Raw genomic sequence first — 57,671 nt, 5'->3', positions numbered from 1 at the left:
TTTAACAACACCGTTGCTAGGGATGGTATTCGTACCGCCGGGAGAGTTGGTGACCCACAGTTGGTTGCCAATGGACTTACGCTCGCCCGTGCACAGCGGCACTGGGCCAGAGAACTTATTCTGGCATAGCCCCACGTAATAGCCGGACAACGGGTCAAGACCGCGGAGGGTGACATTGACAACGGAACCTGCATGGAGCCCCTTGGTAGGGGAAGCGGAAAGGGTGGGGGAGGCATGGGCAACGCCAGCGCCAGCAAGAGGCATGAGAACCGCAGCGGTCAGACCAGCGATAGCAGAGGCGCGACGGGACGTACGAGAGGTAAAGATCGACACGATGGTGCCCTTTCTACAATGTCCTCAAAAGGTATTCTTGAAGGTCTCCTCGAGGCCCTCAAGTGGCGTCGAGCTCTTTATAACAAAAAGATAACTCAGGCGACCCTAGTCAGGTTACCCTAAAACTTTGCAATGGACTATTCTAGAAAAAGAATTTGTGGTGCTAACGCTACTCACCGGGGTGGCATAATCCCGCGGATAAGCAGCTGATAAAGCTCTCGAAAAAATAAATGACTTCTGGAGGACTGAAGTGGCCGGCTTTACTGACCCCATGATGGACGCATCATCCACCCACGCGCGCGCCCCCCGCTCTCACCGCCGCGTCCTGATCGCTCTCATTACTAGTGCCGCCCTTGTCTTTACCGGCTGTGCCGGCCCTAATGGAGCCAACGGTGGGAAAGACGAATTCCCCAACGCCAAGGGCTCGCGCCACGCCGTGCTAAAGAATAACAACCCCGAAGTGGTCGTCAATACCCCCACACAGCATCTTCCTGCCAAGGTGAAGTCCTGGGACGGTGAAGAGATCACTGTCACTGACACATCTCGCATCATTGGCATAGACCGCCCCGGCACCATCACTCGCACCATCTATGCATTGGGTCTTGGGAAGAACATCATTGGACGTGACAAGACGGCAGACTTCCCCATGGCGAAGGATATCCCGCTCGTCACCACCAAAGCCCACGTCCTCAATGCCGAAAAGATTATTGCTGCACGCCCCACTGTCGTCATTGTTGACGTGACAGTAGGCCCGTCTGCCGTCCTCCGACAGCTTCGTGCCCTCGGTATCCCAGTGGTCTACATTTCCCCGGAACGCTCACTCAAAGGCGTGGGAACCACCATTGTCGAAATTGGTGAAGCCCTCGGCGTAGACCGAAAGGATATCGATAAGGTCATCGACCACACTAAGAAAGAAATCGATGACGCAACCAAACGCGCCCACGCGATGGCTGACGGCCGCCGCATCGCAGTACTCGTCATCCGCGGCACCAACGTCGCCTTCATCGGTGGCCCTGGCTCGGGAGCCCCTGGACTCGTGGAAGCCCTGGGCGGTGTGGATGTCAGCAAAGAAATTGGTCTGACTGCCACATTTACCCCAATGACCCCAGAAGCTATGGTGAAGGCTGCCCCGGACACCGTCATCGTTATGTCTGACGGCATGAAGTCCGCCGGTGGCGTGGATGGTGTGGTTTCTGCCCCCGGTATGGCCCAAACACCGGCCGGCAAGAACCGTTCCGTCGTCGATATTCTCGACTCCGCCCTCTTTTCTTTCGGTCCGGGAGTCGGCCTGGTTATCGATGCGCTCGCTGACGCCCTATACGGAAAGCCTGCCGCCCAGTGACGCCTACTAGAACACGCCGCTCCGTCATCGTTCTGGTCATCCTCATTCTGCTGTTGATCGCAGCGGCCCTTGTCTCCTGTCTCGTGGGCCAGGTTCATACCACCCCACAAGACGTCATCAACACCATCCTCATGTCATGGGGTGTGGAAGGTGATGGCAGCACCTCCCGTATCGTCTCTAGCACGCTCTGGGAAGTGCGTTTCCCGCGGCTCGTTCTGGCACTCGTCGTGGGTGCCGGCTTGGGCTGTGCGGGTGCGCTCCTGCAAGGAATCTTCGCCAACCCACTGGCGGAACCGGGCATTATCGGTGTGTCATCGGGAGGTGCAGTCTTCGCCTCGGGGCTCCTCGCGATCACTTCTCTGGTTGGTACAGACCAAAGCTACGTACTCCTCAAGTGGGGGACCGCCGTAGCAGCCTTTATCGGTGCCCTTCTGACAACCCTGCTGGTCTATTCGCTGTCCCGTGTGCAAGGGAAGACGATAGTCGTTAACCTCATCCTCGTCGGTGTTGCTGTCAACGCTATCGCAGGCGGTTTCATTACCCTCTTTAGCTTCATCGGTGGCACTGCTGCACAATCACAGGTTGTTTTCTGGCAGTTTGGGTCGCTGGCAGGAGCCGGGTGGAGTTCCGCAGTGATAACACTTATTGTCACGCTCATGGGGATTGTTATTGCCTGTCTCTTCTCCCGCAAGATGGACCTGCTGGCGCTAGGAGAAAACCAGGCGCAGCATCTTGGCGTTAACGTAGAACGCTTCCGCTTCTACATCATCATCGTGGTGGCCGCACTGGTGGGCGTTGGGGTGGCGTTTGCCGGCGCAATCGCGTTCGTTGGCCTCGTTGTCCCACACGCTATCCGTCTTCTCATCGGCCCGCAGCATAAATGGCTGCTCCCTACCTCTGCCGTGGGCGGCGCGTTTGTCCTACTGATCGCCGATACCTGTGCGCGCACTATCATTAGCACGGCGGAACTACCTATTGGCATGCTGACATCTTTGGTCGGCGGCCCGGTCTTCCTGCTCCTGCTCCGTCGCTATAAGTCTGTGGGAACGGGGTGGCAGTAATGAGCACTACGCCTAGCGTCAATGGTTCTACCGTCATAGAAGCCAACCATGTTGGCTGTGTCCGTTCCAAGCGCAGCATTCTCAACGATGTCTCCGTAATAGTGCATGCCGGTGAGGTTATCGCCCTTGTCGGCCCTAACGGTGCCGGTAAGTCCACGCTTCTTAGTGTCCTTGCCGGGGATCTCCCTATTTCTGCAGGAAGCGTCTCTGTGTGTGGTGACGACCTTACCTCTCTTTCCGTCCGCGAATTGTCCCACCGCCGAGCGGTGCTTACCCAGAGTAACCATGTCGGTTTCGAATTCTTGGTGAGCGAAGTTATCGAGATGGGTCGAGCCCCCTGGACGCGCACTCCGCAGGCAGCAGAGGACGCAGAGGCAATCGCAGGGGCAATCGCCGCCATGGATGTGGAACCGTTCCTCCCCAAGCTCTTCAATGAACTGTCTGGTGGCGAACGCGCACGTGTCTCGATGGCCCGTGTGTTAGCACAACGAACCCCCATCCTCATGTTGGATGAGCCCACCGCAGCACTTGATATTCAGCACCAAGAGCGGCTCATGCAGGTAGTCCGTGAGCGGGCTGCACATGGTGTCGGTGCCGTGGTTGTTCTCCATGACCTCGGCCTGGCTGCTGCCTATGCAGATACCATTGTTGTACTGGCAGACGGCGCTGTGGTGGCGCAAGGCGAACCTCGTGAGGTACTTACGGTGGATCTTCTCAGCCGGGTATACAACACCCCCGTGCGCATTGTGGAAGACGGCGTGGGCTCCTTCCACGTCGTGCCCGATCGTTCCGACTACCAACGGGCATAGTCCGTTTCCGGTGCACTACCACCGCGGAGCACACACTGTGGTAGGACACCGGTTCTGAAGGAGACTTATGTTTGCTGACGACGCCACCTCGGCCCCCGCTGAGTTTCTCTCCTTCCGCACTGTGTCCACCCCGATCGGAGACATTCTCTTGGCAGCTACTGCCGTCGGCATTGTACGGGTCGGGCTACCAACCGAAAACCCTCACCTAGTGGCCACTGAGGTGGCCTCCCGGCTGGGAGTGCCCGTTAGGGAAACAAGTTCGCTACTGGATACGGCACAGACTCAGCTCGTGGAGTATTTCGCTGGGGAGCGGCTGCGCTTCGACGTTCCCCTCGACTGGCGCTTTTCCGACGGCTTCGACCTGCAGGTGCAGCGGCAGCTTCGGCATATTCCGTATGGCTCAACATGCTCTTACAAAGAGGTTGCGAAGGCCATCGGAAACCCTCACGCTATGCGCGCGGTGGGGGCTTCCTGTGGGGCGAACCCGCTGCCGATTCTTGTACCGTGCCACCGGGTTATCCGCGCAAACGGCGACCTTGGCGGCTACCGCGGAGGACTGCCTACCAAGGTCGCCTTACTGACACTGGAGAAGCAGATGTTAGCGCAGGAAGATCAAGCGTTCTAGTCCATGATCCACAAGCTCAGACGGAGTGCGCCAACGGCTTCATCCATCGCCCGCTGAGCATCCTTCCACACCCAGAAACTATTGACGGTGGAGTGACATGAATCTGCTATTACGATGCAGGGTAGTGGATACACCAACTGCAGCCAGATACTTGGCGTAGGCTTCATCTTCATAGCGGAGTGGAACGTGTCCCGCTACCGCAACGTTTGCGGGGGCTACTTTTGTGAGAAGAGCATATGTTCCCAGATGTCTGAAAAGAAGCAGTGGAGGCTTTCTCGTTGTTTCAGATTAACAGTCATTTCCTGCGGAAATATTGTAACTGGACAGATGAATAACGTTGTCGCGCTAGAGAAAAATCTAGCGGTGACAACGCCAAACTAGTATTTATTTACTTCTGGGTGGGTGGTGTGGAGTCGTTTTCTCCACCAACACATAGCGCCGGGACATTTGCGAAACTCCCTGACCACTGCGGACCATCTAGCCTGATGTCTCCGTTTCCACAACACTACCTTTCGTTTTCCCTTCAGATTCCCCCTTAGTAGGTCAGAGTAGGCTAGGCGCGATCCCGACGACGGGCCCGCACGAGGTGGCCACCCGCACGGAGTTCGTCACCTATCCGTCCCCGATACCGTCCATGGCCACGGCCGACGATGGCACCCGCGAGCTGCCTGTCGGCATTTGGGAGCCCGGAGACACGGAGCCGATCGGCCCACTTGTGGTCTTCTCCCACGGCGCGAACGGCACGATGTACAACAACGAGTCTCTCTTCCGAGAGCTGGCCAGCCACGGCTACCGGGTCGCCTCCGTCGCCCATTCGAAGCACACGATGTTTACCCGGCTCTCCGACGGCACCATCGTCACCCCCCGACAAGCAGTTCCTGGACGAGCTCTCGACATCCAGAACTCCGACGACATCCAGATGTCCGTCGACCTGCAGAAGGACTGGATCGAACTTCGCCTCGCTGACCTCGACGCGGTCCTGGACCAGCTCCCGCACGACGAGGTCGTCGCCATGGGCCACTCGTTGGGCGGGGCCAGCGCGTTGGCGCTCGGTCGCGAGCGCGATGACGTCGTCGACGTGGTCGCCCTCGAGTGCATCACGGTCGCAGGCGAAGGAGAGGGGCCCTATCCGGTGCCGATCCTGTACTTCTACTCCGACGTGGCCAAGGATATGCTGGAGGGTCCTGCACACACCGAGGTGGCCCTGCCCGACGGTCCGGAGGATCGGGTGGTTTACCTGCCGGGCTCCGGCCACCTGGGCATGACGGACCTGAGCCGTGTGACCCCGATTGTCACCAACCTCCTCGACCGCGGCCTCGATACCACCGACAGTGAGGTAACACTCGGGGCCATCAACGAAGAGGTCCTCGCCTTCCTCGACCAGCTCCAGTGGCCCGGACAGCCGCGCAACCTCGTACCCCGGTAGCATGAACTACTCCCCATTAGTGGACTGAGAAATCCGATACCGACTAGCGGGGAGTGTTTTGTGAGAGCATGAAGATCTTTGACCGAGCACCAGCGAAAACAGCTTGTCGAGTTGTTTGTACAAGGTATGGGCATACTGCCGCGGCGCGCCACCATCTTTCACCATCTTCTTGATGGTGTCCTTGAGTGTGTCACCGAAGTTCTCAAGTCCAGTGCTTTTATAGGCGGTGTTGAACTCGCGGACAATCGCATTCACTTTTTGGTCAAGAGTCTTGTTAGACTCCATAGTCTTTTGAATGTTCCTGTTGGCAGTGTTCGCCTTATGTCTAGGAACTTTGCCAAAGTCCTTATTGAACTTAATCTCTACCACTGATTTTTCACCTCCAATCCGGTGCCGTACGTCATAGACTCCCGCCCCGACATTAGGGTGAAATATTTGGAACAGGCGTGCTAAATCGCTCATGTGCGCGAAATTGGGGGATGTCTGGTGAATTCACGACCGATATAAGTTGAGATGATAAAGACCTTGATGGAAGCTGTTTTCGCGCAGTTTTCACTTTCCGATAGCATAATAAGAATCTATAAGTCAAATTCAAGAGATAGGTAAGTATAATGGCAGTTACGCAAGCGAAGTTAGAATCCGAGCTCTAAGAAGCCGCAAACTCTCTGCGTGGAGCAATGGATGCAGCAGACTACAAGAACTACGTCTTTCCGGTTCTTTTCTGGAAGTGGATTAGCGACAACTGGGAACTAGAACACCAGAAGTTTCTCGATGACTACGCGGGGCAGGATCTTGGTGAAGAAGCTTTAGCAGAGGTAGAAGCTGACTATCACATCTTCACCGTGCCTGACGGCACCCGCTGGTCACAGGTGTTCCGTAATGAGGGAGTTCCAAAGGGTATCCAAGAGGATAAGAATAATAAGCCCAACCCCGCCACCTATCTTGGTATCCGCGTTAAGCACGCCATGGACAGGATTTCACAGGCAAACACTGACCGTCTAGCAAACATCTTTGGCGATGTGCATTATGCCAACCAAGAGCGATTGCCAGAAGCAGCACTTAAGGGACTTTTGAAGCCCTTTGATGAAGTCTCCCTTGACCGTGAGAACGCGCCGGGTGACCTGATGGGTGCAGCATACGAATACCTACTCAAGAGGTTCGCTGATGACGCTGGACAAAAGGCTGGTGAGTTCTTTGCCCCGCGTTCTGTTGTTCACCTGGTTACCCGCCTGTTGAAGCCACAAGAGAATGAAACCATTTTCGGACAAAGATCCGAATCTTGGACACGCAAAAAGAAGTATCAAGTAGCATTATCCCAAAGCGGAAATACAAATCTGGCAAGGCTATAGGCACTGCGGGGAGATGACGCAAAACACGGAGGCGTATCTGACGTTTGTAAAAGAATTTTTGGATTCGGATTTATGGAATGAGAAAGATAAAAGTTGATGGATATCCTACGAGCAATACTTGACGGCGTGGCGATCGCCGCAATTTTTAATGGGGCTGTCGCAAGCTTGGCACTGATCAATCCAAGATGGTTTTTGGACTCTTATCCAAAAGCCATTCAAAAGGCAGCTCCTTTACCAATGACAACGCAAGAGAAAAAGATAAATCTCATATTCACTATCGGCCTCGTTGGGATATGTTTTGTTTATTCGGTCGCGAGCCTTATGCATTCCCCAATTATTGGTTTTTGGAACTTGTTTTGGATGAGCTATATCCAGTGGAGCATCTTAAATGCAGGAGATTTTTTGCTGTTAGATTGTCTGTTATTTCAAGGAAAATATAAGAGCAAAATTGTTATTCCCGGCACAGAGGGGCACAAGGACTATGAATTTAAGAATTGGATGAAGCACTTGGCGATTTGGGAACATTTCTTGTTTGTACCCTTTTTGCTAATACCAATCATATCGGTAATCCAGGCGTTCATTATTGGAGTGTTAGTCAGATAATTCGCAATCTGTAAACCTTTTAACGATTCTTCAAACAATTTAACGATTGCTGACACCTTTTAACGATTGCTCGCCAAGGGGTACGAAAAACGTAAACAGACACACCGGCAAGAGCCACAGAAAAGCCCCAAAATCATACAAAAACCGCCACGGAAAGCAGTGACGGAAGCTCCGCGGAAAGGCGTAAATCCCTGTAAATCAAGGGATTTCGAGGTTAAACACATAACTTACGCACCAGCATCAAATACAGTGTCGGAATAGACCCGACCTGTGGCACGGGTGGCATGTGCTGCCCGTCCGAACCGAGGACGCGGAACGAGTGTGGGCAACGGTCTACGAAGCGGGTGAGCGCTGAAATTTGCTCGCGGTCAATGTAGAACCGCAGTTGGAGAGGGGCAGTAGCGGTTGCGGTCTGATGGTTGGCGGATGGACGGGTTGAATGAGTGTGGTGGGTGCTCATGGCTGGCCATGTTGCAGGTCCTGGGTCTTTTTTCGTGCGCGTTGGGGGCCGAGACTCGTGGGGAACTCGATTGGTCAGTGTGTTTCAATGCCGGTCTGTGGCGAAAACATTGAGGACACGCTCGATTTCGAGATTATGTGCTGCACGACAATGCGTCCTGGACTATGGTGGTGATGCACCTAGCAAGCGGACCCCCCGAGCGCTACGGGTGCGAGAAAGAGGCCCCTTGATTGCGTGGCCCATTCACGGCCTGACAAAACCCCCGATGGCAGGCCGTGAGTCTTGTTTGCGAAGATGTCTCCGACCTAGTGGTTTCGCAAAAGGTCTAACTGCTCCAATGAGCCGCCTCGTGCCTCCGTTTCGCTTTCTCCGCTGACTCGCGCGTTGGTTACTCCAACACCCCGCACCTCAAGAAACTCTGCTTTCACGGCGACACCACTGACCTCAAGGAACACGCCACGACCGTGCGCTTCTAACGCCTTGGCATAGTCGGATTCGTTGAGGTGAACGGTAAACACGCGCATCTTGCCACCTCGTCCCCCCGTCCCTCGCATTTTGATCCGTCGCGAGTCCGGTTCGTCCCACTGGCGCATGAGTCCAATGACTTCACCTGCCACGACCATTTCGGTGGGTTGAGGTGCCTTTTTCAAGGTCGCAATGCCAACTTCCACGGCCTCGGTTAACGTAGGTTCGAGAACAACCGCCCCGCGGGACGACACGACGGACGGTTCGTCAGCTTCGGTCTTAATGAACTCGACCGAGATTTCCGTCTCGTCCATGCCAATGAGGTTTCGGAAACCAGTCAGCATTTCGACGGACACTCCCTGGGGCATTGCCCATTCGAAGGCATCGGGATCTTTGTTTTTGTGGAACTCTTCGAGGATTTCCTTTGTTGCCTGCACCGAAGCGAACACCGTCTCGGTGACTTCGCGGGATGACACCTGGGAGTGTTTCTTCATTTTTTCGCTGTTGCTAATAGACAGGGCAGCAGTCGCTGGGACGAAGGCTTTGACAACGTAGCTGCCGACTTCCGTTTGGCCCATGAGACATGAGTCCAGGTAGTTGTCGGCAATGACGCGGTGAGAACCCTGGTACCAGCGCTTAGGGGCGTGGCTGACTCGGGCACCAGATTTCAGCACTTCTCCCAGGCCTTCCACGAGGCGTGTTCCCATACGCCAGTCGACGACACCGCTACGCACCGCCGGCCCGTCGGCCGACACGACGAACTTGTCGAGGGCGCGTTTAAGACGAAGCTGCGAGGTCGACAATTCTTCGACGACATTGACGGCGCTGAGGTCCGCCAACTCGGTAAGTGCCCGGTGGATGATTCGCTGGAAGTCGGGTGCCTCGGGATTGTGGGGAAGGAAGACTCCAGCCTCTTCTCGAATAACCGCTGGTTCGAGTTTCGCTGTAGGGGACGGGACCCACAGCGACATGTGCGGGTTGTCGCTGTCGGCTTGTTTGACCCACGCCAGCTCGGTCAACGTCAGTTCAAGAGCCTGGATGTCCAAGGGTGCGTTATTCATAGTCGAAGCTCCCCTCTGCGGTGAAGGGCGAACAGCTCGACGAGTGCCGCGTCGTCGAAAACGTTAGTTGTCGGAACTTTGACGATAACGTCGCCGTTGTCGGCCGCGTTGGACGGCTTTTCACCCGTGAGGTTGACCCAATAGTTGCGGGCACTAAGTTTGGTGAGTGCATCCTCATGGCCTACCCATTCATCCATGTCCGGGTGAACGAGTTGGGCGACGAGAATGAGCGGTTCGTTCTTACCCTCGAAGCGGTAGTCGTCGTAGCGCTGCTTGGAAACTTTCACCTTGACGAACTCGTCGTTGGCGCTGCCCTTTTCGGTGCATTTGAGTTGCAGATTGATCGTTTTCCGATCACGAACACCCTGCGTCTCATGGGTGACGGTGATGTCAATGCCAGTGTCGATACTCTCGGTTTTTGCAACGCACCCTGCGGCTCCCGCAATGGCGTGGATAATACTGGCCTGAAACTCTTCTTTGAGTTCGGTGCGGCGGGTGGGGCGACCGCGAACCCACACCTTCTCGTATCCAGGTCTAATCGCCAATGCAGTCATATTCGGAAATTCTAGTGGGTACTTACGCTCTTAGCTGGGGTTTGGGGCAGGAAAAGTGTTACTTCGTCAGTGCATCGAAAACGTTGTCTGTCAGTGTCCTTATGACTTACACCGGATGGGCAATAGCCGTAGAGTGGTGAGCTAGGAGGGGACGTGTTGGTTGTAATCTTACATTTTGAAAGCGAAGACATGGAGAGAGGGAAACTTTGGCTGGGAAAGGTCAATCGAGTCGCTTGACTGCGCAACATATACTGTCTGAGGGTGTAACTGGGATTTTCGGAGAGATTGCGAAGCGTCACGACCTTAACGTATTCGAGGTTTCAAAGCTTGTCACGGGTCAACTTGAGTCCGAGTACCCTCAACTGGAATTTCGGCACCGAAAAAAGGTGACAAAGGTTGAGATAAACGAAGCGCTCCAAAGAGTTGATCCAGAGTTGGGACAAACATTGTTTGTACCTAGTGCAAGCGTAATTCCCGACGGAGGGCTTATTGAAGTAAAAGATGATGATGGCGACTGGCGGGTGGTCGCTATCTCAGAGGCAAAATATCAAGGGAAAGATCTACAAAATATTCGGGCCGGCATCTTGGTGGGGAAAAAGAAGGACCAAGACCTCATGGCTGCCGGTAATGCAATCGAAAGGTCCCACAAGAATATAGCCGAAATGGCAAACTTCATGCTTTCTGAATCTCACTTTCCCTACGTGCTGTTCTTGGAGGGTACAAACTTTCTCACCCAAACCCTAACGGTCGCGAGACCCGACGGCCGTACAGTGATTTTGAACCACGATAGTGGAATGCTTAATCGTCTTGACCGCTTGACTGCGGCAAATTTCGGGCAGCCAATCAATATGAACTTATGTGAAAACAAAGTTGTCGCAAGCAATGGCAATACGTTTATGCTCCAGTCCGCTTCCATATTTACCCAGGGTGATGGTGAAGAGTGGGACAGTGAGGAGATGTTCACAATTCTGCTTGACGTTGCAAAAACCTCTCTTCGCGTACTCGCAAGTGACTTGTTCAATCAATTGTCTGTTGTAGGGGGCGAGCAGTGAGGACCGGGGGCGGGGATCAACTGCGCAAGGCTAAGGGGGGAAAGAATGATGAGTTCTATACTCAACGGAAAGATATTGACGCTGAGTTGGGATTTTATCAAGAGAAATTTCGAGGTAAAACGGTCTACTGTAATTGTGATGACCCCAAAATTAGTAATTTTGTGTCGTTCTTTAGGGACAATTTTCACAAGTTGGGACTAAAGGAATTGATTGCGACGGGATATGCAAATGACGGAAAATGCAATGGGACGTTTGCGATACTCGACAGCAATGGCGAAAGTCAGAATGGTGAACTCGTTGGTGACGGCGACTTTAGATCGGGAGAGTGTCTTGAACTTCTGAAAAGAGCGGACATTGTAGTTACAAACCCCCCATTTTCGCTTTTCCGTGACTTCGTTTCGTTGATGTTTGCGTATCAGAAAGATTTCCTAGTCATAGCCAATGTAAACGCGATTACTTATAAAGAGGTCTTCCCGCGGATACAACGAAACGAAATGTGGCTTGGGGTACATCTAGGTCGAGGGGTTTCTGGCTTTATTGTTCCTGCCCATTACGACTTATATGGCACCGAGGCACGAATTGATGAAGCGGGGAATCGAATCGTTTCTACAAATAACGCCTTGTGGCTTACCACCCTGGATCACGAGAATCGACACGAACCTCTACCACTTGCCAAAACATATTTTGGAAGCGAAGCCTTTTATCCAAAGTATGACAATTTAGACGGCATTAATGTGAATAAAACGAAGGATATTCCTAGCGATTATTTTGGATTGATGGGTGTTCCCATTACCTTTCTCCATAAGTACAATCCCGAGCAATTTAGAATCGTGAGGTTTCGCAAGGGGGATGATGGTAGGGACTTAAGTATCAATGGCCGCTGCCCATATTTCCGAATCATTATCCAAAGGGCAGAGGTTGAGTACGTCCCGCAGAACACTTTGTGGTAACGGTTCTTAACTCGATAGTGGACTGTTTCCGCTGCCAAGCGACCCCGGCAATGGAACATTGTCACCCGGCCTCACCCACAGCCTTTGCTGGACCGCCGTTTCGAACCTCGCCACGGTGCGCGAATCGGGCCACACTGCGCCCTGGAGAATCTTCGTCAGTGCCGCCTTGCCGACCTCTGCGCGCCTGCATAGTTCTGCTTGGGACACTCCCGTAGTGAGGTTCGACTCGACCACCGCGGCGAGGTTCGCGACGAAAGTCTGCACGAGCGCGTCAGCGCCGACGCAGGTGGGGTCGTGTGGCCAGGCGGGGTAGAGCGCGTTCGGGGCGGGGCGTGAGGTGCGCCCGCGCCCTGGGGTGGCGGGCGTGGTCATAGTTTTCACTGTAGTGGCTGGGGTCGTTGGGGTGGGAATCAAACAGTGCCGGTGGGGGGAGGGCGTAATCCGGCGCACCGGAAAAACGGTCTCACGGAGCTATCCGGTAAACCCAAAAAGGACGCCTGGGCGTCAGGGGACGAAGGATCGTAAGAATTTTTGCGGAATCTTATGGGTTTGGCTTCCCGTGGTTTTGGCTTGGGGGTATGGACATGTTTTCTCGGCCACAACGGGTACCGCACCGCTACCTCCAGGCGCGCAACGGTGAGGGCACTCGGCCACGCATTACCGCGCGTCAAGTCGGAAATAGTCGACGCGCTCACGCCGGTGTCTTCGGCGAACTCTTTGAGCGTGTTGTTGCGGTAGCGGCGAAAGACGTTGGCAGCCGAGTCTTCAATGACTTGGTGGGCCGGCTCCAGCTTGGGCAAGCGACTGTCCGGCCAGCCAGGGTAAAGCTCCTTCGGGGTCTTACCTGCATAAGCGTCGTTGTCGGTCATACTTTCACGCTAAATGCTGGAGCGAGTCAGGTCGCGTCGCCACGCCCGAAGGTGGTGGCGTAAATGGGTAGTGTTCACGGTGTCGACAACTACGCGAAGTTGCTTGCTCACGCGAAGCGCTATTGCCCGCGTCTCGGGGCGGAACGGCAAGTCTTGGTGCATGTGCGTCGTTTGCTGGTCTTAGGAGTTGAGGTGGCTCACTGTACCGGCGGGCGGGATGGTATTCGTAACGAGCGGGAATTGACGAGTATTGGTGCCTTGTTGTCGCGTTTCTTTCCGGAAGTTTCAGGGGCTAGGGGAGTGGACCTTGCCGACGCTGAGGTGCATATCCAATCATTGTTGAGTCGTGAGCTTGCTTGGTGGTGGCTTGGCGAAGTGCAGAAGTCCAAGATTACGTCTCTAAGAAATCTTTCTTCACGACTTTCGGCAGTAGGTCGGTGGGAAGGGGCGGTGTCTCAGTGGGAACTAACGTCTGCCGTGCCACCCTCTTTGGGACGAAACGTGCAGAAGCAGATAGGCCGACAACCGCTCACCGGACAACAGGTAGCGGACGCATTTGCCCGGGTGAAAACCGTGCCTTCTCCGCTCTTGGCGCGCACGGTGTGCGCGACCGTCGCGTTAGCCTATGGTGTTGGCCTATCCATGCGTGTCTTGTCACAGGTGAAGGGGGAAGACGTCAGCCGTGACGGCGCGTATGTAATGGTGAAGGGGGACACGCTGGAGGCTCGGGCTGAGGTTCGGGCCGTCCTTGCGCAACTGTCTCTAGTGGAGGGACGTGTTGTGAAAACGAACAACCCGCTAACGGGACTCGATAAGCCGTCATCTTTTTCCCTTACACCCTCCATCCTCCAGGCGACTTGGGCGACCGCGCAGTTGGCTGACGGTGCGACAGTGGAGGAGGTGTGTTAGCGTTCCCACGCGCAACGGTTTTGCGCTGCTTTGATGCCTCACGCACGTTCACGCTGTCTACAGGGCTGTTGCTGGGAATGTCGCACAAAGCGCTGGCGACTATTGCACCGCTGCCTGAGCTAGAACATCCACAAACTGCAACGAGACTGTCGCAACCTGCGGCTTCGGTTAAGAGGCTACGTCTAGTAAGCAGTCAAGACACTCCGCTCCCCTCGAACACGCCACGTCCACATTTGCGCCTTATTGCCGGAGGCCAGTCATGACACGGCGCCCCTGGAAGTGACAGCCCATGCCATTGGGCCTGGTCAGTAGCTATACGGGCCTAGTATCTTTATTTCAAGAAACACCGCTTCTAGTTTCGTGCCAGACCTTTTCCTACTGCACCACCACCTCTGCTCGGCTCGTCCACCACCGAGCGTGCAGTTGGCAGCAGGAAAGCTACCTGGCACACGAAGGTTTTGTCATGCCTGACTTTGCTCGCATTGTCCAGGACTGCTGACCACGCGCACTTTCTTTTGCGCAGTGGCAGGTCGTCGCGCCCTTTGTCCGCCCACTTGCTCTTAACCACCTCGTTCCAGCAGCCGTATCTGCGGAGTCTCTACGAAACGCACGCTCGCACTTGCCTGAACGGCCACCGTTGCCGTCGAACACCTGGGAGCAGAACTTACCGTCCAAGGTGTGCTGTCCCCGGCAACCATTGAATTCGCCATTGGGATAAGCCCTCGGACGACCCGCGTGAAGGGCGCACGTCCCTTCGTGCTCGTAGCACTGGGGCAAAACTCAAACCCGAGTGGCCGTTCGGGGATACTGCCGTGGCCTACGGTTACGAAACTCCCGACGCACCCTACACGGTGGAGGAGCAACGTCAACTCGTCCAATGGTCGTATTCGCTCGGCACCGTCTACTAGCGGGCAGGCGCACGCACCTACCTGGCACTGGGGCTAGGGGTGGGACTGCGCTCGAAAGAAATGGCGACACTGACTCGAAACCACGTGACAGTCGACGCTTCCGGCGTCCTTGTCACTGTCGGCGGCTACCGAGATGCTGGGACGATAACCGTGCTGGTACGCACCGAATGGGAACAGGTCGTTGCGGACCAAGTGCGCGCGCTGCCCAGCTCCAACTCATTGGTTCCGTTTCCGCAACGCGCACACGCCACCACCGAGTCAGTGGCCGCCATTTTGACGCCTATCGGCAAGCCCGAGCATGTCCGACTCGACTCCCGGGGCGTCTGCGCACGACATGGGTCGTCGGCCTTCTGCGCGAGTTCGTCCCCGAGGCTGTTGTCGCACGCGCCGCGGGTCTAGCCTCCCTCCAACATTTCACGTCATGGCTGCCGGAAGTGGACACACAAGGGAAGCAAGCACGAGAGCTTCTGCGTGGCAACCACAACGCGCTTAACTCAGACGGAACCGAGACCATGACCCGCCGGCCCGCACTGCGCCTGGTCAGCAACAACTAGCTAGCACGAAACACCACTGGCGAACACGAAGAAAGGAGGTGAGCCACATGAGCACCAAGAAGAACAAGAAGTTGGAATCTATCACCTTGCCCGACAAGGGTAAAGTCAGCCTCGACCTCATTGACATTGCTGCGCGCATTGTGGACATCTCCGGTGTACTCGAACAGTGCGAGGACTGGTACGAGGCAGACACCGTAACCCAAGGACCAGGTGGGCGCCCGTCTCACATTTCCGCGCGGGCAGCGCTCATTCTCGCGCTGTCGCCGGTGCTCATGCAGCTACCCATGAACCTCTCTATCACCGCTGACATTCTCACCAGGCGTCTCGACAAGAAGGCATGGGACGCTATTAGCCTGCGTGACGAGGACTTCTGCCGTGGCACGTACAAGCAGTGGTACCACCGTTACCGCAATACGCTCCAGCGCAGGGTCATTGCGAGCCTTGAGCCGTACCCCGAAAATCCCAAGTGGACGCGGTTAAACAAGGACGTATATGAAACTATTAAAGCGACCCGCGACCCCGAGTTCATTAAGCAGCGCAAGATTCGAGGGTCCGTATTTTGTTTCCTACTGGCGGTTGTGTCCGCGCGATTGCTAGGTGACGACGTTTTTGATGACTATGAAGGTGACGTCGTTCTCGACGCGACGGTCATTGAGGCGTTGACTTACGGTCCAACGGAGCAGTCCAAGCGTATGCCTTCACATCCAGACGCAGGAAAATGGGTGCGCTTTGGCAACCACAATGGTGACCACCCAGACATACATAAGTCGGTTAGGACGGTCTTCGGTTATGACGCAACTCTTGTCGCTCCTTTCAGTGGATGTTTTGGCGAAGACGTTCTAGCACCTATTGTGGGCGTGTCCTTGGACAAGCCTGGTCGTCGTGTTGGTGAGAACGGCTTGCAGGCATTGGCGGTTTTCCAGAAGACAGGTTTGCCGAGGCGTTACCTTATTGGTGACCGTATTTACTTGCCAGGTTCTGCGGTCGAAGAATACCAGCGCCCAGTCCGATTTGAAGACTGGGATATTATCGGAGACCTCCCCAACCGTCCCGAAGCTCTCGGAATTACCGCCGACGTGGAGGGCATTACTCAGGTCGCGGGCCAAGCCTACTGCCCGTGTATTGCTGGGTTTGAGGACCTGCTATATTATCCCAAGGCAGCTCACGAGAACGAGGCTATGAGCGACACTGAGCGCGAAGCCAGGCCGCGCGTCGCAAGACCCTGCAAATCACGGTAAAAGAAAAGCGTGCCGACGGCTCTCAACGCTTCGAGTGTCCCGCACTGTCCGGGAAGGTGCTCTGCCTACTAAGGGCCGGCAACCAGCGGGCCCGCGAAGCAGCAGCTAAGAAGACCGCGCTCGGTCGACCACCCATGCCACTACCGAGGCACATCCTGGACAAGGTGAACACCTCCGGCAAGAGTTGTTCCCAAGCCTCTGAGCTGGTGAGTATCCACGAGCATGACCGCTTCCATAAGTACGTGCAGTAGGGACCTCCCGCCTATACGAAAGAGTGGGAAAAGCTCTACCGTAAGCCCCGCAACATTATCGAGGCACGAAACCACAGTCTGAAAAGCCTGGTCGCTATTGGTAAGGGCGGGCGGACAAAACGCTATATGCGAAGCGTGGGCGCGTTCATGCTCCTCATTGGTCTAGCGGTTGCTGGGACCAACGCCTTGTTGGCAATGGATTACCTTTGCAGACAAGTGGACGAAGGTCCTGGTCCGAAACCACCTCGGGGTGGGCGCCCGCGCAAGGGTAGCCCGCGCGAGGACATTCTCGACATCGCGGGCGCGAACGCCCCTCCTCAGATTGGCGAGGCGGCATAAGAGGTTATGAGTCTTCCTGGAACTTTTCAGGGGGCCGTGGCATAGAAGTCGTGGTCAAGTACTGAAACTAGCCCGTGAAGCAAGTAAGGACAGGGCCAATCGAGTTGAAAACCGCCCAAATTGGGCATAAAAATAGCGAACCCCTCGACAATTCTGGCGAAAAGTCGAGGGGTTCACCCTTGCCTAGCAGTTATGCAAATAACCGCAGGTCAGTTGTGCAAATATGCCGTGCCTGTTAGCAGTCGAAGTACAGTTCGAACTCCACCGGGGCAGGACGCAGACGAGCGGCGTCGAGCTCCACAGTGCGCTTGTAGTTGATCCAGGTGTTGATGAGATCTTCGGTGAACACGTCGCCCTCGGTCAGGAAGTCGTGATCCTTCTCCAGTGCTTCAAGAGCTTCATCGAGGGTACCCGGGGTTTGCGGAATGTTCTTGGCTTCCTCCGGAGGTAGCTCGTAGAGATCCTTGTCAATGGGGGCCATCGGCTCGATACGGTTCTTAATGCCATCCAGGCCGGCCATCAGCATGGCAGAGAAGGCAAGGTAAGGGTTGGAGGAGGGGTCAGGGCAGCGGAATTCGATGCGCTTGGCCTTGGGGTTATTACCAGTGAGGGGGATACGTATGCAGGCGGAGCGGTTGCCCTGGGAGTAGGCCAGGTTGACGGGGGCTTCATAACCCTTCACCAGACGCTTGTAGGAGTTGATAGTGGGGTTGGTGAAGGCCAGCACTGCGGCCGCATGTTCGAGGATGCCACCGATGAAGTAGCGGGCGAGATCGGAAAGACCGCCGTAGCCGTTCTCGTCGTAGAAGAGGGGCTTGCCGTCCATCCAGAGGGACATGTGGGCGTGCATACCCGATCCGTTGTCTCCGAAGAGCGGCTTCGGCATGAAGGTAGCGGTGAGGCCGTTCTTCCAGGCGGTGTTTTTAATGATGTACTTGAATAGCTGCACATCGTCTGCGGCGTGGAGAAGGGTATCGAAGCGGTAGTTGATTTCCATCTGGCCACCGTTACCAACCTCGTGGTGGGCGCGCTCCAGCGTGAATCCAACACTGCGCAGGTCGCGGCACATCTGGTCGCGGAGATCCTGGTAGTGGTCGTAAGGAGCAACCGGGAAATATCCACCCTTGAAACGGGACTTGTAGCCACGGTTGGGAGTGCCGTCGAGGTCGAGTTCTTTGCCGCGGTTCCACCAGGCTTCTTCAGAGTCAATCTCGTAGAAACCGGTGTTCATCTCGGTGGCGTAGCGGACGCTATTGAAGACGTAGAATTCCGCCTCAGCACCGAAGTAGCACGTGTCGGCAATACCGGTGGAAATGAGGTATTCTTCCGCTTTGCGCGCAACGTTACGGGGGTCGCGGCTGTAAGGCTCGCGAGTGCGGGGGTTGTGGACGAAGAATTCCACGTTAAGGGTCTTGGCCTCACGGAAGGGGTCGAGTCGGGCGCGAGACAGGTCGGGGAGGAGCGACATATCGGATTCGTCAATGGTGGCGAAGCCACGGATGGAAGAGCCGTCAAAAGCGAGGCCCTCTTCCATAGCTTCCACGGTGAAATCAGCAGCGTCAATGGTGAAGTGCTGTTCCATACCTGGCAGATCGGTGAAGCGAATATCGACGAGTTCGACCTCTTCAGCCTTGATGTAATCGACAACTTCTTGAGGACTGGTAAATCCCACGGTAATTCTCCTTGGTTGAGACCGGCTTTAGCCCGGTGATCTCTCAACTTTAAAGGGCAGGTGTTGCTCGGGAGTCAAGGTCGTGTTTCCGACGTGTTACGCAACCGCTTTTTCGGTTAAAAAAGGGTTGCCGTGGCCGTACTCACCCCTAAAATGGCTCTATCCTGCACGGACCGGGAAAAATACACCACAACCGCTGTAGCGAATCAGGGGAGAATTCCAACAGCGGTTGTGAAAAGGGTAGAGGGAAAAGCCAGTAGTTAAGTAGGGCTCGCAGAACTACCGACCTATGTATTTGTGTGGTTAACGTTGTGTGCGTCGCCGGGCTGAGCGCTGCACATTACGCACCTTAACGCCGGCCGGCATGGGACCCTTGGGCATTCCCATCATGCCGGACTTTGCCGCCAAAGACTCCAGACGATGCTGAATGAAGTCGACTTTGTCACGGTCAATGTTCTTGGGGAGGCGCTTGATAGTGCGTTCAAGCTTCTTCATCTCCACTTCGTCTTCACCGTGACCGACGTAAATCTCGTAGATCGGAGTATCCCCCACCACACGGGCAAGCTTTCGCTTTTCGCCCTGCATCAATCCGCGCAGTCGGGAGTGGTTACCTTCGCCGACTAGGATGACGCCCGGGCGTCCCACCACTCGGTGCACAACATCCAAGTTAGCGTTGCCCGCTACCGTCTGCTGGACACGCCAGGTGCCCTTCAACTGGGAGAGGACCCACCCGGCCATGCCGGGCTGACCGTCTGCCTTCGCGTAGAGGCTGTTGGTCATCCGACGAGTGAAGATCACCATATCCAGCATGACGCCGAGCAAGATACCAGCGATAACCATGAAGAGCCAGGTCACCCAGGACCCATTCATAAAGAAATAAGTAACGAGCACAACGACAAGGAGGACGGCCACTAGCACAGCAATCATGATGGGGAGCAGCCACTTGTCCTCTTTGCGCTGCATATTAAAGGCGGTCCACACCTGTTTAATGGTGTTGATGCGGCCCTTACGCTTAGCCTGGCGGGCTTCTTTCCGCTCTTCCTTGGTCATTTCGGCCAGCGGCTTGTCCTTTTTAGCCATTACTCTCCCTCAATTAGTGCGGTGCATGGACATAAGTGGCAAACAGGCGTAGTGCCTCGCAACAATGCCTTGTCTGCTATGAGCTCAGCTGCTCATGAGATAGTTCTAGTGTAGGCGATGGATGAGATTATGTATTTCCTGCGAGGCACCCTTGCTGCCGGAAAGATGCTGGAGCTGTGGGGGCAAAGGCCGACCGAGATGCTGCATCGCTTGCGCATAAAGTTGCCCGGCGCGGTAACTCGATCGCACCAGAGGCCCTGCCATTACCCCTGCAAAGCCAATCCGGCGGGCAAGATCCGCATGGGCCAGAAACTCCTCTGGTTTCACCCACCGATCGACTGGATGGTGCAGCGGAGAGGGCCGCAGGTATTGAGTAATCGTGATGATGTCGCAGCCTGCTGCATGGAGATCGACGAGGGCTTCCTCCACTTCAGTAGGTTCTTCCCCCATACCGAGAATGAGATTCGATTTGGTGATGAGCCCATAGTCGTGTGCCTGGGTAAGCACGGATAGGGATTTCTCGTAGGTGAAGGCGGGGCGGATATCCTTCATCACACGCGGAACGGTCTCCACATTGTGTGCAAGGACCTCTGGACGTGCCGCAAAGACCTGGTCGAGTAAATCGGGCCTAGCATGGAAGTCGGGAATAAGGTTTTCGACCCCCGTTTCCGGGTTCAGCCGATGAATCTCCCGTACGGTTTCTGCATAGAGCCATGCTCCTTCATCTGGGAGGTCATCTCGGGTGACCCCAGTGATGGTGGAGTAGTGGAGATGAAGGTGGCGCACGCTCTCGGCCACGCGCCGCGGCTCATCAGGATCCAGCGGTAGTGGCTTGCCAGAATCGATCTGGCAAAAGTCACAGCGGCGCGAACAACGGCTGCCGCCAATAAGGAATGTGGCCTCGCGGTCCTCCCAACATTCATAGGCGTTGGGGCAGCCAGCCTCCTGACACACGGTGTGCAGTGACGCCCCGTCGACAAGCGACTTCATATCTTGGTAGTGGGGGCCGGTGCGGGCTGTGGTACGGATCCAGGGCGGTTTCTTCTCGATGGGGTGTGTTGCGTTGCGACGTTCGATGCGGAGCAGTTTCCGGTCGTCGGACAAGTCTTTCATCGCGGAATCTCCCCTTCGGTGAGCCCGAGTTCACCGTCCAGTGCCAGCTGAAAATAGTGCTGTACTGCTGGCAGGATGTCGGTGGGGGTGACGGTTCGGCCGACTTCGAGAGACAGAGTGGTGACGGCGGCGTCGGTGATGCCGCAGGGCACAATATGGGTATAGGGCTCGAGTGAGTTACAACAGTTAATGGCAAAACCATGTTGGCTCACCCCGCCCGTCAGATGGTAACCCAGTGCGGCGACCTTTCGTTCTGGCCGATTTCCGGGTAGCCCTAGCGCGGCGTCGCTGGGGACCCACACTCCCGACCGCCCATGTACCCGGCCCGCCGGTACTCCCAGATCAGTGACGACACGGATGAGGGCTTCTTCGGTGCGGCGTACGAAAGCGATAACGTCTAAGGGCTCTGCCAGCTTAATGATGGGATAGCCGACGAGTTGTCCAGGGCCATGCCACGTGATCCGTCCACCCCGATTAATGGAAACTACGCGGGCACCATTGTCGGGCAAATCACTGTCTTCCGTCATCCTTCCAGCTGTGTAAACGGAAGGGTGGGTGAGGAGGAACACCACATCGCGGGCTTCCGCTGCCTGTGATGGGTCCTGCACGCTAGCCTTGCGCCGGGCGGTTTCGGCCTCCTGCCACTCCCATGCGATGTCATAGTCCACCTCCCCCAGCCACCGATAGTCGAAGGGGAGGCGGGATGCGCGTGATGAGATTGGGGAGGAGTCAGTATTAAGAGAGTCCATTCACATCATCAATATCGTCGAGGAAGCTCGCTTCCTGAAGGGCGTCTTGTACATCGCGGAGGAAGCTGCTTGCTGTAGAAGCATCGACCAGGCAGGAGTCGTAGCTCAGCGTTAGATAGCTCATCGCGCGAATAGCGATGGCGCTACCGCCTGCGTCTTCAACCACGACGGGGCGCTGCACCGGGTTGCCTACGGCGAGTGCGGCAGATTGGGGCGGAATAACCATGGGGGTTTCCCAGAGCGCTCCACTTGCGCTGGGGTGAGCCAGCGCAAAGGTGCCACCACTGAGGTCGCCGGGCGTCAGGTTGCCGCTCAAGCACCGGTCTTCCATCTCCTGCAGACGCTGCCCGATTTCTGCGAGGCTGCACTGGTCAGCATGGTGGAGGACGGGGCAGAGAAGCCCCTGTGGGGTATCAATACCGACCGAAAGGTCGATGTCCTCGTGGTAGGAAATGAGTTGGTGTTGCTTGTCATAGCTCGCGTTCATGACAGGATGATGAAGCAGGACCCTCGCGACCGTGTAGGCGACGCATGCTCGAAGGGACAATGCCAAGGAGGGTTCAGCAGAACGGTCCGATACTAGCTGGCGCAGGAGCGTGGTGAGGTCAACTTCGAAGACCTGCGAGACGGGTGCGGTGTGGTGGACGGCGGATAGCGCGGCGCGGGCGGCGGACTGCCGAACAGGGGATGCTGGCCGCGTAGTGCCACGGAGTTCAGCTCCCCCAACTCTGTCGTCGGTGGTAGTAGTGAGGATGCCCCCAACTGCACTCGTCATCGCGGATGTGTCCAAGGCAGCAGCGCTTGCGGTGGCTGCGGCGGCTGCGGCAGCAGCGCGACGTTCCCGTTCGGCAGCATAGCCCAGGATGTCTTTCTTGAGGATGCGTCCTCCCAAGCCGGTTCCCTTGACATCAGCAAGATCGACACCTTTGTCGGCGGCTAGTTTGCGGACTAGGGGGGTGACGTAGCTGTGATCGGTACTGGCCCGCGGGGTGTCGCCGAAGCTGGTAACGCCAGGAACATCGTCGAATGAGGGGGCGGTCTGCGGTACTTTGGGTGCTATACCAGCGGGAGTCGTCTTCTCGGCAGTGGTGTTGGCAGAAACATCGCTGGGGGTGCCGGTGGGCTCCGTGTCGTCCCCCTCTGCAGTGTCAGATATAGTTGAGCCAGATGCAATGACATCGTCAAGGGAAGTCGCCGTGGCAGTCAGCAGAGCGGTGGTCGTACTCTCGTCCTTACCCTCGGACTCTGCCGACACATCGGTTGCTGTCCCATAGTCCCCAACTAAGTCGGCGGGATCAGGGGCAGTTCCACCCACCTGTAGCACAGCCAATACTTGTCCGACGGGGACAGTGTCGTCCTCCACCGCGCAGATTTGCACGAGGATACCGTCGGCGGGGGAGGGGATTTCGGTATCAACCTTGTCGGTTGATACTTCCAGCAGGGGCTCATCTTCAGAGATTTTTTCGCCGAGTTTTTTGCACCAGCGAGTAATTGTCCCCTCAGTGACGGATTCGCCAAGCTCGGGCATGAGTACTTCGAAGTACTGTGCTTCTTCTGCGTCATCGTCCTGCGACGTGGAGTCGGCATGGGCAGCATGGTGTGGTGTTGCGGAGGATGAAGCGGTTGCAGGTGCGCCAGAGGCATTGTCGTGTGGTTGGAAGGAAGATGTGGAGGCTGGCTCAGGGAGCTCCGCTGTTTTGTCGACTGTGACATGCTCCTGCGCGCGTGCGTCGGACACTTCCGGGAAGGGAACAGTGCTGGCGGCACCACTACCGGATCCGGTCATTACGGGGCTACCGAGTGCTGCGGCAGCTTCGGTAGGGTCGGCAATGCGGGCTAGCAAGCCGCCGATTTCGACGGTGTCATCTTCCCATGCGCAGATCTCGACAATGACACCACACACGGGGGAAGGAATCTCGGTGTCGACCTTGTCTGTGGCGATCTCGACTAGGGGCTCATCTTGTGCAACAGAATCCCCAACGTTCTTTAACCAGCGGGTGACGGTTCCCTCCGCCACTGACTCACCGAGTTCGGGAAGTGTTACTGAGACGGACATGGCACAACTCCTTGCAGGGGTACGTATGCCCTCTAGAGTACCCTGCGGATGCTCTCAGCTCAGTCGCAATAGTGCGCGCAGACAAGGATTCTGTGGAGAACTCCTGGCAGACGCTCACCGAAATCACGCTCATTGTGCAAAGAAAATCTGGCCTCATCGGGGAAAAACGCGAAGTGGAGTAGCATAATTCCCATGGCTCAACACTCTACTTTTGATATTCAGCGTTCTGAGCACCCCCGTACCGCTGCAGAACGCACAGCTATTCTCGAAAACCCCGGTTTCGGCCGCTACTTCACCGACCATATGGTCGTTATCGACTACGAAGAAGGTAAAGGCTGGCACAACCATCGTGTGGTGCCCTATGCTCCCTTCTCCGTCGACCCTGCCTACATGGTTTTGCATTACGGCCAGGCTATCTTCGAAGGTTTGAAGGCCTACCGCCACGCTGATGGCGAGATTGTGACCTTCCGCCCCGACGCCAATGCAGCTCGCTTCCAAGCCTCTGCGGAGCGCATGGCTATGCCTAAGCTTTCCGAGGAAGACTTTATTGACTCAATTAAGGAACTCATCGCCATTGACCAGGACTGGGTTCCCCAGCCAGGTGGCGAGGAGTGCCTCTACCTCCGTCCTTTCATGTTCGCCACGGAGGCTGGTCTAGGTGTTCACCCGGCCAAGAAATTCACCTATGTCCTTATTGCTTCTCCTGCCGGTGCCTACTTCGCAAAAGGTGTGCAGCCGGTGACGGTGTGGGTGTCACACGAATACGTGCGTGCTTGCCCCGGAGGCACTGGCGCCGCAAAGTTCGCCGGCAACTATGCAGCTTCCCTTGCCGCCCAAGATGCTGCCGATAAGCAGGGTTGCGACCAGGTGCTGTGGCTTGACGCTATAAAGCGAGAAAACATTGAAGAAATGGGCGGAATGAATGTCATGTTCGTCGCCCAGGATGGTGATGACGTTACCGTCATTACCCCAGCCCTGTCGGGATCACTGCTCCCAGGTATTACCCGGGACTCCTTGAAGACCGTCGCCCAGGATTTGGGCTATACCGTCGAAGAGCGCGTTATTACAATGACTGAGCTGGCCGACCGGGTAGCCAAGGGTGAAATTACCGAAGCCTTTGCCTGCGGCACCGCCGCCGTCATTAACCCCATCGGTACTTTCAAGTCCCGCGATGGCGAATTCACAGTCAACGAGGGGAAGTCTGGCGACATCACCATGAAGATGCGTGCCACCCTCACCGGTATTCAGCGCGGCGAACTCGCTGACGACCATAACTGGCTATACAAGCTGGTCTAGCCAGCGTAGTGGCCGCAACAGAGGTTGCGGCCCCAGAGTGACGAGCCATGAGCAGCGTTACCTCACAACTGCCGCCCCTGCACAACAGTCGCAGGGGCGGCAGTTCTATCGTGGGGAAGTAGAGGGGAACAGGAAGCCCATGATGGTCGCGGGGGACGAGGATGGCGACGGTACCGCCAGACTTACAGCAGTGCCGTTACCGCACACACCGCCGCAACCGCACCACACGCCTGCAGCAATTCCACATTGGCGCCCAGCACATCACCAGTGAGATAGCCCAACCGGCGAACACAGTGTCGGCGATACAGTACCGTTCCGCCAACAGCTGCGGCACTATAGAGCAGAGCGACCACAACAGAGACATCAGGCATACGCCCGCATAGCTCAGACGTGACAGCGGCCGCACCGGTAAAAAGAAGTGCCCCGATACTGGCTACCACCCAGGCGAACGCCGGTCGCTGCGTGCCAATCATCAAGTAACCAAAACCCCGGCGAGGAACTTGGGACGCCCCAGCTGCACACATGAGGGGAGTAGCCCAGCGGGCAACCGCAATCACCGTGCCCGTCATAATGTGCCCATTGTGGGTGCTTAATAGCCCAAAAGTGAGAGCTTCAGCAATAAGCGCCAACACAACTGCTGCCATCCCCAAGGGCCCCACTCGGCCGTCCCGCATAATTTGGCGCGCTTCGTCCGGTTCGCGGTAGGAACCGAGCCCATCGATAGTGTCAGCCAGCCCGTCAACATGCATGCCGCGAGTAAGGACCACAAGCAGAGTAGTGATGACAATGCCGGTGATAGGCCAGGGGACAGCGATACTCGCAAACGCCCACGAGACGAGCCCACAGAGCAGGCCTAGCACTACACCTACTAAGGGAATGGCACGTACTGTCCGCACTCCCAGCGCACGGTCGACCTCGTCAGGAGCTTTGACTGGGATAATGGTCATCCACGACAGAGCAGTGCGGAAGCCGACCATGGTGCTTATACCTCCGTAGTGGGGAAGCGTGGGCCGATGCCGTCCTGCGCATCGAGTCGCCCACTAACCTCTACATCATCAAAGGTAGTCATATCTGTCATGCAGTGGATGGCGCCACGCAGAAGAGGAACTGCACACACCGCACCAGAACCCTCGCCGAGTCGCAAACCTAAGTCCAGAAGAGGGGAGAGCTCCAGTGCATCTAATGCAGCAGCATGCGCCGGCTCAGCTGATTGATGGCCCGCCACCCACCAGGAGCGGGCACCCGGTGCCAGCATTTCTGCAAGAAGTGCGCATGCTCCCACAATGACCCCGTCTAGCACTACCGGAATGTGCCGCACAGCAGCTTGGGCAAGAAACCCGGCCATGGCAGCAAGGTCGGCACCTCCACAACATGTGAGCAGCCCCATTGGATCCTCGTGAGAGGGTAGCCCCCGTGCAATAGCAGCCGCCACAGCAGCGGTCTTGTTAGCTAACCCAGCATCATCAATGCCACTACCACGTCCCACGACCTGTTCTGCGGGCAGACCGCACAGTACCCCAATAATGGCTGCCGCCGGAGAGGTGTTTCCAATGCCAAGCTCACCAGCAACAAGGAGGTCAGCCCCGTCAGCGACTTCACTGTCGCACACCATTCGTCCCGCTTGCAGTGCGGCTTCACACTCAGCGCGGGTGAGCGCATCTTCACAATCGATAGATCCTGACGCCTCTCGTACCCGAAACGCGGAGATATCCCCGGGGAAGGGAGCTCCACGCACCGACATATCAACAACTCGCCAGCCCACGCCAGCATTGCGGCATAAAGCGTTTACCCCAGTACCTCCCTGCACCATATTGAGCAGCATTTGTCGGGTGACATCAGCAGGATAAGGAGAGACCGGATGGGCAGCCGCAATACCGTGGTCTCCCGCAAAGACAACCAATCTGGCATGAGTGAACTGGCGCGGCGGGCACTGTTCCTGGCAAGCGCACAGCCACACTCCGAGGTCCTCTAAGCGGCCAAGAGAACCCAACGGTTTGGTCAGACGGTCTTGGTAGCGCCGGGCAGTCTGCTGCCACTCGTGTGAAGGCGGGGTAATTGTAGGGAATGTCATCTAGCTGCCCCCAGACATAGTGTGCAAAGGTGTCGCTGAGGGTTTGAGGGAGAGAGGAAGACCAGCGACCACCAAGGTCACTGAGTCTGCCGCAGCAGCCCAGAGCTGATTGACATCCCCCAGAACATCTCGGAAGATATTGCCGGCAGTCGTAGCTGGGGAAACTCCCCACCCCGCTTCCAGCGTCACCACCACGATATCGATGCCTTGGGCAGCACATGCCGCAATATCAGTGGCGAAGCGGTTGGCCCGGTCGAGAAGCTGTGCGTGCTGGTCGGGGGTGCAGGTCTCCCAGTCAGTGAGGTCAGACAGTTGGTGAGTCACCCAGGAAGGGAGATCATCGAGTAGCAGGGCAGAATGCCCAGTGGTTGGAAAAGGCGCGAGCAACGTGGCAGGGTCACAGCTGACGACAGTGTCCCATTGGGAGGGCCGACGCGCTTGATGAAGGGCGACGCGCTCTTCCCATGCTGGATCATTCGTCGTGGTGGGGCCGGTAGCACCGTATCGTACATAGTCTGCCCGAGTAGCACAGATAAGCTTCTCGGCGAATGCCGATTTTCCACTCCGCGCGCCCCCAATGACCAGGCTAAACGCCATTCTAGCCGGCTTTCCTCGCCTTCGCGGACTGTGCATCGGAAGAAGCATTGGCAGCATCCTCGCCGTCATCCTTCTTCGACCAGGGGAAAGTCGGTGAGGTCTGGGGGACGGGGTTACGCCAGCGGCGCGGCTGGGTTGCGCGCATGAATGCGTACCAGCCCAAACGGAACCCTGTGTCCTTCTTCCCGGGAAACTTCTTCTTTGCTACACGAGAAACCGTAATGCAGATACGGAAGGTTTCGATAAGAAGCACGATGAAGAAGAAGTACATGAGGTACTGGATGGTCTTCTGCACCGCGTGGTTAGGAATCATGGTGCCGATAAGCAGCAGCAGCACGATGGGGAAAAGCCAGGAGATCGGGGTCCATGTGGAGTCTACCCAGTTGCGGGCAAAGCGCCGGATGGGGCCCTTGTCGCGGGGCAGCACATAGTCGTCGTCACCGGCAGCCATCCGCTGACGGCGATATTCCTGCTGCATGCGGCGTTCTTCGGTTTCGCGTGCCTTGGCGGCCTTCTTTTCTTCCTTCGTCATGCCCGTGTAACGGGCATCCTCCCGTGCACGGGCTTCTTTGCGTGTCATCGGAGCGGGTGCGACGGGTCCACGCTGAATACCGCGGGCACGCTCGACGTCGCGGCGACGTGGAGTGGCATATCCCTTCTTGGGGGTATAGGCGGAGCCCTTCTGGGGAGCTACCGTTTCGGTGGTGGCTTCAACCGCGGGCTCGGCCTCAGCGGGAGCGCTCTCTTGGGGGTCACGACGAAAGAATTTCACCTCTTTAGGCTAGAGGAAAAGGAGGCGCTAAGCCTAACTTTTTCCTGCTGCTCGGCAACCTCCCATGCCCAAAGTGTAGGGGGTGGTTGTTGTCTCGCGGTATGTAGGTGTGGCCACGACACTGCGTGGTAATGGGGTGAGCCGGGAGGAAATTCCCGCCACGTGGGAGGGTGAGATGGAGAAGTTTAATTCCTGTTGGTTGGGAATAGTTTCTGGAGGTGAATCGTTCTACACTCGTAGAGATTAACTAGACCATAGTCAATCATTTTTAGGAGCACTTCATGGCTGACACCAAGGACTACCTTGCCGGTGTAACTCTAACCGATGCTGCTGCCGTTAAGGCCAAGGCACTCATTGATGCGGAAGGCCGCGACGACCTCGTACTGCGTCTTGCTGTTGCCCCTGGTGGCTGCGCTGGCCTGCGTTATCAGCTTTTCTTTGACGATCGTGAACTCGATGGCGATATTCGTAACGAATTCGGCGGCGTCACTCTTGCAGTGGACCGTCTCTCCATGCCCTACCTGATGGGCGCTACCATCGACTACGCAGACACTATCCAGAAGCAAGGCTTCACCATTGACAACCCCAATGCTCAGGGTTCCTGCGCCTGTGGAGATTCATTCAACTAATGACCATTGCCGTTTCGGCCTCCGTAGCCACTGACAATCTCATGACCTTCCCGGGAAAGTTCTCTGAGCAGTTCCTTCCCGAGCATCTCGACCATGTTTCCCTCAGCTTTCTGGTGGACGGTTTGGATATTCGGCGCGGAGGTGTCGCCGGCAATATTTGTTTCGCCCTGGGCGTGTTGGGTGAACAGCCTCTGCTGCTCGGTGCCGTCGGCAAAGATTTTGGCGACTACCAGCGCTGGTTGGAGGACCACGGGGTGGATTGCTCCCAGGTCTATGTCAGTGACACGGCCGCGACGGCACGGTTTACCTGTACGACTGATGCAGAACTCGCCCAGATTGCCAGCTTCTATCCGGGCGCAATGAGCGAGTCTGCGCAGATCTCGCTCCACGACGTCGCCCCGCGACCCGATATTGTGCTCATTGGTGCTGGCGATCCGGTCGCCATGGCCAAACATACGGAGGAAGCTCGTGAACTGGGTATCCCCTTTGCGGCGGATCCATCCCAGCAGCTTTCCTCGTTGACCCGTGACAGTATTCTTCAGCTGGTCACAGGGGCAGAGTATTTGTTCTCCAACGAGTACGAGTATGGGCTGTTGCTACAAAAGACTGCACTGACAGCTGAAGAGTTGGATGCTTTGGTGACAGTTCGGGTGACGACACTCGGTGAGCGTGGCTCCGAAATCAATACCCCCGATGGCAGGTTTTTTGTTGGCGCTCTGCATAGCGATAACATTCAGGATCCCACCGGGGTAGGTGACGCCTTCCGGGCTGGTTTTTTGACAGCCCGGCTGCGCGGTTTGGACTGGGAGAATTGCGCCAAATTGGGTTCACTGGTGGCCTGTCTCGTTTTGGAGACTGTTGGTACGCAAGAGTGGGTCTGGGATGCTGAGGTAGCCCGCCAGCGGCTCGCTGAGCGTTACGACGAAGCGAGCGCAGAGGCAATCTTGGCCGTTCTGTAGCCGACTCCCTAACGACGCTATAGCAAAGGGGATCGTCCATTTGATGGACGATCCCCTTTCTCTGTCGTATGTTGTCGGTTGAAGTTACAACTCGATTGGGTATTGGGGTGCCGGGATTTCTGGGTGAATACGATCTTCGACGAAGATGGCATGCCAAATAATGAAACATAGCATCGTCCAGATACGGCGGGAGTGATCCATCACGCCGTCCTTGTGCTCCTCCAACATGGAGAGGAGCGCTGTTTTGTCGAATAGGTGATCGGCCTCAGATTCCAGAATGAGCGTTCGTGCCCAGTCGAACATTTCTGGCCCTGCCAACCAGTGGCGGATGGGGACCGGGAAACCAAGCTTTTTACGGTTGAGAACATGCGGCGGGACGATGGTCTTCAGTGCCTCGCGCAGCGCCCATTTGGAGGTGCCGTGGGCAATCTTCATGTCGTAGGGGAGTTTGCGGGCCGCCTCCCAGACAACCTTATCGAGGAAGGGGACGCGTAACTCGAGAGAATTCGCCATGGTGATGCGGTCTGCCTTCACCAGAATGTCTCCGCGCAGCCAGGTAAACATGTCGATGTGCTGCATGCGGGCTACCGGATCCCAGCCGACGGACTGTGCATAGATATTGGCGGTCACGTCCTGGTGATCCCACTCGGGGGTTACCCAGGGCATGAGTTCGTGCATCTGCTCAAAGGTGAAGGAGCGGGCATTTCCGTAGTAGCGGTCTTCCAACGTCATGGAGCCGCGCTTGAGAAGGCTCTTGCCGCGCATACCGTGCGGGAGATGGTCGGAGAAATTACCAAGTCCGCGTCGCAGTGGGCCGGGGATTTTCTCGAAGGGAGCGAGGGACAGTGGTTCTTTATAGATGGTGTAGCCACCAAAAAGCTCATCTGCGCCTTCGCCGGAGAGAACAACTTTCACATGTTTGCGGGCTTCGCGTGCCACGAAGTAGAGGGGGACAAGAGCAGGGTCTGCAACTGGGTCATCGAGGTACCAAATGATGCGGGGGACTGCCTCGATGAATTCTTCAGGGGTTACGGGCTTCACAATGTGTTCGACCCCGATTGCCTTCGCTGATTCTGCTGCTACATCGATTTCGGAGTAGCCCTCACGGTGGAAACCGGTGGTAAACGTCAGCAGATTATCGTTGTGGCGCTTGGCAAGTGAGGCAATGGCCGTGGAATCGATACCGCCGGAGAGGAAGGAGCCAACTGTGACATCTGCTCGCATGTGCTTAGCGACGGAATCTTCGAGAGCAGCCGTAATACCGTCGATAAGGGCTTGCTCGTGATCATGCGCACTCTTATCGATGGGGAAGGTAGGGGTGAAGTAGCGGTGTGTCTCTAGCTGTCCACCTGGAGTGAGTGTGGCGCAGCATCCAGATTCGAGGCGGCGGATGGTGGTGTGGAGGCTCTCCGGTTCAGGGACGTACTGGAAGGCCGCATAGTGTTCGAGCGCGCGCTTATCGAGTTCCAGCGGCAGATTGATGGTGTCTGCAAGCGAAAGGAGGCATTTTTTCTCGGATCCGAAGACGGCACCATGCTCAGTCTGGCAGTAGTAGAGGGGTTTGATGCCGAAGGGGTCGCGGCCCATGAAGAGAGTGCGGGTTTTGGTGTCCCAAATAAGGAAGGCAAACATGCCGCGAAGGCGAGTGATCACATCTTCGCCCCAGTAGTGGAAGCCCACAACAATGGGTTCTCCGTCACCCGTGGTATGGAATTCGGCACCGAATTCGTGTTGAAGTTCGTCACGCAGTTCTACATAGTTATAGATTTCGCCGTTGAAGGCGAGGATGTAGCGTTCGGGGTCGTCAGCAGGCCCCCACACCATAGGCTGGTGGGCGTTCTTGATGTCGATGATAGAAAGACGGGTGAAACCGAAAACGACATCCTGGTTATGCCAGGTGAGATGCTCATCGGGGCCGCGGTGGCGCATATGAGGAAGTGCTGCAGTTACGGAATCTGCATACGCTGTAGCGTTTCCGCCAGTTGCGAGAAATCCGAGAAGGCCACACACAGATATTTCGTCCTTCCATAAGCCGCTAGGAGAGTTCCTAGCGGAGAAGCATATGCCCCATACGGGTGGGGGAGGGTTCGTTTAAGTATGCCACTAAATGGGGGTTGGCTTGTAGGGGGCTAGGGGAAGTACAACGACTTCTCGCCATAGAAGGAATGGACATGTCTACTTTTTCGCAGCTGCGGCACGTTCTGCCCATTCGCGGTAGCCGCAAGCGGAGGAGAGTTTCTCGTGCCAGGGGTATGCCACCTCTACCAGTCGGACGTGGCCACTGCCGAGGTAGCGATACACGAGCTGACGTTCCTCTTGGGAGCTGGTCATGGGTGCGTCCGCAAAGGAGAGGATAGTCTGGGCGCTAGCGTGCAGCTGGGAGATAGCAGCTTGGTAGTTTTCGCCGGCAAGACTATGGAGGGTTCCCGCAAACATGCCATGGCGAATGGCGGTGAAGAACCAGCCGGAACGGCCGTCAGGTTCCGCCACAATAATCTCCTCCTGGTGATAAAGCTGCTGGTATCGGTGGAGTGAGCCAAGCGCCAGCACTGCCTTAGCAGTGGTGTCTCGCAGAAATGCGGCCTGTTCGTATTGCTGTGCAGTGGCAAGTTCTGTGAGATGCGACTGTGCTCGTTCGATGAGAGGCGCAGCTACCCCCCGTGTGAGTTCACGCATGATCTCAGCACTCGCGGATTTTTCAGCTAGGGTGAGGGGCTCGGTGGGAGCGACGCCGTGCCGGATATCGCTTTCAATGAGGGTACCCACCGCTACCGCCGTGCTTCTCTGACGGAAAGGGCCAACCGCGCAAGCATTCTCGGCTGGGGCAACACGTGTACAGGAATAGAGGTGGGAGGCTGATGCGCGTGGAGGGATGAGCCACCAGTGGCCTTCTTGGTCCCGTGAGCGACGATTGTAAGGAGGTTGGTGGGCACTGATGAGCCGCAGTTCACGAATGCTCGCTTCAAAAGGAGTGAGGCATTCGACATAGTCAATGTGGTCTGCGAGAAGCACCATTTCAGACATACGGCGCCGTGTTTCCGAACCGTTGAAGTAGCCCATGACACGACGGCGCAGATCGGTCGCTGTTCCGACGTAGAGGGGAACGTTGTGGGCGTCACGGAATATATAAACGCCGGGGAGATGGGGGAGACCGTCCGCCATCGACCGTTTGGCATAGATGGCGCTGTTGTGGTGTCCACGGTAGGCGGATAAGTCGGCTAGTGTTGTGACCTCTTGGGTGCCAACACGTTCGATAAGCCCGTGGAGGACTTCTACTGTTGTGCGAGCGTCGTCAAGTGCACGGTGTGTGGGGCGGGTGTGGGTGTGGAAGAGCTGCGCGAGCGCAGAGAGCTTGACGGAGGGAGCTTCTTGGCGGTCAAGGATGCGCCGGGCTAGTTTGACGGTGCAGAGAGAGGGGTTGTCGGGCCAGCAGTAGTCCAGCTGTTGGGCGGTCGCGCGGAGGAAGGAGAGATCGAAAGAAGCGTTGTGAGCGACGAGTGTGCTCCCCGAAATGAATTCAAGGAGAGAGGGGAAGACGACGTCGATAGTGGGAGCGTCGCGAACCTGTTGGTTGGTGATGCCGGTGAGGTCTTCGATAAATGGAGAGATGGGTTGTTCCGGGTTAACGAGAGTCGCAAACTCTTTTTCAATGACGCCGCCGGTTACCCGGACTGCACCAATCTCCGTGATGGCGTCGATGCCCGGTGTCATGCCGGTCGTTTCAAGGTCGATGACGACGAAGGTGGTGTCACATAGCGGGGTGGTCTCCGTGGGGGACTCGTCCGCTGAGAAATAGTGTGCAGGCCACAGCGTGGGGATGGGGGAGTTGAGGTTCGACAGGGGGTTCGAGGCTCCGGGCAACCGCACACGTTCGTTAGTCACGAATTCTACGATAACGAGTCGTTGTAACAAGCGTTGAGAATGCATGATTGGTAACGACGAACGGCGTGTTGCGTTATCAAAACGATATTTTTCAAAAATATTTTTGACAGTCGATAAAAGTGTTTTTACCTGCGTAAATATCGCAACTAGTGGGCGGGTGTGGGCAATAATTTGTCGCATATTGCGTTTTTTTGGTCTCGAAAAGTGGACAACGTCGGTTATCTTTTCGTAATCTTTTTGAGACCAAAGAGAATTCTGGCGGGATTCACCCGTATCCAGAAAGTCTAGCTGGCGACATCGACGTTGATGTACACCACGCCAGAAATGATGAATGGAGAAAACTCATGGCGAAGCATCGTGCAGTGACGAAGAGCGTGTCGGCTCCCCATGCCCTCGCTGTCAGTGTCGTATCTGCTGGCCTCATGGGTGGCATCGCCGGACCGGCTATGGCTGCCGAGCTCGACACTCCTGTCGTGCCACAGGTGTCTATTGAGATTCCGGAACTGGCCACCCCAACGCATGTGCGTACTGATGATGCCACGCTCGACGACGCGGAGAAGATTGTTCGCCAAGCATCGCAGAAGGCTCTTCCGGCCGCTGAAAAGGTCAACAAGAAGTACGCTCCGAAGGCTAAGAAGGTTCGTGACGAGGCAAAGCCGGTAACGAACAAGGTGAAGAAGCAGGCACAGCCTGTGCTGGATGAGTTGCAGCCTGTCAAGAAGGCTGTTCAGCCCGTTATCGATAAGGTGTTGGAAGATAAGACCGTCGCTACTTTGGTCGATACCGTCATCCCAGTTGATCAACTGATGACGTCGAAGGCGAAGACTCGCAGCAAGGCTGACGTGCAACGCTCCCGGGGTATGAAGATCCTAGAAGCGGCGCGTTCTCGTATCGGTGATCCCTATGTCTGGGGCGCCACTGGCCCTAATGCTTTTGACTGCTCTGGACTGGTTATGTGGGCACATCAGCAGCTGGGCATCAATATTCCGCGTACTTCGCAGGACCAGATTGCGGGCGGCCATGCCATTGCGCGCAAGGACCTGCAGCCCGGCGACATCGTCGCATTTTATGGCAATGCTAGCCACGTAGGTGTCTACGCCGGCAAGAACACAATCGTCCATGCTCCGTATCAAGGGCAGAACGTCAGCGAATCGTCGTTAGACTCGATGCCATACTATGGCGCCACTCGCTACTACTGAGCGGGTGCGCGTGCGGGTATGCGTACCGTCGTAATAGTCGCCTCGTGACAATCTTCACAGTTTTGTCTGGGGGTTGGCGGCTAGAGTCGGCTGGTTTTTCCTCAGTCTGTTACAGGTGTTACGAAAGTGAATAGAGCCAAGATAAAGAGTGCTTTTTCTCGTAAGATCAGATGGACAACCGCCTTTCCTGGACGTAAATTAGAGACCGAAATGAGACTTAACTGAGATCAAGCAGAGACTCGACCGAAACAGCTCGATAACCTCCGAGACACCGCGAATCATCTGGCGATACACGGTCAAACTGCCTCATCTTAGAACGACAGGAAGTGCGTAACATGCGTGGATCACATCCCGTACGTGGAACGGCAGCAATGGTGTTGTCCACCGCTCTTATCGCGGGCCTCGGATCAGCAGCGAACGCTGCACCGACTCCGCTCGATCAACTGCGCAAGCTAGCTCGCGATGCCGAGCGCACCTCCGAACAGATCCATCAGGCGAATGACACCCTGAAGCGTGCCAAGCGAGATCAAATTTCTGCGGAAAAGGCGATCGCCGCTGCGAATAAAGCTGCCGCCGTCGCAGAGCGCAAGCGCGCGGGTATGCAGGGACCGCTGAACAACATCGCGTCCATCAACCTCCGCAACACTCAAAACGTGGGTGTCATGCGTGTCCTCATGGCCGATTCCCCCCAAGAGATCCTTGACCAATCTCGGAGCGAGGCAGCCCTTACTCAAACCACCCTCAACATTTTGGTGGATTACGAGAACGCCATGAATGCGGCCGGCGAGGCTAAGAAGGCTGCCGCCGACAACCGAGCTAAGGCCATCAAAGCACAGGCAAGCGCCCGCAAAGCGCAAGCTGATCTCGATAAAGCCCGTATCGCCATGCGCAAGCGGATCGCTTCTGTGCAAGCAGAATTCGCTTCGCTGCCGCCGAACCTTAAGAATGCATGGAAGAGCGTCAAGCTACCCGAGGATTTTGATCCCAAGATCGCCTTCGGTGCGAACATCCTAGGTAACAAAGCTCTCCAGATTGCAATGACCCGCATCGGTAGCCCCTATGTGTGGGGTGCCACTGGCCCCAATGCCTTTGATTGCTCTGGTCTGGTCTACTGGGCATACCGCCAGCTGGGAATTACCCTGCCTCGTGCTAGCCAAGGAATGGCTGTTGGTGGACTAGCCGTCCCGGAAAAGGACATTCAGCCCGGTGACCTCGTCATCTACTACTCCGATGCCAGCCACGTCGGCCTCTACGCGGGTAACGGTCAGGTGCTGCATGCCCCTACCTTCGGACAAACCGTGCGGCTTTCTCCGCTGTATCATGCCCCCATCAACACCATTCGTCGGTACTAAACCTGCCTGCTGCCACTAGCGCCGTCATCTTCTACCTCACCACACGAAACAGGTGAAGACGGCGCTAGCAGCTATTTTTCAATGTTCGCTACAGTAGGGTAGAATCATGCGAAAAACGCTTCTGGTCACCAATGACTATCCCCCTCGCCCGGGGGGAATCCAGTCGTATCTCCACCGGTTTATCCAGGAGCTCCCCGCAGACAAAATCGGCGTCTACTGCTCGACCTGGCACCCCGAACGCTGTGCAGAATTCGATGCTCAACAGCCCTACTCAATCGTACGTAATCCAACATCTGTACTCCTGCCCACTCTCCGTGTGCGCCGCGAGGTGGCAGCCCTCATCCGCAATGAAGGCTACGAAACAGTGTGGTTTGGTGCTGCCGCGCCGCTCGCTCTCATGTCCCACTACCTGCGCCGCCACACCGACGTCACCACCATCGTGGCCTCCACCCACGGACACGAAGTGGGTTGGGCCATGCTTCCCTTCGCCCACGCCGCACTACGGATCATCGGCAACGGCTGCGACACCATCACCTACGTCTCCCACTACACGCGAAACCGTATCAGTCGAGCCCTCGGCCAACATCCCCGACTCATCTGGCTCCCCTCCGGAGTTGATACCACTCGCTTCCACCCCAACCCCGATGGTCGTGAGTTCATCCGCGAACGTCATCACATTCGCCCTCATATCCCCGTTATCGCGTGCATCTCCCGGCTCGTCCCACGTAAGGGACAAGACACCCTCATCCGCGCCCTTCCCACCATTCTGGCAAAAGAACCGGAAGCTCTCCTCCTTATTGTCGGAGGAGGCCCCAGCTCCGACCGCCTCCACACGTTGGCCCGGAATCTTGGGGTGAATGACCACGTCATCTTCACCCACCTTGTCCCCGACGAAGATCTTCCGCTCTACTATGCAGCGGCGGATGTGTTCGCCATGCCGTGTCGAACCCGCGGACACGGACTTGACGTCGAAGGTCTTGGCATTGTCTTCCTCGAAGCCAGCGCTACCGGTATCCCCGTTCTCGTCGGGAACTCCGGTGGAGCTCCCGAAACCGTCCACGATGGGGTAACGGGGGTGGTCGTCGACGGCCGCGACACCGAACAAGTGGCCACTGAACTGCTTCGTTTTTTGGCATCAAGAGAGCGGCGCACTAGTTTTGGGAAGGACGGTCGGGCGTGGATGCTCTCTACCTGGCAGTGGAGTGTACTCGGCCAGAAACTCCGCAGCATTCTCGACGGAGACGCCGCCGACAGCACACAGGAAGGAGAGTGATGGCCCCGTGATGCACCCCATTCAGATTGCCGACCTCGCCTATCTCCCGGTACCCGCGGGCGACATTGCCCTCGTCATCGCCAACTCCGCAGACTGGCCCCGCTGGTTCCCCAATATTCAACTCTCCGTCACCGAAAACCGCGGTCCCCTCGGGTTACGCTGGGCTGCCACCGGTGTAGTAGAGGGCACCTCCGAAATCTGGCTGGAATCTGTCGCTGACGGGACTAACCTCCATTACTTCCTCCATGCAGCACCCACAGGTACCGGTTCGTCTGCTGCACAAGCTAAGCGCGCAGCTACCCTCACCAACTTTTACCGATTCCGTTTCAAAGACCTCGTCAACGAGCTCCGGCAGCTACTCGATAGCGACCGTCCCGCCGGCGAAGATCCCCTCCGATGGCGGGCGGAACACCCGCGCGCCCGAGAAGCACACGAGGAGTTCCCCGCATCATGACCAACACCATTGGTATTGACGTCGGCGGTACCAGCCTGCGGGCATCCGTTGTCGATGAGCGTGGTCACATCCTGGACCGAGAACGCGTCCCCACCCCTCATGCGGTCCACTCGCTAGAAGATGCCCTCGCCTCCGTTGTGGAACGACTCGCTAAACGCAATACGGTAGAGGCGGTAGGTCTCGCCGTAGCCGCCTTTCTCGACGCAGACCGCTCCACTGTGCGCTTCGCACCCCATCTGCCGTGGCGCAATGTGCATGTGCGGGAACGGATGGAAGAACGCCTCGGGATGCCAGTAGTGGTCGAGCACGACTGCAACTCCGCCGCCTGGGCCGAGTACAACTATGGTGCATCCGTAGGCGGTAACTACGTCGTCACTTTCGCCATCGGCACTGGTATCGGTGGCGCCCTCATTTGCAACAATGAACTCTTCCGCGGTGCATACGGTACTGCCCCTGAGTTCGGACACCTCCAAGTGGTTCCCAGCGGACGTCCCTGCTCCTGTGGAAAACTGGGGTGTCTGGAGCGCTACTGTTCGGGGACCGCTCTCGTCGATACTGCCCTGGAACTCATGGTGGCACATCCTGACATTCCCACGGTGCTCGGAAAAGACGTCACCCCCGAATCAGAACTGACCGGCCGCCGTGTTATGGAAGCAGCTCGACAGCATGACCGCATCGCCGAAATGGCTCTTGACGACTTTGGCTACTGGCTAGGAATCGGCCTCGCAACTGTGGCCGATGTTTTTGACCCTGACCTCATTGTTGTCGGTGGCGGGGTGGGCTCCGCCGGAGACCAATTCCTCAGCCATGCGCGGGAAGTCTATGCCTCCCAAGTGACGGGGTCAGGCTACCGCCCGCTCGCCACCATTAAACAAGCCGAGCTCGGAGATGATGCTGGCCAGGTAGGCGCAGCTGACCTCGCTCGACGTTTCCTCCTTGAACAGCCTGGGAACTAGTCCATGCGATTCTTCTACGATTGCGAATTCATTGAGGACGGCCGAACGATCGACCTCCTCTCCCTCGGTATGGTGACGGAAACGGGGGAGGAGCTTTACCTGGTCTCGACGGAGTGCGACACGAGTCGCGCCAACCCGTGGGTCCAGCGTAACGTTCTTCCCAAACTGCCCAATCCCAGCGATAGCGCGTGGTGCGATCGGCGTACTATGCGAGAACGCATCACCGCTTTTTGGAAGCACCACGACGACGGACACCCCATGGAACTCTGGGCGTGGGTGGCGGCGTACGACCATGTTGCACTCTGCCAACTCTGGGGGGATATGGCCGCGTTACCACGCGGTGTGCCTCGCTTCACCTACGAACTCAAACAGTATTGGATGCACGCCGGACAACCTGGTATCCCCGGCAAACCGGTGGGAGCGCACAATGCCCTGATAGATGCGCGGTGGGACTTGGAACGATTTGTCGCTATACGCCGGGCCCTCGAAGGGGACGCTACTCTGCGCTAGCACTGCGACAGCAGAGAACGTCATTCGCTAGTTGCTTGACTCCTCCACTATTCTGGAGGGGTGAACTGGACTGTTGATATCCCCCTCGAAGAACTGCCCGATCTGCCTCCCCTTCCGGACAAGCTGAACGAGGCCTTTTACATTGCCGTCGCAAAGCCGGCAGCCCAGCAGCCCTCATGGGACCCGGACCATGCCAAAGCGGTGCGTCGAGTGCTGGAATCAGTGCCGCCCATCGTTGTGCCCGCTGAAGTCGACAAACTTCAAGACGCTCTTACTCAGGTAGCACTCGGAAAAGCCTTTGTCGTGCAAGGCGGCGACTGTGCGGAAACCTTCGAAACAAATACCGAGCCGCACATCACCGCCAACATCCGCACCCTTCTGCAGATGGCTGTCGTCCTCACCTACGGTGCGTCTATGCCGGTAGTGAAGATCGCGCGTATTGCCGGGCAGTATGGCAAACCTCGCTCCCAGGATGTCGACGAAAACGGTCTCAAGAACTACCGTGGCGACATCATTAACGGATACGCTCCCACCGAGGAAAGCCGTCGCCACGATGCCTCACGCATGGTGCGCGCCTACGCCAACTCCGCAGCCGCGATGAACCTAGTGCGGGCTCTCGCCGGCTCTGGCACCGCGGACCTGCGTCGTCTGCACGAATGGAACCGCGAGTTCGTTTCCAACTCTCCTGCCGGAGCTCGCTACGAGGAACTCGCCAGTGAAATCGATTTCGGTCTGCGATTCATGGACGCGTGTGGGGTCAAAGACAATGGCCTTGAACGTGCCGACATCTACTGCTCGCATGAAGCGCTGGTGATGGACTACGAGCGTGCCCTCGTCCACCTCGCCGAAAAGAATGGCCGACAGCGCCTCTACGATCTGTCAGGACACTATTTGTGGATCGGTGAGCGTACCCGCCAGATGGACGGTGCCCACATTGCCTTCGCTTCCCTGTTGGAGAACCCCATCGGTTTGAAGATCGGTGCCCGTGTCACCCCTGCCGAGGCGGTCGAGTATGTAGAACGTTTGGACCCCAACAACGTTCCTGGCCACCTGACGCTGGTTACCCGGATGGGTTCCGAGAGGATTCGCGACGTGCTGCCACCCATCGTGGAAGCTGTTGAGGCGAGTGGGCACAAAGTCATCTGGCAGACCGACCCCATGCACGGCAATACTTACTCTGCCCCGAGTGGCCTGAAGACTCGTCACTTTGATGCCGTTATCGACGAACTGCAAGGCTTCTTCGAAGTGCACCATGCTTTGGGTACTCACCCGGGTGGTATCCACATTGAACTTACCGGTGAAGATGTCACCGAATGCATGGGTGGTGCCCAGGACATTTCTGACCTCGACTTGGGACGTCGCTACGAAACGGCTTGCGACCCACGGCTCAACACCCAACAGTCGTTGGAGATGTCGTTCCTCGTCGCCGAAATGCTGCGCCGCTAACGTTTGGAACGGCCCGACAAGACATGTCGTGACTACTGGAAAAGCGCTTCCGGCTGGTTCCCGGTCTCACTCTGCGAGTGGGATGCTGGGGCTGGTGGGAGCAGCTCATGCCCCAAAGAGCGCATTGCCGCGCCGGTACCCCCCAGCACGAGGAGCAAAGCTACCAGCCAGATAAGGATCGGCCACACCCGTGGGTGTGAGGCGAGTTGCCAGGCGCGTTCTTCTTCCGGGCTCAGTGGTTCGTCCACATCTTCCTCGACATAGACGTAACCGAGGCCGTTGTCATCAGCCGACTCCTCGTCTTCCTCCTTTAGGGGGAACAGTCCATTGGTATCCTCTAGCGGCATAGCAGAGGTGAGCACCGCAGTGTGCACAGGTGCTGCCGCTGCTCCCTGGGCAACAGTGGGGAAAACCTCGGTGGCGTCAGCACTGTCAAGAATCTCGGTTTCATTGTCAGCCCCCAGCACCTCCGTCTCCGCTGCACTGGACGGTCCACCAGCAGGATCCTCCCCCTTGCGAAGTGCCGCCATGGTAGAGAGCGCGGTCTGGGCGGCAGTTTGTTCCGCCGACTCTTGCGGAGTGGGGACTACATAGTGTGGAAGCTGCAACGTTGTACTCAGCTGGTCGAGAGCTTTTCCCATAGCGTGTGCATCAACGTAGCGGCGCTCCGGGTCGCGTGCAGTCGCAGTCGCAATAATACGATCAAACTCTGTGGGGATACCGGGGCGCTGCGCGGAGGCGGAGGGAACAGTGTCCGTCAGTCGGCGTTCGGCAACCTCTCGTGTAGCTTCCATCCCATACGGTGCAATACCCACTAAGAGCTCGTACAACACTAAACCAGCAGAGTAAACATCGCAGCGAGGGGTGATCGGAGCACCCGTCACTTGCTCGGGAGCCAGATAGGCGGCAGTGCCGACTAGATACCCCTCGTTATCGTCACTGTTGACGGCGCGGACAAGCCCAAAGTCCACCACTTTCACGATGCCGTCGGGGCCGATGAGGATGTTCTCCGGCTTAACGTCTCGGTGGACAAAACCCGAGCGGTGGGCGACGGCGAGTGCCTCCAAGGTAGGTTTGAGGACTGCCACGGCTGCATAGGGAGGCATCGGGCCGCGTTCGTTCAACAACTCTCGCACAGTGCCACCCGCAACGAGTTCCATTACCAGAAACGCTTCGCCCTTCCACATCCCTTGGTCAGAGACCGTGACGATGCCCGGGCCTCGCAGGTTGGCAACAGTTTTGGCCTCTGCCACGAAGCCTTTTCGAAACTCTTCGCGGGAGGCTAGATCGGATCGCAAGACTTTGAGCGCGACGGGGCGGTCTAGTCTGGTGTCAATTGCCCGGTAGACGACAGACATCCCGCCGCGGGCGATATAACCATCTATAAGGTAACGGTCATCGACCTTGTCGCCAGGGCGGAAGGGAGACCGGGAATCCGAGTCGCGGCCACTGAGGCGTGACCACAAACGTGGAATCTCAGCCATCCTGTTGCTCTTCTCTCTCCGGGGGCGTGCTCAAGTGCCAGCTAGGTTTTCGACTGTAGAGGCATATCCAACTACTGATCTTTGCTGTCTATGCTACCGAATTAGCGTGGAGGAGTTACCTCTCCTTCACGAAGACCAGTACTCTCAGAGGTATGAGTTCTCTTCCTACCGCCGAAGACGTTTTAGACACTACGGATGGCATCCTTCCTCTCCCCGAAGTTGCCCAGCTTCTTAACGTTCCCGTAACGCGCGTTCACCAACTGCTCCGTCAACAGCAGCTGATTGCTGTTGAACGAGATGGAGTCGTCGGGGTGCCCGCACTGTTCTTCGACGAGCAGGGTATTGCTAAACACATTTCTGGTCTCATCGCGGTCCTTGCCGATGGTGGTTATTCCGCCACGGAAATTCTGCACTTCCTCTATACCGCCGATGATTCACTGCCAGGCAGGCCGATCGATGCCCTGCATGGCCACCTCGCGCGGGAGGTTATGCGCCGGGCGCAGGCAATGGCGTTGTAGACGGAGCGTCTTCCGCTCCACATGCCGTTGCACCAGCTGGCCTCTCGCTGATGGGCAGAGTTGCAGCAGTGAGAGGCCAGGTGTGTTCACCGCGTCCTAAGAACCAATACACGGTTACCCCAACGACGAGCGCGGCGCTTGCCCAGAAGTAGTTGTAGAGGCCGATGATGCCGTAGGGGAGCACAATGACGCATCCCCATGCACAGAAGGCTGCGATAATTCGGATGGCGCGACGGCTCAGTGCGAGAGCGCCAACGAACCCCAGGATCCACGAGTAGTACCAGGGGAATGCCAGCGAGTTAAAGAAGCACAGCACCAGAAAACCTATAGCCAGACCTCGCAATGCTTGGAGAGGCGTCTTGCGGTAATGGGCCCATACGAGGATGACGAGCAGCCCCATGACAATGCTAAAGATACTGCGTGCCGCGCCGAGCGTGACGGTAAAGCTAGGTCCGCCAGAGTGACTACTTACCATGGCCGTGAAGTGGGCTAACGCTGTGGGAAAGGCGAGCCAGTTAATGACTTTGCCAGAGCCCTGTAGCGCAGCGAGGAAGCCCAGTCCGGTTCCGGTGGTAAACGATACTGCCGCAAAAATGGCGACACTCAGCACCGCGCCGCCTGCAGCGGTAGCAAGGAAGTAGCCGACGAGTTTGCCGCGACTTTCTACCGCGGCAGCGGCGTCGGGAATGTTCCCTGGTGCGGTGGTCTGTTGCGTTTTTCCGGCGGCGCGGAGATGCGCAACCCAGATCCAGATGAGGAAGGGGAGGGCGACGAATGCTGTTGCTTTGATAGCGGCACCCAGGGTGATGACGGTAATACCAAGAAGATGCTGACGGCGCAGTGAGAGGGCCAGTCCCACCACCATGAGAGCAACCATGAAGGCCTCATTATGCATGCCGCCCACGAGGTGCAGCAACATGAGGGGATTAACGCCGGCGAACCAGATGGCCCAGACCGGCGAGGTTCCCAGCGACCGCGCTATAGTCTGCGCTCCCCACATGATCCCTACCATGGACAGCATGCAGAGAAGTTTGACGAGAAAAACCCCGGCGTGGATATTGTTGTGCGTGATAATGATGATGAGTTCCATCAGCCCCAAGTGGAGAGGCCCATAGGGGGTGGTGGTATTGCGCCAGTCTGCTGACACCTCAAGATAGAGAGGGTCGACGTGCCCGGGTTCGTTAAGAATGTTCGGACCGACCTGGTAGGCAGAGGAACCAGCGTGTTGGATTGCACCTTGTGCCAGGTAGGAGAACACGTCTCGGGACAGGATTGGCCCCGCGATGAGGAAGGGTACCATCCACACCACCGCGATGAGACCGATAGCTGGTGCGCTGAGGAGGGCGCGCTGGTCGTTATCGAGGAGAAAAGCCCCGAGCCGTACCCAGTTAATGACGAGCAGCAGGATGCCGAGCCAAAAAAAGACTTGGCACAGTAACTGCCCGTGGCCGTAGCGTAGCCAGTCCAGGTGGAGCGGTACGAGCCAGGAATTCACTGCATATTTTGCGCCAGCTCCCCAGGACGCGAATGAGATGAAGAGTGCGCCCGCCATACCCCACCAAAGCAGGGGGAGGAGGCTGAGGCGGCGTAGTTCGGAGTAGGCGGTACGAACTGTGTTTGCCATCGGTAGTCTCCTTCGCCAGTGTCTCGTTCTGCCTGATATTGTCGCACGTCTACGTCTTTATCCGCGGATTGTTAGTGCAGTAGTCGGAGAGGAAGGGCGTTCACGGTGTCAGTAGTCGCGTCGGGTGACGGTGTCGATCATGGTTTGTAGAGACTCAGTGACGGCAGGGGAAATCTCGTGGTGGTGGAGTAGGTTGAGGAGACTCTCGTTTGCGGTGGCCGAGAGGGAGCTGATTTCTGCTTCACTGCGGGTGACGGCGCCACTTTCACGGAGGAGGGTGCGGGCGCGATCAAGTTCTTCTGCAGAGAGGGGGCGACCGATGAGGTTCCACAGTTCGTCGTGTTCGGCGGGCGCGAGATGGTCGAGTGCATCTGCCAGGAGCTTGGTTCGCTTCCCTTCCCGTAGATCCTCCCCGGAGGGTTTCCCGGTTTTTCCAGAATCTCCGAAGACACCTAGGAGATCGTCGCGGAGCTGGAAGGCAATTCCTAGGTTGACGCCATAGTCGCTGAGCCCTTGGAGGAGGAGAGGGGAGGCTCCGGCACATGCTGCGCCAATGTGGAGGGGACGTTCGATCGTATAAGCGGCCGTCTTAAATCGGTTGACACGCCAGGCGTTGTCCGCATCGCAATAGGGGAGAGTTTCCCCTTGCATATCGAGGTATTGTCCAGTGAGCATTTCTGTCCGCATGGCGGTCCAAAAGGGGAGTGCACGTTGGAGTGCGGGGGCCGTCAACCCGGCGCTGAGAAACATGTCGTCGGCCCAGCTCAGTGCGATGTCACCGAGGAGGATCGCGGCTGATTGTCCGATTGTTGCGCTATCACCAGTGGCCTGGTGAGTGGTGACAGCCTGTGCGTGCTGCGAGGAAAAGTGGGTGTGTGCGGCGGGACGGCCGCGGCGGGTCTCTGAGGCGTCGATGATGTCATCGTGGATGAGGGCGCCGGCCTGGACAAACTCTAACGAGGCAGCGACGTTGTGGAGTGCGTCGGTGAGTTCTGGGTAGTGGTCTCCTCCGGCAGCCAACCACCCGAACCAGAGGAAGGTGGGGCGGATGCGTTTTCCACCGTCACAGACGAACCGTTCGAGAACGCCAAGCCACTCATCGGCGACTGGCCCCATGGCTGCGCATCCAGCACGGCGTTGCTGGCAATAGGTATGTAGCAGTTCCGTAATGTGGTCCTGCCAGTTCGCTGGTAGCAGCGGGGGAGTCGTCGCTGGCGATGAAGACACAGTTCCTCGATTCATTACAATGTTGAGCATGGTCACAACTAGCGCAAGCTCTGTCCTAGATCGTATCGAGGAATCGACGACGGGGCGTATTCCATTTTCGGTTGAGTTCTTTCCGGCTCGTACGGATGAGGCACTGGAGAAGCTGTGGGCGTCTGCCAAAACGTTCGAGCGATGGGGTGCCTGCTTTGCGTCAATGACCTATGGGGCGGGCGGCTCCAATCGGGATCGCATGGTAGATGTGACGGCACGTATGCAACGTGAAACGTCTCTGCTGCCTCTCGCACACCTGACCGCCGTCAATCATTCTCGGGCAGAACTAGAGCAGGTGCTGCAGGCTTTTGCGGACAATGACATCCATAACGTGTTGGCATTGCGTGGTGACCCGCCGGGAGATCCGTTGGGGGTGTGGCGAAAGCACCCTGATGGGGTGGAGTTTGCCTCGGAGCTGGTGGAGATTATTCGCGAAAGGGGGGGCTTCCATATAGGTGTGGCGGCATTCCCGAGTGGTCATTTCCGCGCTCCTACGTTGGAGGCGGACACTCAGTTCACGTTGCAAAAACTACGCGCTGGGGCAAGCTTTGCTGTGACCCAGATCTTCTTTGAAGCAGATGCGTACTTGCGGCTGCGTGATCGTCTAGTCGCAGCGGATATGGAGAGTGGCAGTCGGCCGCTCATCCCATCGATTATGCCTATCATGTCGTTGAAATCTGCTCACCGGATGGTTCAGTTGTCTGGTTCGCGGCTGCCGCGGAGTGTTGAGCAACGCTTGGACAAAGCAGCGGGTAGCGGGCCGGAAGAGAATGTGCAGGCTGTCAGTGACTTGGGTATCGAAATGGCTCTGGAGATTTGCGAGCGTTTGATCGCGGAGGGTGTACCCGCTCTGCATTTCGACACGTTGAACAAGGTTTTCCCCATCGCAAATGTGCTGCGGGGGTTAGGGATTATTTCTGATGCCGAGCTAGAGGTGGCGAAGAACGCATGCTAAATCAGGTCATTTGTGCAGAGGTATATACGCACAGCTGTCAGATGGGGTTCATCCCGAGTTGGGGTTGCAGGAGAGGCGTCGCCAAAGGTGCTACTCCGCTGTAGCGGGATGGACGAGTATGCCGAAAGCACGCTGATCGCCAGGGAAAGTGAAGTCTCGCAGTAGGTCTCGGAAACCCATCGTCCGATAGAGTCGCCACGCCGCATTGCGTTCCTGAGGTACTTCGGGGGTGGAGAGGAGCACGTGATGGCCGGCACTGGCGGAGAGCATGCTACTGAGGAGCTCCCGTCCTACTCCCCGTCCTTGGTATGCGGGGAGAACGTGTAGCTCAGAAAGTTCAAAGTAGTTGTTCATCAGTGCGGAGATGCTGGCGGGGGGGTAGTCGACACGTTTCAATCCCTCGCGAATTTTGTCACTCCACCACGATCGGGGATCTCCACGGTAGCCAAAGGTGATTCCTACCAGCGGATCGTGGAAGGGGTTTGGTGCCTGTAGCGGATTCTGTTGGGAGTGCGTCGCGAATGCGGCATAGGCAGTCCATCCGGGATTAAGGATGGATCGTTCCCAGGGGTCTCGTCGTAGCATTCGCCATTCTGGACCGTAGTTCATCGCAGTGAGGTAGACATCCATTGCGTCGCTGAGCCGTGCGCGCATGAGAGCGGGTGTGAGGAGCACGACTCTGGGGGTGGTGCGGAGTGTCATAGCTTCATTCCACCACGCATGGGACTGTTCTGGGGGTGCTCTGGGAGTTTTTGTTACACCCCTTAGTTATTCTCACGGTGTCTTCCCCACAGGATTGTGATGAGGAGAGGCTAACAGCGCTACACCACTATTCCACAAAGTGTGTATACGTATCGTGTGGTCTTCATCAAACATGCCGAGGGGGATGGCTACACGATGAGTCGATGAAGACGAAGGAAGCAACATTAATGACACGGGATCAAGCGAGAAGCAGTGCCGAGTACTTTTACTCGCGTGCTGCCGCGGAGGATCCGCGAGAAAGTGTCCGCTCTAGCTATCTTGCGGCAGTAAAAGGCGCAGGAATCATTCTTGCTGCACATCCGCGGATTGCGAAGACCCGCCCGCTGACTCGGGATGTGTGGACGTTACTTGGTCGGCTGTCATCTGAGTGGGAGGAGGACATTGTCTACTTCCGTCGGTTAGGAACGTTGCGTCGGGATATTGAGATGGGGCTGTCGGTGGCAGTGTCCGTAGAGATGGCAAATGAGGTATTTCATCGGGTGGGGCGTTTTCTCGATCGTATCGATGCCGCTCACGAGGATATTGAAGCGGCCTAGCGGGTGGAGGCAACTCTGCCACTTTCGTGGTGAGAACCCGAATTGACACGTACACTAGAGGTACTCGCTATGAGGAAATGCACTATGTAGAGGAGTTGAACGCCGATGGCACTCTCGGATCGTGAGCAGCAAATGCTCGATGAGATTGAGAGCGCACTCACCGAGGACGTTGCTTTTACCGAATCGGTGCGCAAGGTGAACGTTGCCTCCCAAGACCGATCGGTTATGCGGGGTTGGGTCATTATCGCAGTCGGTGTAGTTCTTCTGTTCGCAGGCTTTTTCGTGAAGATTGCGGGTTTCCCGCTACTGTCGTTGGTGGGCTTTGGTCTGATGTTCTGGGGTGGCATTCTTCTTATCCGTCATGCTGACCGGAGCAATGGGGCGGGGCGGAGCAAAGTTCCGAAGCGCGCGATGTCCACTGCCGCCAAGCGGGCTTCGAAAGGTTCCGGTCGCTCGAAGCGTGGAGGCGCTGGAAACGGGCTGGCAGATAGCTTTCAACGACGGTTCGATGATAGGCATCGCTAGGAGACACAATTTAATGGTGGAGGCATTGCTGTCCACTCTCATGAGACCCCTGCAACCCGCGGGGGTTTCCTTGTCTTTGCACTGCCTAGTGCCGTGCTCAATTGCCTTTTATTGTCAGTCTGCAGCAGTTAGTTATCGCTGAGGGAGAGTGCTCCAGACCTTCAGGAGGGCCTTTTACACGCATGTTGAGAGGGTAATTCTGATGTATTCCTCAATTCCCCACTTTCCCCCACAAATTTTTCCCAAGAGTAAAGACGAGTCGCCTTTAAACCTCAGAATTGCTGAAAAATAGCAGTTCAATGGTTTTTTATGGGGTAAAAGTGCTTTAAATTTCTCAAATGACCATAATTACTAAAGTTATCTATGTGAAAAATGTTAACAATGTTACTTGAAAGAGGGGGCGGTAAGGGACGGTTGAAGGAAACTCGCCCCACTGAGTAAAAAGCCAGAATAAGTGGTATTTTTCTAGGGAAAAATTCTGTAAGACACGCGTTTTTTATTGTTGAGTGGGGGATAGTGGGGTAGAGTGGAGCACATAAGAAAGAAGTGGTAAATAATCGGGAAGATAACCCGGTCGGTGGTGGAAGGCGGTGGTGCGATGTTCCTCGGCACCTACACGCCCAAGCTGGACGACAAAGGGCGCCTCACCCTTCCTGCCAAGTTTCGTGACGAGCTTGCCGGCGGCGTGATGGTGACGAAAGGCCAGGATCACTGCTTGGCCGTTTATCCCCGAGAGGAATTCGCGCGGTTGGCTCGCCGGGCAGCGCAAGCGCCCCGGACGAAACCAGAAGCTCGAGCCTTCCTCCGTAGCCTGGCCGCGGGAACCGACGAGCAATTCCCCGATGCACAAGGACGTGTCACTCTTTCCGCCGACCACCGTCGGTACGCAGAACTCAACAAAGAATGCGTCGTCATCGGCGCTGTCGACTACCTGGAAATCTGGAACGCCGAGGCTTGGGCCGAATACGCTGCCGCCAACGAACAGGCGTTCTCAGACGCACAGGACGACGCACTACAGGACATCTTCTAACGAAGAGACCCCCGTGACACCTCCATAGCGGTTTATACGGAGATGCCACCAGGCCTCTGACCGGCTGGCCCCTGACGTACTTCCCCAACGCCAGGTTCCGTCGGCCAGGGACCCGATGGCATCTCTTTATTTGCCCACTACCCCTCTCTCACCTCGCAGAAAGGAGCGAGACATGTCCGATCGGCATATCCCCGTGATGCTCGACCGCATCGTCGAGCTCCTTACCCCTGCATGCAGCGAGCAGTACAGTGAGAGACCCATTATCGTTGACGGCACCTTGGGATTAGGCGGCCACAGTGAGGCGATCCTGCAACGCATCCCCAATGCGTGTGTTATCGGTCTTGACCGTGACACACAAGCCCTCGCACTCGCCACTGATCGTCTTGCGCCATTCGGAGACCGGTTTCTCGGCATCCACACGGAGTACCACCACATTGCCGACGTGATCGCTGCCTCGGAGCACCCCCTTTGCCAGCAAGCGCAACGGCTGGGCATCAACGGTGCTCTCTACGATCTGGGAGTATCCTCCATGCAGCTCGATGACGATGAGCGCGGATTCTCCTACAGTCGTAACGCCCCTCTCGACATGCGAATGGATGCGACCACTGGCATTACTGCAGCGGACATCCTCAACACCTATGACGCACACGACCTTGCCTATGTGCTCCGCGCATACGGTGATGAAAAATTCGCCAGCAGAATTGCCAACGCTATCGTCAAGGAACGCGCCAGCACCCCATTCTGTGAGTCGCAACAACTCGTCGACCTGCTGTATCGGGTTATCCCTGCGGGTGCACGTCGAACTGGAGGACACCCAGCAAAGCGGACTTTCCAAGCCCTGCGAGTCGAGGTCAATCACGAACTCGACAGCCTGAAAGCAGCACTGCCAGCCATCCTCGACCTCCTTGCAGTGGGAGGACGAGCAGTCTTCATGTCCTATCAAAGCCATGAAGACAAACTTGTGAAAAGAGAATTTGCAGCCGCCTGTGCCTCCCGCACTCCGGTGGATCTCCCCATTGAGCTACCAGGTACCCAACCCCACTACGCTCTGGTGACCCGTCGCGCAGAAAAAGCCGACGAGAACGAAATTGCCCACAATCCCCGTTCCGCTTCCGTGCGGGTGCGGGTCATTGAACGCCTAGAGAGGGACGCAGCATGATCGAGACCTTCGCCCGGCCCCGCAGCCGTACGCAGCGCATCGATTCCCACCCACGGCACCGTACCGCATCCGCCCAACGAGCAATTGATCGGCGTAATCGGCGCCTCGCCCGTACCATACAAGTCTCCACCGGTGCGGCCGTCCGCAATGGCGGAGCTGGCAGCGTCGCATCCTCCGCCATCCGTGGTCGTAGTCGCGCGTCGATTCAAGCCGCGATGAACCAGCACAGTACAGTGCGCCGCCTGCGCATCGGTAGGCTCTCGTTTGTGGCAGCTGTCCTTATCGTGCTGTTCATCGGAGTGGGTGTCTCCCTCGTCCTCTCCAGCTATGTGGCAAGTCAGTCTGAATCAGTAGTCGCCCTACAGCACACCAACAAAGAGCTCAAGGAACGCGACGCACAACTGACTAAACAACTGCAAGAATCTATGTCTGCAGCTCAGCTCGCGGAGAAGGCAGCTGCTATGGGGATGGTACCCAGCGGAGATGTTGCCACGCTCCACAAGGTCGGTCACAACGTCAAGGTGTTTGGCACCCCGAAAGCGGCAACGGGGCAAAGTCTGCACAATATCAACCCACCGTTGCCACAGCGAGTAGAGCTCAAGGTAGAAGAAGCTAGCGAACCCCCCATCGAAAAAGTGAATTTCGAGAAACGACACTCAACTGCCTCCTCGGAGCGCGTCTCAACCAGCCGCTAGCACCGTCGTTACACTGTGAATTAGGCCACTTGTGAAAACGAGGGGCGTACGAATACTACCCGAAGGAGCGGCAATGCAAGGAGGACGACCTGCCCCCCGGCGCTCGTCTGGAACGCGCTACACGCAGCCCGGGCCAGTGGGTCGTACTCCGCATCACGACTACCGAACAGGCCCCGCCGCTCAGAAAAGCTTGCGCGGTGCATTCCCCATTCTCAACCAGCGGCTCTCTACCGTCTCCATGAGCAAAAGGCTGCGCGGTGGCGGCATTGTGCTGGTAATACTCCTCGTCTTCTTCTTTGCACAACTCACCCGTGTACAAGTTTTCGAACGCCCGCGTCTCCTCGAAGAGGTCCAGAACCAGCGCACTGTCACCCAGATCCTGCACTCACCCCGTGGCGAGATTCTGGATATCCATGGCACCCGGCTGGCCTACTCTCGAGACGCACGAAACCTCACCTTCCAACCCTCAATCGTGCGCCAGCAAATGCAGTCTGCACGAGAAGCTGACCCAAGTGCCTCATCCTTTACCGAGTACATCACCGGAATTGCGAATATGTTGGCATCTGAGATTCCTGGTGTGGATGCTGACGACATGATGACCCGTATGTCCTCGAACGAGTCATTTACCTATCTGGCGAAAAACGTCGACCCAGTGGTCGCCACCCGCGTCGTCGATAAATACCCCCAGGTCGGTCAGGAATATCAACAAATTCGTGAATATCCTGGAGGGAGCCTCGGAGCCAACATCATTGGTGCAGTGGGTGTCGACAATAACGGCATTTTGGGTCTTGAATCCTCTGAAAACACGCTGCTAGCTGGTCGAGATGGGGAGCGAACCTACGATCAAGCAACCGATGGTGCCTTCATCCCGGGGTCGGAGCGGAACGACATCGACCCCGTTCCCGGCAGCACCATCACCCTGACGTTGGACGCAGACGTCCAGTACTTCGTGCAGGCGGCAGTAGAGTCCGCAAAGATCAACTCCGGCTCCCACAACGCAGGAGTCGTTGTCCTCGACGCAAAGACCGGACATGTGGTGGCGATGGCAAACGACACCACCTTCAACCCCAGTGCAAACCTGCTACGGCAATCTGATTTCGATATGGGCAATCCGTCCATCACTAGTCCCTTCGAACCGGGTTCCGTCAACAAGATCGTGACGGCCACCGCCGCCATCCACTACAACGTGGCAAAACCCACCGAGGTATTTCAAGTTCCCGGGCAAATTCAGATGGACTCCGTAACAGTACGTGACGCTTGGGTGCACGGTGTCGTCCCCTACACAATGACGGGTATCTTCGGTAAGTCCTCCAACGTGGGCACACTGATGATCGCCCAACGTGTCGGAAAAACCCGTTTCGCCGAAATGCTGCGAAAATTTGGGCTCGGCCACACCACCGGCATTGAACTAGCAGGGGAGAGCGCAGGCGTCGTTCCCGCCTTACGCCAATGGCAGGGAGGCAGCTTCGCCAACCTCCCCATCGGTCAGGGCCTCTCCCTCACCCTGCTGCAAATGGCCTCCATGTACCAAACTATCGCCAACGATGGACTTCGCATACCACCTCGCATTATCGCCTCTATCACCAAACCCAACGGACAAGTGGTTCACCAAGACTCACCCGCCGGTGTCCGTGTCGTATCCGCTGAAACGGCCCGTACCGTCCGCAATATGTTCCGAGCTGTCGTCCAGCAAGACACCGGCTACCAACAGGGCACCGGACCACAAGCCTCGGTAGAGGGCTATCAGATTTCCGGCAAAACTGGCACCGCGCAGCAAGTCGATCCACGCTGTAACTGCTACTCGAACAGCATGTACTGGATTACCTTCGCCGGAATCGCCCCCGCCGACAATCCCCGCTACGTCATCGCGATTATGCTCGACAACCCGGTCCGCGGAGTGCACGGCGAAGGTGGACAGTCCGCCGCACCTCTCTTCCACGACATCGCCCAGTGGCTTCTCGCCCGGGATAATGTGCCACTCTCGCCACCCGCCCCGCGCCTAATCCTGCAAGCGGGGTAAAACCGGTAATCTTAAGAGCACAGAAACTGCGCAGCACGCCCGTCGGAAAGAACAATTATGCAGACCCTCAAGGCCCTCGCCACGCTCTGTGACACCACCCTGACACGTGGGGATAGCGACACCCCTATCTCCGGAATTACCCTGACATCGTCAAAGGTAGAACCTGGCGACATGTTCGCGGCCCTCCCCGGTCTACACGTCCACGGTGCCCGTTTTGCTGCCGACGCCGCAGACCGCGGTGCGCACGCTATTCTCACAGACCCAGAAGGTGTCGACATTATTGCGGCAGCTGGTAACGATACCCCAGCACTCCTTGTCGTTGACGATGTGCGGGCCGTCCTCGGCACCGTCAGTGCAGCGATCTACGATCACCCGTCAGATGCCGTCCCGGTCATTGGCATCACCGGCACCTCGGGAAAAACCACCACTGCCTACCTCATCGAGTCTGCGTTTCGAACTGCGGGGCATTCCGTCGGCATGATCGGTACCACTGGATCCCGTATCAATGGCACGCGTGTTCCAAGTTCTCTCACCACCCCAGAAGCCCCCGACCTCCAGCGCCTATTTGCCACCATGCGAGATGCGGAGGTCCACCGTATCGTTATGGAAGTTTCCAGCCACTCGTTGCTGCTCGGCCGTGTTGCTGGAACTCGGTTCCGCATCGGTGCCTTCCTCAACCTGTCCCAAGACCATCTCGACTTCCACCCCACCATGGAAGACTACTTCCTTGCGAAAGCCCGCCTCTTTACCCGCGATTCGGGTGCATGCTGTGATAGAGCCGTCATTTGTGTTGACGACGAGTGGGGTCTTCGCATGCGAGACATCGCTGCGACGTCTGGATGTGACCCCGTCACAGTATCGACCACCGGCCCCGCCGACTACACTGCCGGTCCCTCAACAGTTGCTAACGATGGCACACAACACTGTACGATTACAGACCCACGCGGGCACAACCACACACTGACTCTGCCCATGCCAGGACGTTTCAACGTCGCCAATGCGCTCGTCGCTCTGGCGGTGGCGGAACAAGCCGGATTGACGATTGAAGACTCGCTCACAGGCATCGCCTCAGTGGTTGTGCCTGGTCGGCTCCAGCGCATCGACGAAGGGCAAGACTTCCTTGCCGTCGTTGACTATGCTCATAAGCCAGCTGCGGTCGCTGCCGTCATCGCCGCCCTCCGCGGCGAAATTAAAGGCCGCCTGGCCGTTGTTCTCGGGGCAGGAGGCGACCGCGACTCCAGCAAACGCGCCATCATGGGACGAGAAGCCGCCCGAGGTTCCGACCTTCTCATTGTCACTGATGACAATCCGCGCTCAGAGGACCCTGCCACAATTCGTGCTGCTGTGGAAGCCGGTGCACTGGACCTGCCTTCCGCCGAACGTGGAGAAGTTCGCACCATTGGAGATCGAGCTGCAGCCATACGCGCTGCCATCGCCTGGGCACAGCCTGGCGATGCTATTCTGGTCGCCGGTAAAGGCCATGAGACGGGGCAGGAAGTGAATGGAGTTGTCCACCACTTCGACGACCGGGAAGAGGTCCAGGCTGCCCTACAGGAACGCCAAGCAGGCACACTCAACGCAGCCAACCCTAGCCGCACCAGAACAAACACTATCCAGGTAGAAGAAGGAAACGCGTGATCCCCCTCTCGCTTGCACAGATCGCCACCATCGTTGGCGGCACCCTTAATGAGGCAGCGGACCCACAGACCATCGTGGACGGCACTGTTGAATTCGATAGTCGGAAAGTAACCCCCGGGGGTCTCTTCCTCTGTATTCCCGGGGCGCGCGTCGATGGTCACGACTTTGCAACTACCGCAATCGCAGCAGGAGCTGCAGCAGTGCTCGCCAGCCGACCCGTGGATGTGCCAGCAATTATGGTGCAGCCACTCGGGAAGATCGACACCAACGCCACCGCCTTGGAAAATGACGAAGACGGATCTGCTGCGGCTGTCCTGCAGGCATTGGGGAAGCTCGCCCGACATGTCGTGAAGACTCTCGTCGCAGAAGAAACGCTAACAGTCGTGGGTATCACCGGCTCCTCTGGAAAAACAACCACGAAAGACCTCGTCAGCCAGGTACTTGCGGTGGGAGGCCCTGTCGTTTCCCCTCCCGGTTCCTTTAACAACGAGTTGGGGTTTCCCTGGACTGCATTGCGGGCTGACCGTGATACCCGCTTTCTCGTCCTCGAAATGTCAGCCCGGGGGATTGGACACATCCGTGATTTGGCAGACATTGTAGCCCCCAGCATCGGTGTGGTTCTCAATGTAGGACACGCCCACCTTGGCGAGTTCGGATCGCAAGAGGCTATCGCGCAAGCGAAAGGCGAGCTCGTTGAGGCTCTCCCCGCAGCAGCCTATGGTGGTTTCGCTGTCCTCAACGCTGATGACGAACGCGTGTCCCAAATGGCCCAACGCACCTCCGCTCGTGTCATCACCTACGGTACGCGCCCCAGTGCCGACTTCACTGCCGAGAATATTCGCCTCGATGAGCTCTCCCGAGCCAGCTATACCCTTGTCACTATGGGGGAGGAATATCCGGTTGAACTGGCAGTTTCCGGCCAACACAACGTGCTTAATTCCCTCGCCGCCCTTATTGTGGCGCACGCCTGCGATATCCCAATGAAACGAGCGATCAAGGCCTTGCGCTCTGCCACCATCACCTCTGGTCGCCGCATGGAAGTACGTGAGCTTGCTGACGGCACCATTGTCATTAACGACTCTTACAACGCGAACCCGGACTCTATGCGAGCCGCCTTCAGCGCGCTTGGCGCGATGGCACACCCCGCCCCGGATACTCATCGGAACAGCTGGGCTGTGCTGGGAATGATGGGAGAACTAGGGGAGGAGTCGGTCACACAACATGCAGCCCTCGCCGAAACGCTCGCTGCCTGCGGCATCGACCATGTGGTGTTGGTGGGGCGGTGTGCAGAGATGGATTCCCTATGCGACGCAGCCCAGGATATGGGAGTTTCCGTGGTGAGCGTAGATAATAAGGAGGACGCAGTCTCTTACCTTACCGAGCATCGCCACCCAGGTGACGTGATCTTGGTCAAGGCATCGCAGGCTGTTGGACTCTGGACCATTGCGGACGCAATAAGCGCTGCCGCCAATGGAGCAGCTGAGTAAAGGATCGAACTAGTGGCTCAAATTATTGTTGCGCTGTGCGTGTCAATCTTGGTCTCCATTTTGCTGACCCCAGTGCTTATCAAAAAGTTCCGGCAGGGCGGCATTCGCCAAGAGATTCGGGAAGATGGGCCACAAAGTCACCTCGTGAAGGCCGGCACCCCAACAATGGGCGGCTTGGCTATTCTGATCGGCATCTGGGCTGGGTATTTCTCCGGTGTCATTGTTGGTGCGGTGACAGGTCGAGGCGGTCCAGCAGCATCTGGTTTGCTAGTACTAATGCTCACCACCTGTCTAGGTCTGGTTGGTTTTGCAGACGACGGCATCAAAGTATTCAAAAACCGCAATCTTGGTTTGAGCCCCAAAGCAAAATTCTTCGGGCAATTCGTCTCCGCTATTCTCTTTGCTAGCCTGGCTATTTTCTTCCCCAACGAACATGGGCTCACTCCTGCCTCTAAGTTCTTCTCCATCACTCGGGATATTCCAGTCCTCAGCATGGCTGCCGGCGGTGGCATCATCTTCATTATTTTCGCCTACTTTGTCATCACCGCCTGGTCGAATGCCGTCAATATTACCGATGGCCTGGATGGCCTAGCAGCAGGTTCAATGGCGCTGGTGATGGGTACCTACACCATTATCACCTTCTGGCAGTTCCGCAATGCTTGTTCCACCACCGGCAATGCCATCGGCTGCTACCAGGTGCGAGATCCGCTAGATGTCTCCATGTTGTGCGCCGCCGCCCTCGGAGCCTGTATTGGCT

Annotated in this window: 54 protein-coding genes and 1 pseudogene (2 of these 55 cut by a window edge); 33 read left to right on the top strand and 22 right to left on the bottom strand. The window is 57.0% G+C overall.

The features are described 5' to 3' along the window. Positions 1–333 carry the 5' portion of a hypothetical protein gene (locus Q0X28_RS04365; RefSeq protein WP_298576799.1) on the bottom strand. 144 nt of this gene lie to the left of the window's left edge, so 333 of the gene's 477 nt are visible here — the first part of the coding sequence; its start codon is at positions 331–333; its stop codon lies off the left edge, out of view. A 271-nt stretch (positions 334–604) separates the two neighbouring features. On the opposite strand from Q0X28_RS04365, the gene Q0X28_RS04360 reads away from it, so the two are divergent. The 4 genes from Q0X28_RS04360 (at position 605) to Q0X28_RS04345 (ending at position 4,170) form a co-directional block, all read left to right on the top strand. Continuing rightward, on the top strand, positions 605–1,675 hold the full coding sequence (locus Q0X28_RS04360) for a hemin ABC transporter substrate-binding protein (RefSeq protein WP_298576797.1): 1,071 nt from the start codon (positions 605–607) through the stop codon (positions 1,673–1,675). Continuing rightward, on the top strand, positions 1,672–2,736 hold the full coding sequence (locus Q0X28_RS04355) for an iron ABC transporter permease (protein WP_298576795.1): 1,065 nt from the start codon (positions 1,672–1,674) through the stop codon (positions 2,734–2,736). The genes Q0X28_RS04360 and Q0X28_RS04355 overlap by 4 nt, the downstream gene beginning before the upstream one ends. Further along, positions 2,736–3,545, top strand: coding sequence for a heme ABC transporter ATP-binding protein (locus tag Q0X28_RS04350; protein WP_298576793.1), 810 nt, complete (start codon positions 2,736–2,738; stop codon positions 3,543–3,545). The genes Q0X28_RS04355 and Q0X28_RS04350 overlap by 1 nt, the downstream gene beginning before the upstream one ends. Positions 3,546–3,612: 67 nt before the next feature. Then, positions 3,613–4,170 (top strand): methylated-DNA--[protein]-cysteine S-methyltransferase, encoded by a 558-nt coding sequence (locus Q0X28_RS04345; protein WP_053962480.1) that lies wholly within the window; start codon positions 3,613–3,615, stop codon positions 4,168–4,170. Here the strand turns inward: Q0X28_RS04345 and Q0X28_RS04340 are convergent. Continuing rightward, positions 4,167–4,337 carry a hypothetical protein gene (locus tag Q0X28_RS04340; protein ID WP_237023731.1) on the bottom strand — a complete coding sequence of 57 codons (171 nt, stop codon included), beginning with the start codon at positions 4,335–4,337 and terminating at the stop codon, positions 4,167–4,169. The genes Q0X28_RS04345 and Q0X28_RS04340 overlap by 4 nt on opposite strands. A 419-nt stretch (positions 4,338–4,756) precedes the next feature. Here Q0X28_RS04340 and Q0X28_RS04335 point away from each other — a divergent pair, with 419 nt between their 5' ends. Further along, positions 4,757–5,596: an alpha/beta fold hydrolase gene (locus tag Q0X28_RS04335; protein ID WP_298576790.1), complete on the top strand. Its 840-nt coding sequence runs from the start codon at positions 4,757–4,759 to the stop codon at positions 5,594–5,596. 6 nt (positions 5,597–5,602) lie between these two features. Here Q0X28_RS04335 and Q0X28_RS04330 read toward each other — a convergent pair whose 3' ends face one another. Beyond that, entirely contained in the window at positions 5,603–5,881 is a 279-nt protein-coding gene (locus tag Q0X28_RS04330) for a hypothetical protein (RefSeq protein ID WP_298576788.1), read from the bottom strand. Positions 5,882–6,261: 380 nt separating this feature from the next. Between Q0X28_RS04330 and Q0X28_RS04325 the strand changes: the two genes are divergently transcribed. Together Q0X28_RS04325 and Q0X28_RS04320 are read left to right on the top strand one after the other, a co-directional pair. Continuing rightward, positions 6,262–6,945 (top strand): type I restriction-modification system subunit M N-terminal domain-containing protein, encoded by a 684-nt coding sequence (locus tag Q0X28_RS04325; RefSeq protein ID WP_298576912.1) that lies wholly within the window; start codon positions 6,262–6,264, stop codon positions 6,943–6,945. Positions 6,946–7,071: 126 nt separating this feature from the next. Further along, positions 7,072–7,548 carry a hypothetical protein gene (locus Q0X28_RS04320; protein WP_237023733.1) on the top strand — a complete coding sequence of 159 codons (477 nt, stop codon included), beginning with the start codon at positions 7,072–7,074 and terminating at the stop codon, positions 7,546–7,548. A gap of 765 nt (positions 7,549–8,313) precedes the next feature. Here the strand turns inward: Q0X28_RS04320 and Q0X28_RS04315 are convergent. Further along, complete coding sequence (locus tag Q0X28_RS04315; protein WP_298576784.1) at positions 8,314–9,534, bottom strand: hypothetical protein; 1,221 nt, start codon at positions 9,532–9,534, stop codon at positions 8,314–8,316. Then, on the bottom strand, positions 9,531–10,088 hold the full coding sequence (locus tag Q0X28_RS04310; protein WP_298576782.1) for a DUF4365 domain-containing protein: 558 nt from the start codon (positions 10,086–10,088) through the stop codon (positions 9,531–9,533). The genes Q0X28_RS04315 and Q0X28_RS04310 overlap by 4 nt, the downstream gene beginning before the upstream one ends. Before the next feature lie 206 nt (positions 10,089–10,294). Between Q0X28_RS04310 and Q0X28_RS04305 the strand changes: the two genes are divergently transcribed. Then, positions 10,295–11,140, top strand: a complete 846-nt coding sequence (locus tag Q0X28_RS04305; RefSeq protein ID WP_367270668.1) for an EcoRI family type II restriction endonuclease — start codon at positions 10,295–10,297, stop codon at positions 11,138–11,140. Further along, on the top strand, positions 11,137–12,090 hold the full coding sequence (locus Q0X28_RS04300; protein ID WP_298576778.1) for an adenine-specific methyltransferase EcoRI family protein: 954 nt from the start codon (positions 11,137–11,139) through the stop codon (positions 12,088–12,090). The genes Q0X28_RS04305 and Q0X28_RS04300 overlap by 4 nt, the downstream gene beginning before the upstream one ends. A 6-nt stretch (positions 12,091–12,096) precedes the next feature. On the opposite strand, the gene Q0X28_RS04295 is transcribed toward Q0X28_RS04300, so the two are convergent. Further along, the gene (locus Q0X28_RS04295) at positions 12,097–12,462 is read right to left on the bottom strand and encodes a hypothetical protein (RefSeq protein WP_298576776.1); all 366 of its coding nucleotides are present in this window, start codon (positions 12,460–12,462) and stop codon (positions 12,097–12,099) included. Positions 12,463–12,500: 38 nt separating this feature from the next. After that, a complete protein-coding gene (locus Q0X28_RS04290; RefSeq protein ID WP_298576774.1) occupies positions 12,501–12,959 on the bottom strand; it encodes a helix-turn-helix transcriptional regulator in 459 nt (152 codons plus the stop codon). Between the two features lie 63 nt (positions 12,960–13,022). Here Q0X28_RS04290 and Q0X28_RS04285 point away from each other — a divergent pair, with 63 nt between their 5' ends. The 3 genes from Q0X28_RS04285 (at position 13,023) to Q0X28_RS04275 (ending at position 16,568) form a co-directional block, all read left to right on the top strand. After that, the gene (locus tag Q0X28_RS04285) at positions 13,023–13,868 is read left to right on the top strand and encodes a hypothetical protein (protein WP_298576772.1); all 846 of its coding nucleotides are present in this window, start codon (positions 13,023–13,025) and stop codon (positions 13,866–13,868) included. A gap of 1,075 nt (positions 13,869–14,943) precedes the next feature. After that, positions 14,944–15,330 (top strand): hypothetical protein, encoded by a 387-nt coding sequence (locus Q0X28_RS04280; protein WP_298576770.1) that lies wholly within the window; start codon positions 14,944–14,946, stop codon positions 15,328–15,330. Between the two features lie 47 nt (positions 15,331–15,377). Continuing rightward, a complete protein-coding gene (locus Q0X28_RS04275) occupies positions 15,378–16,568 on the top strand; it encodes a hypothetical protein (protein WP_298576767.1) in 1,191 nt (396 codons plus the stop codon). An 825-nt stretch (positions 16,569–17,393) separates the two neighbouring features. Here the strand turns inward: Q0X28_RS04275 and glnA are convergent. From glnA to Q0X28_RS04250, 5 genes are all read right to left on the bottom strand, one after another. Further along, positions 17,394–18,830: a type I glutamate--ammonia ligase gene (gene glnA / locus Q0X28_RS04270; RefSeq protein ID WP_298576765.1), complete on the bottom strand. Its 1,437-nt coding sequence runs from the start codon at positions 18,828–18,830 to the stop codon at positions 17,394–17,396. 303 nt (positions 18,831–19,133) lie between these two features. Next, positions 19,134–19,910, bottom strand: a complete 777-nt coding sequence (locus Q0X28_RS04265) for a DUF4191 domain-containing protein (RefSeq protein ID WP_298576763.1) — start codon at positions 19,908–19,910, stop codon at positions 19,134–19,136. 105 nt (positions 19,911–20,015) lie between these two features. Then, entirely contained in the window at positions 20,016–21,023 is a 1,008-nt protein-coding gene (locus tag Q0X28_RS04260) for a lipoyl synthase (protein WP_298576761.1), read from the bottom strand. Beyond that, positions 21,020–21,772, bottom strand: a complete 753-nt coding sequence (lipB, locus tag Q0X28_RS04255) for a lipoyl(octanoyl) transferase LipB (RefSeq protein ID WP_296238812.1) — start codon at positions 21,770–21,772, stop codon at positions 21,020–21,022. Before lipB ends, Q0X28_RS04260 begins: the two co-directional genes overlap by 4 nt. Beyond that, on the bottom strand, positions 21,759–23,828 hold the full coding sequence (locus Q0X28_RS04250; protein ID WP_298576759.1) for a 2-oxo acid dehydrogenase subunit E2: 2,070 nt from the start codon (positions 23,826–23,828) through the stop codon (positions 21,759–21,761). The genes lipB and Q0X28_RS04250 overlap by 14 nt, the downstream gene beginning before the upstream one ends. Before the next feature lie 192 nt (positions 23,829–24,020). Between Q0X28_RS04250 and Q0X28_RS04245 the strand changes: the two genes are divergently transcribed. Continuing rightward, positions 24,021–25,124 carry a branched-chain amino acid aminotransferase gene (locus Q0X28_RS04245; protein ID WP_296238808.1) on the top strand — a complete coding sequence of 368 codons (1,104 nt, stop codon included), beginning with the start codon at positions 24,021–24,023 and terminating at the stop codon, positions 25,122–25,124. A 182-nt stretch (positions 25,125–25,306) separates the two neighbouring features. On the opposite strand, the gene Q0X28_RS04240 is transcribed toward Q0X28_RS04245, so the two are convergent. From Q0X28_RS04240 to Q0X28_RS04225, 4 genes are read right to left on the bottom strand one after another with little or no spacing between them, the layout of a single operon-like run. Further along, on the bottom strand, positions 25,307–26,071 hold the full coding sequence (locus Q0X28_RS04240) for an adenosylcobinamide-GDP ribazoletransferase (RefSeq protein WP_298576757.1): 765 nt from the start codon (positions 26,069–26,071) through the stop codon (positions 25,307–25,309). Positions 26,072–26,106: 35 nt separating this feature from the next. Then, the gene (gene cobT, locus Q0X28_RS04235) at positions 26,107–27,195 is read right to left on the bottom strand and encodes a nicotinate-nucleotide--dimethylbenzimidazole phosphoribosyltransferase (protein WP_296238804.1); all 1,089 of its coding nucleotides are present in this window, start codon (positions 27,193–27,195) and stop codon (positions 26,107–26,109) included. Further along, on the bottom strand, positions 27,196–27,792 hold the full coding sequence (locus Q0X28_RS04230) for a bifunctional adenosylcobinamide kinase/adenosylcobinamide-phosphate guanylyltransferase (protein WP_296238802.1): 597 nt from the start codon (positions 27,790–27,792) through the stop codon (positions 27,196–27,198). Between the two features lies 1 nt (position 27,793). Next, a complete protein-coding gene (locus Q0X28_RS04225; RefSeq protein ID WP_296238799.1) occupies positions 27,794–28,564 on the bottom strand; it encodes a DUF3043 domain-containing protein in 771 nt (256 codons plus the stop codon). A gap of 281 nt (positions 28,565–28,845) precedes the next feature. Between Q0X28_RS04225 and Q0X28_RS04220 the strand changes: the two genes are divergently transcribed. After that, positions 28,846–29,193 (top strand): iron-sulfur cluster assembly accessory protein, encoded by a 348-nt coding sequence (locus Q0X28_RS04220; RefSeq protein WP_296238797.1) that lies wholly within the window; start codon positions 28,846–28,848, stop codon positions 29,191–29,193. Further along, positions 29,193–30,152, top strand: a complete 960-nt coding sequence (locus Q0X28_RS04215; protein WP_296238795.1) for a carbohydrate kinase family protein — start codon at positions 29,193–29,195, stop codon at positions 30,150–30,152. Before Q0X28_RS04220 ends, Q0X28_RS04215 begins: the two co-directional genes overlap by 1 nt. Before the next feature lie 84 nt (positions 30,153–30,236). Here the strand turns inward: Q0X28_RS04215 and asnB are convergent, their stop codons facing one another. Both asnB and Q0X28_RS04205 read right to left on the bottom strand, forming a co-directional pair. Then, positions 30,237–32,162 carry an asparagine synthase (glutamine-hydrolyzing) gene (asnB, locus tag Q0X28_RS04210; RefSeq protein WP_296238793.1) on the bottom strand — a complete coding sequence of 642 codons (1,926 nt, stop codon included), beginning with the start codon at positions 32,160–32,162 and terminating at the stop codon, positions 30,237–30,239. A 165-nt stretch (positions 32,163–32,327) separates the two neighbouring features. Continuing rightward, positions 32,328–34,034 (bottom strand): DEDD exonuclease domain-containing protein, encoded by a 1,707-nt coding sequence (locus tag Q0X28_RS04205; protein WP_298576753.1) that lies wholly within the window; start codon positions 34,032–34,034, stop codon positions 32,328–32,330. A gap of 866 nt (positions 34,035–34,900) precedes the next feature. Between Q0X28_RS04205 and Q0X28_RS04200 the strand changes: the two are divergent. The 7 genes and pseudogenes from Q0X28_RS04200 to Q0X28_RS04170 form a co-directional block, all read left to right on the top strand. Next, positions 34,901–35,233: pseudogene (locus tag Q0X28_RS04200) on the top strand (NlpC/P60 family protein); the annotation flags it as partial. 335 nt (positions 35,234–35,568) lie between these two features. Then, positions 35,569–36,585 carry a C40 family peptidase gene (locus tag Q0X28_RS04195; RefSeq protein ID WP_298576751.1) on the top strand — a complete coding sequence of 339 codons (1,017 nt, stop codon included), beginning with the start codon at positions 35,569–35,571 and terminating at the stop codon, positions 36,583–36,585. 106 nt (positions 36,586–36,691) lie between these two features. After that, a complete protein-coding gene (locus tag Q0X28_RS04190; RefSeq protein ID WP_298576749.1) occupies positions 36,692–37,858 on the top strand; it encodes a glycosyltransferase family 4 protein in 1,167 nt (388 codons plus the stop codon). A gap of 7 nt (positions 37,859–37,865) precedes the next feature. Then, positions 37,866–38,312 (top strand): polyketide cyclase / dehydrase and lipid transport, encoded by a 447-nt coding sequence (locus Q0X28_RS04185; protein WP_296238786.1) that lies wholly within the window; start codon positions 37,866–37,868, stop codon positions 38,310–38,312. Continuing rightward, a complete protein-coding gene (locus Q0X28_RS04180; protein ID WP_296238783.1) occupies positions 38,309–39,268 on the top strand; it encodes an ROK family glucokinase in 960 nt (319 codons plus the stop codon). Before Q0X28_RS04185 ends, Q0X28_RS04180 begins: the two co-directional genes overlap by 4 nt. Positions 39,269–39,271: 3 nt before the next feature. Further along, positions 39,272–39,778 carry a polyadenylate-specific 3'-exoribonuclease AS gene (locus tag Q0X28_RS04175; RefSeq protein WP_296238781.1) on the top strand — a complete coding sequence of 169 codons (507 nt, stop codon included), beginning with the start codon at positions 39,272–39,274 and terminating at the stop codon, positions 39,776–39,778. A 60-nt stretch (positions 39,779–39,838) separates the two neighbouring features. Continuing rightward, on the top strand, positions 39,839–41,224 hold the full coding sequence (locus Q0X28_RS04170) for a class II 3-deoxy-7-phosphoheptulonate synthase (protein WP_296238779.1): 1,386 nt from the start codon (positions 39,839–39,841) through the stop codon (positions 41,222–41,224). A 32-nt stretch (positions 41,225–41,256) separates the two neighbouring features. Here the strand turns inward: Q0X28_RS04170 and Q0X28_RS04165 are convergent, their stop codons facing one another. Further along, positions 41,257–42,708: a serine/threonine-protein kinase gene (locus Q0X28_RS04165; protein WP_298576746.1), complete on the bottom strand. Its 1,452-nt coding sequence runs from the start codon at positions 42,706–42,708 to the stop codon at positions 41,257–41,259. Between the two features lie 152 nt (positions 42,709–42,860). Here Q0X28_RS04165 and Q0X28_RS04160 point away from each other — a divergent pair, with 152 nt between their 5' ends. Next, positions 42,861–43,226 (top strand): Rv2175c family DNA-binding protein, encoded by a 366-nt coding sequence (locus tag Q0X28_RS04160; RefSeq protein WP_296238775.1) that lies wholly within the window; start codon positions 42,861–42,863, stop codon positions 43,224–43,226. Here the strand turns inward: Q0X28_RS04160 and mptB are convergent. Next, entirely contained in the window at positions 43,195–44,850 is a 1,656-nt protein-coding gene (mptB, locus tag Q0X28_RS04155) for a polyprenol phosphomannose-dependent alpha 1,6 mannosyltransferase MptB (RefSeq protein WP_298576744.1), read from the bottom strand. The genes Q0X28_RS04160 and mptB overlap by 32 nt on opposite strands. A gap of 108 nt (positions 44,851–44,958) precedes the next feature. Next, a complete protein-coding gene (locus Q0X28_RS04150; protein ID WP_296238771.1) occupies positions 44,959–46,077 on the bottom strand; it encodes a polyprenyl synthetase family protein in 1,119 nt (372 codons plus the stop codon). Positions 46,078–46,105: 28 nt separating this feature from the next. Here Q0X28_RS04150 and Q0X28_RS04145 point away from each other — a divergent pair, with 28 nt between their 5' ends. Further along, positions 46,106–47,062 (top strand): methylenetetrahydrofolate reductase, encoded by a 957-nt coding sequence (locus Q0X28_RS04145; protein ID WP_296238769.1) that lies wholly within the window; start codon positions 46,106–46,108, stop codon positions 47,060–47,062. Between the two features lie 90 nt (positions 47,063–47,152). On the opposite strand, the gene Q0X28_RS04140 is transcribed toward Q0X28_RS04145, so the two are convergent. Beyond that, a complete protein-coding gene (locus Q0X28_RS04140) occupies positions 47,153–47,764 on the bottom strand; it encodes an N-acetyltransferase (RefSeq protein ID WP_298576741.1) in 612 nt (203 codons plus the stop codon). A 203-nt stretch (positions 47,765–47,967) separates the two neighbouring features. On the opposite strand from Q0X28_RS04140, the gene Q0X28_RS04135 reads away from it, so the two are divergent. From Q0X28_RS04135 to mraY, 9 genes are all read left to right on the top strand, one after another. After that, a complete protein-coding gene (locus Q0X28_RS04135; RefSeq protein ID WP_298576739.1) occupies positions 47,968–48,360 on the top strand; it encodes an SAV_6107 family HEPN domain-containing protein in 393 nt (130 codons plus the stop codon). A gap of 105 nt (positions 48,361–48,465) precedes the next feature. Further along, positions 48,466–48,885: a DUF3040 domain-containing protein gene (locus tag Q0X28_RS04130; RefSeq protein WP_298576737.1), complete on the top strand. Its 420-nt coding sequence runs from the start codon at positions 48,466–48,468 to the stop codon at positions 48,883–48,885. 598 nt (positions 48,886–49,483) lie between these two features. Continuing rightward, positions 49,484–49,915 (top strand): division/cell wall cluster transcriptional repressor MraZ, encoded by a 432-nt coding sequence (gene mraZ, locus Q0X28_RS04125; RefSeq protein WP_296238760.1) that lies wholly within the window; start codon positions 49,484–49,486, stop codon positions 49,913–49,915. A gap of 172 nt (positions 49,916–50,087) precedes the next feature. Next, on the top strand, positions 50,088–51,074 hold the full coding sequence (gene rsmH, locus Q0X28_RS04120; RefSeq protein ID WP_298576735.1) for a 16S rRNA (cytosine(1402)-N(4))-methyltransferase RsmH: 987 nt from the start codon (positions 50,088–50,090) through the stop codon (positions 51,072–51,074). Next, positions 51,071–51,769: a hypothetical protein gene (locus tag Q0X28_RS04115; RefSeq protein ID WP_296238756.1), complete on the top strand. Its 699-nt coding sequence runs from the start codon at positions 51,071–51,073 to the stop codon at positions 51,767–51,769. The genes rsmH and Q0X28_RS04115 overlap by 4 nt, the downstream gene beginning before the upstream one ends. A 73-nt stretch (positions 51,770–51,842) precedes the next feature. Beyond that, entirely contained in the window at positions 51,843–53,789 is a 1,947-nt protein-coding gene (locus tag Q0X28_RS04110) for a penicillin-binding protein 2 (RefSeq protein ID WP_296238754.1), read from the top strand. Positions 53,790–53,846: 57 nt separating this feature from the next. Then, positions 53,847–55,427 (top strand): UDP-N-acetylmuramoyl-L-alanyl-D-glutamate--2,6-diaminopimelate ligase, encoded by a 1,581-nt coding sequence (locus tag Q0X28_RS04105; protein WP_298576732.1) that lies wholly within the window; start codon positions 53,847–53,849, stop codon positions 55,425–55,427. After that, on the top strand, positions 55,424–56,914 hold the full coding sequence (gene murF / locus Q0X28_RS04100; protein WP_296238750.1) for a UDP-N-acetylmuramoyl-tripeptide--D-alanyl-D-alanine ligase: 1,491 nt from the start codon (positions 55,424–55,426) through the stop codon (positions 56,912–56,914). Before Q0X28_RS04105 ends, murF begins: the two co-directional genes overlap by 4 nt. 12 nt (positions 56,915–56,926) lie before the next feature. Then, positions 56,927–57,671, top strand: partial view of a phospho-N-acetylmuramoyl-pentapeptide-transferase gene (gene mraY, locus Q0X28_RS04095; RefSeq protein ID WP_296238748.1) — the 5' portion only. Its footprint extends 347 nt past the window's final position; only the first 745 of its 1,092 coding nucleotides appear in the window; its start codon is at positions 56,927–56,929; the stop codon falls past the right edge of the window.

It is taken from the genome of uncultured Lawsonella sp. (genome assembly GCF_947252745.1).
Classification (GTDB): domain Bacteria; phylum Actinomycetota; class Actinomycetes; order Mycobacteriales; family Mycobacteriaceae; genus Lawsonella.
The sequence above is the reverse complement of the archived record's forward strand: the minus strand, read 5'-3'. Positions and strand labels throughout refer to the sequence as shown.

Coding starts and splice junctions, on each gene's coding strand:
- Q0X28_RS04245 (WP_296238808.1), top strand. CDS start 24,021: ATGGCTCAACACTCTACTTTTGATATTCAGCGTTCTGAGCACCCCCGT.
- Q0X28_RS04280 (WP_298576770.1), top strand. CDS start 14,944: ATGGGAACAGGTCGTTGCGGACCAAGTGCGCGCGCTGCCCAGCTCCAA.
- Q0X28_RS04130 (WP_298576737.1), top strand. CDS start 48,466: ATGGCACTCTCGGATCGTGAGCAGCAAATGCTCGATGAGATTGAGAGC.
- Q0X28_RS04290 (WP_298576774.1), bottom strand. CDS start 12,959: ATGACCGACAACGACGCTTATGCAGGTAAGACCCCGAAGGAGCTTTAC.
- Q0X28_RS04180 (WP_296238783.1), top strand. CDS start 38,309: ATGACCAACACCATTGGTATTGACGTCGGCGGTACCAGCCTGCGGGCA.
- Q0X28_RS04295 (WP_298576776.1), bottom strand. CDS start 12,462: ATGACCACGCCCGCCACCCCAGGGCGCGGGCGCACCTCACGCCCCGCC.
- Q0X28_RS04105 (WP_298576732.1), top strand. CDS start 53,847: ATGCAGACCCTCAAGGCCCTCGCCACGCTCTGTGACACCACCCTGACA.
- Q0X28_RS04345 (WP_053962480.1), top strand. CDS start 3,613: ATGTTTGCTGACGACGCCACCTCGGCCCCCGCTGAGTTTCTCTCCTTC.
- Q0X28_RS04115 (WP_296238756.1), top strand. CDS start 51,071: ATGATCGAGACCTTCGCCCGGCCCCGCAGCCGTACGCAGCGCATCGAT.
- Q0X28_RS04340 (WP_237023731.1), bottom strand. CDS start 4,337: ATGAAGCCTACGCCAAGTATCTGGCTGCAGTTGGTGTATCCACTACCC.
- Q0X28_RS04195 (WP_298576751.1), top strand. CDS start 35,569: ATGCGTGGATCACATCCCGTACGTGGAACGGCAGCAATGGTGTTGTCC.
- Q0X28_RS04220 (WP_296238797.1), top strand. CDS start 28,846: ATGGCTGACACCAAGGACTACCTTGCCGGTGTAACTCTAACCGATGCT.
- mraZ (WP_296238760.1), top strand. CDS start 49,484: ATGTTCCTCGGCACCTACACGCCCAAGCTGGACGACAAAGGGCGCCTC.
- Q0X28_RS04330 (WP_298576788.1), bottom strand. CDS start 5,881: ATGGAGTCTAACAAGACTCTTGACCAAAAAGTGAATGCGATTGTCCGC.
- mptB (WP_298576744.1), bottom strand. CDS start 44,850: ATGGCAAACACAGTTCGTACCGCCTACTCCGAACTACGCCGCCTCAGC.
- Q0X28_RS04240 (WP_298576757.1), bottom strand. CDS start 26,071: ATGACCATTATCCCAGTCAAAGCTCCTGACGAGGTCGACCGTGCGCTG.
- Q0X28_RS04260 (WP_298576761.1), bottom strand. CDS start 21,023: ATGAAAGACTTGTCCGACGACCGGAAACTGCTCCGCATCGAACGTCGC.
- Q0X28_RS04360 (WP_298576797.1), top strand. CDS start 605: ATGATGGACGCATCATCCACCCACGCGCGCGCCCCCCGCTCTCACCGC.
- Q0X28_RS04190 (WP_298576749.1), top strand. CDS start 36,692: ATGCGAAAAACGCTTCTGGTCACCAATGACTATCCCCCTCGCCCGGGG.
- Q0X28_RS04315 (WP_298576784.1), bottom strand. CDS start 9,534: ATGAATAACGCACCCTTGGACATCCAGGCTCTTGAACTGACGTTGACC.
- Q0X28_RS04140 (WP_298576741.1), bottom strand. CDS start 47,764: ATGACACTCCGCACCACCCCCAGAGTCGTGCTCCTCACACCCGCTCTC.
- Q0X28_RS04175 (WP_296238781.1), top strand. CDS start 39,272: ATGCGATTCTTCTACGATTGCGAATTCATTGAGGACGGCCGAACGATC.
- Q0X28_RS04230 (WP_296238802.1), bottom strand. CDS start 27,792: ATGGCGTTTAGCCTGGTCATTGGGGGCGCGCGGAGTGGAAAATCGGCA.
- Q0X28_RS04350 (WP_298576793.1), top strand. CDS start 2,736: ATGAGCACTACGCCTAGCGTCAATGGTTCTACCGTCATAGAAGCCAAC.
- rsmH (WP_298576735.1), top strand. CDS start 50,088: ATGTCCGATCGGCATATCCCCGTGATGCTCGACCGCATCGTCGAGCTC.
- Q0X28_RS04285 (WP_298576772.1), top strand. CDS start 13,023: ATGGGTAGTGTTCACGGTGTCGACAACTACGCGAAGTTGCTTGCTCAC.
- Q0X28_RS04160 (WP_296238775.1), top strand. CDS start 42,861: ATGAGTTCTCTTCCTACCGCCGAAGACGTTTTAGACACTACGGATGGC.
- lipB (WP_296238812.1), bottom strand. CDS start 21,772: ATGGACTCTCTTAATACTGACTCCTCCCCAATCTCATCACGCGCATCC.
- cobT (WP_296238804.1), bottom strand. CDS start 27,195: ATGACATTCCCTACAATTACCCCGCCTTCACACGAGTGGCAGCAGACT.
- Q0X28_RS04135 (WP_298576739.1), top strand. CDS start 47,968: ATGAAGACGAAGGAAGCAACATTAATGACACGGGATCAAGCGAGAAGC.
- Q0X28_RS04145 (WP_296238769.1), top strand. CDS start 46,106: ATGGTCACAACTAGCGCAAGCTCTGTCCTAGATCGTATCGAGGAATCG.
- Q0X28_RS04110 (WP_296238754.1), top strand. CDS start 51,843: ATGCAAGGAGGACGACCTGCCCCCCGGCGCTCGTCTGGAACGCGCTAC.
- Q0X28_RS04215 (WP_296238795.1), top strand. CDS start 29,193: ATGACCATTGCCGTTTCGGCCTCCGTAGCCACTGACAATCTCATGACC.
- Q0X28_RS04310 (WP_298576782.1), bottom strand. CDS start 10,088: ATGACTGCATTGGCGATTAGACCTGGATACGAGAAGGTGTGGGTTCGC.
- Q0X28_RS04165 (WP_298576746.1), bottom strand. CDS start 42,708: ATGGCTGAGATTCCACGTTTGTGGTCACGCCTCAGTGGCCGCGACTCG.
- Q0X28_RS04275 (WP_298576767.1), top strand. CDS start 15,378: ATGAGCACCAAGAAGAACAAGAAGTTGGAATCTATCACCTTGCCCGAC.
- Q0X28_RS04250 (WP_298576759.1), bottom strand. CDS start 23,828: ATGTCCGTCTCAGTAACACTTCCCGAACTCGGTGAGTCAGTGGCGGAG.
- Q0X28_RS04265 (WP_298576763.1), bottom strand. CDS start 19,910: ATGGCTAAAAAGGACAAGCCGCTGGCCGAAATGACCAAGGAAGAGCGG.